General features: G+C 48.8%; 52 protein-coding genes and 1 riboswitch (1 of these 53 running past the window's edge). Of the genes, 29 read left to right on the plus strand and 23 right to left on the minus strand.

The window, feature by feature from the left end; all coding sequences use genetic code 11:
- Window positions 1-51: 51 nt before the first annotated feature.
- The 4 genes from BIY29_RS04390 to manX all read right to left on the minus strand — a co-directional run bounded on the left by BIY29_RS04390 (window position 52) and on the right by manX (window position 3308).
- Complete coding sequence (locus tag BIY29_RS04390) at window positions 52-510, minus strand: DUF986 family protein (protein ID WP_121573937.1); 459 nt, start codon at window positions 508-510, stop codon at window positions 52-54.
- Between the two features lie 95 nt (window positions 511-605).
- Window positions 606-1448, minus strand: a complete 843-nt coding sequence (locus BIY29_RS04395; protein WP_121573938.1) for a PTS mannose transporter subunit IID — start codon at window positions 1446-1448, stop codon at window positions 606-608.
- Window positions 1449-1462: 14 nt separating this feature from the next.
- On the minus strand, window positions 1463-2260 hold the full coding sequence (locus BIY29_RS04400) for a PTS mannose/fructose/sorbose transporter subunit IIC (RefSeq protein WP_121573939.1): 798 nt from the start codon (window positions 2258-2260) through the stop codon (window positions 1463-1465).
- Window positions 2261-2333: 73 nt separating this feature from the next.
- Window positions 2334-3308 (minus strand): PTS mannose transporter subunit IIAB, encoded by a 975-nt coding sequence (gene manX, locus BIY29_RS04405; RefSeq protein ID WP_121573940.1) that lies wholly within the window; start codon window positions 3306-3308, stop codon window positions 2334-2336.
- 606 nt (window positions 3309-3914) lie between these two features.
- On the opposite strand from manX, the gene BIY29_RS04410 reads away from it, so the two are divergent.
- Both BIY29_RS04410 and BIY29_RS04415 read left to right on the plus strand, forming a co-directional pair.
- A complete protein-coding gene (locus tag BIY29_RS04410) occupies window positions 3915-5465 on the plus strand; it encodes a TerC family protein (RefSeq protein ID WP_121573941.1) in 1551 nt (516 codons plus the stop codon).
- A gap of 411 nt (window positions 5466-5876) precedes the next feature.
- Window positions 5877-7949 carry a hypothetical protein gene (locus BIY29_RS04415; RefSeq protein ID WP_121573942.1) on the plus strand — a complete coding sequence of 691 codons (2073 nt, stop codon included), beginning with the start codon at window positions 5877-5879 and terminating at the stop codon, window positions 7947-7949.
- Between the two features lie 332 nt (window positions 7950-8281).
- Here the strand turns inward: BIY29_RS04415 and BIY29_RS04420 are convergent, their stop codons facing one another.
- Window positions 8282-8872 carry a CoA pyrophosphatase gene (locus BIY29_RS04420; RefSeq protein ID WP_121573943.1) on the minus strand — a complete coding sequence of 197 codons (591 nt, stop codon included), beginning with the start codon at window positions 8870-8872 and terminating at the stop codon, window positions 8282-8284.
- A 10-nt stretch (window positions 8873-8882) separates the two neighbouring features.
- Window positions 8883-10316, minus strand: coding sequence for an aminodeoxychorismate synthase component 1 (pabB, locus tag BIY29_RS04425; protein WP_240629959.1), 1434 nt, complete (start codon window positions 10314-10316; stop codon window positions 8883-8885).
- Between the two features lie 142 nt (window positions 10317-10458).
- Between pabB and BIY29_RS04430 the strand changes: the two genes are divergently transcribed.
- Window positions 10459-10698: a YoaH family protein gene (locus tag BIY29_RS04430; RefSeq protein ID WP_121573944.1), complete on the plus strand. Its 240-nt coding sequence runs from the start codon at window positions 10459-10461 to the stop codon at window positions 10696-10698.
- Window positions 10699-10733: 35 nt separating this feature from the next.
- On the opposite strand, the gene BIY29_RS04435 is transcribed toward BIY29_RS04430, so the two are convergent.
- The gene (locus BIY29_RS04435; RefSeq protein ID WP_121574040.1) at window positions 10734-11078 is read right to left on the minus strand and encodes a RidA family protein; all 345 of its coding nucleotides are present in this window, start codon (window positions 11076-11078) and stop codon (window positions 10734-10736) included.
- 193 nt (window positions 11079-11271) lie between these two features.
- Between BIY29_RS04435 and BIY29_RS04440 the strand changes: the two genes are divergently transcribed.
- From BIY29_RS04440 to rnd, 5 genes are all read left to right on the plus strand, one after another.
- Window positions 11272-13197: a DNA repair helicase YoaA gene (locus BIY29_RS04440; RefSeq protein ID WP_121573945.1), complete on the plus strand. Its 1926-nt coding sequence runs from the start codon at window positions 11272-11274 to the stop codon at window positions 13195-13197.
- A 68-nt stretch (window positions 13198-13265) separates the two neighbouring features.
- A complete protein-coding gene (gene tsaB, locus BIY29_RS04445; protein ID WP_121573946.1) occupies window positions 13266-13967 on the plus strand; it encodes a tRNA (adenosine(37)-N6)-threonylcarbamoyltransferase complex dimerization subunit type 1 TsaB in 702 nt (233 codons plus the stop codon).
- A 78-nt stretch (window positions 13968-14045) separates the two neighbouring features.
- Window positions 14046-14651, plus strand: coding sequence for a Slp family lipoprotein (locus BIY29_RS04450; protein ID WP_240629968.1), 606 nt, complete (start codon window positions 14046-14048; stop codon window positions 14649-14651).
- A 193-nt stretch (window positions 14652-14844) separates the two neighbouring features.
- Window positions 14845-16533 carry a long-chain-fatty-acid--CoA ligase FadD gene (gene fadD, locus BIY29_RS04455; protein WP_121574042.1) on the plus strand — a complete coding sequence of 563 codons (1689 nt, stop codon included), beginning with the start codon at window positions 14845-14847 and terminating at the stop codon, window positions 16531-16533.
- Window positions 16534-16790: 257 nt separating this feature from the next.
- The gene (gene rnd, locus BIY29_RS04460; RefSeq protein WP_121573947.1) at window positions 16791-17912 is read left to right on the plus strand and encodes a ribonuclease D; all 1122 of its coding nucleotides are present in this window, start codon (window positions 16791-16793) and stop codon (window positions 17910-17912) included.
- Window positions 17913-18381: 469 nt separating this feature from the next.
- Here the strand turns inward: rnd and minE are convergent, their stop codons facing one another.
- From minE to minC, 3 genes are read right to left on the minus strand one after another with little or no spacing between them, the layout of a single operon-like run.
- The gene (gene minE, locus BIY29_RS04465; protein ID WP_121573948.1) at window positions 18382-18651 is read right to left on the minus strand and encodes a cell division topological specificity factor MinE; all 270 of its coding nucleotides are present in this window, start codon (window positions 18649-18651) and stop codon (window positions 18382-18384) included.
- 3 nt (window positions 18652-18654) lie between these two features.
- Window positions 18655-19467 (minus strand): septum site-determining protein MinD, encoded by an 813-nt coding sequence (minD, locus tag BIY29_RS04470; protein ID WP_121573949.1) that lies wholly within the window; start codon window positions 19465-19467, stop codon window positions 18655-18657.
- Window positions 19468-19489: 22 nt separating this feature from the next.
- Window positions 19490-20176 (minus strand): septum site-determining protein MinC, encoded by a 687-nt coding sequence (gene minC, locus BIY29_RS04475; protein WP_121573950.1) that lies wholly within the window; start codon window positions 20174-20176, stop codon window positions 19490-19492.
- Between the two features lie 136 nt (window positions 20177-20312).
- Between minC and BIY29_RS04480 the strand changes: the two genes are divergently transcribed.
- The 4 genes from BIY29_RS04480 (at window position 20313) to BIY29_RS04495 (ending at window position 22567) form a co-directional block, all read left to right on the plus strand.
- Window positions 20313-20585 (plus strand): YcgL domain-containing protein, encoded by a 273-nt coding sequence (locus tag BIY29_RS04480; protein WP_121573951.1) that lies wholly within the window; start codon window positions 20313-20315, stop codon window positions 20583-20585.
- 492 nt (window positions 20586-21077) lie between these two features.
- Entirely contained in the window at window positions 21078-21734 is a 657-nt protein-coding gene (locus BIY29_RS04485; protein WP_121573952.1) for a fumarylacetoacetate hydrolase family protein, read from the plus strand.
- Window positions 21735-21835: 101 nt separating this feature from the next.
- Entirely contained in the window at window positions 21836-22282 is a 447-nt protein-coding gene (locus tag BIY29_RS04490; protein ID WP_121573953.1) for a YcgN family cysteine cluster protein, read from the plus strand.
- Window positions 22283-22369: 87 nt separating this feature from the next.
- Window positions 22370-22567, plus strand: coding sequence for a DNA polymerase III subunit theta (locus BIY29_RS04495; RefSeq protein WP_121573954.1), 198 nt, complete (start codon window positions 22370-22372; stop codon window positions 22565-22567).
- A 56-nt stretch (window positions 22568-22623) separates the two neighbouring features.
- Here the strand turns inward: BIY29_RS04495 and dsbB are convergent, their stop codons facing one another.
- Complete coding sequence (dsbB, locus tag BIY29_RS04500; protein ID WP_121573955.1) at window positions 22624-23154, minus strand: disulfide bond formation protein DsbB; 531 nt, start codon at window positions 23152-23154, stop codon at window positions 22624-22626.
- A 468-nt stretch (window positions 23155-23622) separates the two neighbouring features.
- On the opposite strand from dsbB, the gene fadR reads away from it, so the two are divergent.
- A complete protein-coding gene (gene fadR / locus BIY29_RS04505; RefSeq protein WP_121573956.1) occupies window positions 23623-24342 on the plus strand; it encodes a fatty acid metabolism transcriptional regulator FadR in 720 nt (239 codons plus the stop codon).
- 76 nt (window positions 24343-24418) lie between these two features.
- Here fadR and BIY29_RS04510 read toward each other — a convergent pair whose 3' ends face one another.
- Window positions 24419-25957, minus strand: a complete 1539-nt coding sequence (locus BIY29_RS04510; protein WP_121573957.1) for a SpoVR family protein — start codon at window positions 25955-25957, stop codon at window positions 24419-24421.
- A gap of 289 nt (window positions 25958-26246) precedes the next feature.
- Here BIY29_RS04510 and BIY29_RS04515 point away from each other — a divergent pair, with 289 nt between their 5' ends.
- The gene (locus BIY29_RS04515) at window positions 26247-27503 is read left to right on the plus strand and encodes a D-amino acid dehydrogenase (protein WP_121573958.1); all 1257 of its coding nucleotides are present in this window, start codon (window positions 26247-26249) and stop codon (window positions 27501-27503) included.
- Between the two features lie 132 nt (window positions 27504-27635).
- On the opposite strand, the gene BIY29_RS04520 is transcribed toward BIY29_RS04515, so the two are convergent.
- The gene (locus BIY29_RS04520) at window positions 27636-28910 is read right to left on the minus strand and encodes a YeaH/YhbH family protein (RefSeq protein WP_121574043.1); all 1275 of its coding nucleotides are present in this window, start codon (window positions 28908-28910) and stop codon (window positions 27636-27638) included.
- Window positions 28911-28946: 36 nt separating this feature from the next.
- Entirely contained in the window at window positions 28947-30881 is a 1935-nt protein-coding gene (gene yeaG / locus BIY29_RS04525; protein ID WP_121573959.1) for a protein kinase YeaG, read from the minus strand.
- A gap of 450 nt (window positions 30882-31331) precedes the next feature.
- Between yeaG and BIY29_RS04530 the strand changes: the two genes are divergently transcribed.
- The gene (locus BIY29_RS04530; RefSeq protein ID WP_121573960.1) at window positions 31332-32081 is read left to right on the plus strand and encodes a MipA/OmpV family protein; all 750 of its coding nucleotides are present in this window, start codon (window positions 31332-31334) and stop codon (window positions 32079-32081) included.
- Window positions 32082-32321: 240 nt separating this feature from the next.
- Here BIY29_RS04530 and BIY29_RS04535 read toward each other — a convergent pair whose 3' ends face one another.
- Both BIY29_RS04535 and gapA read right to left on the minus strand, forming a co-directional pair.
- Window positions 32322-33188: a D-hexose-6-phosphate mutarotase gene (locus tag BIY29_RS04535; RefSeq protein ID WP_121573961.1), complete on the minus strand. Its 867-nt coding sequence runs from the start codon at window positions 33186-33188 to the stop codon at window positions 32322-32324.
- A gap of 85 nt (window positions 33189-33273) precedes the next feature.
- On the minus strand, window positions 33274-34269 hold the full coding sequence (gapA, locus tag BIY29_RS04540; RefSeq protein WP_170158883.1) for a glyceraldehyde-3-phosphate dehydrogenase: 996 nt from the start codon (window positions 34267-34269) through the stop codon (window positions 33274-33276).
- Window positions 34270-34604: 335 nt separating this feature from the next.
- Here gapA and msrB point away from each other — a divergent pair, with 335 nt between their 5' ends.
- Window positions 34605-35024, plus strand: coding sequence for a peptide-methionine (R)-S-oxide reductase MsrB (gene msrB, locus BIY29_RS04550; protein ID WP_121573963.1), 420 nt, complete (start codon window positions 34605-34607; stop codon window positions 35022-35024).
- Window positions 35025-35096: 72 nt separating this feature from the next.
- Window positions 35097-35372, plus strand: a complete 276-nt coding sequence (locus BIY29_RS04555) for a YeaC family protein (protein ID WP_121573964.1) — start codon at window positions 35097-35099, stop codon at window positions 35370-35372.
- Window positions 35373-35416: 44 nt separating this feature from the next.
- Here the strand turns inward: BIY29_RS04555 and pncA are convergent, their stop codons facing one another.
- Entirely contained in the window at window positions 35417-36064 is a 648-nt protein-coding gene (gene pncA / locus BIY29_RS04560) for a bifunctional nicotinamidase/pyrazinamidase (protein ID WP_121573965.1), read from the minus strand.
- Window positions 36065-36130: 66 nt separating this feature from the next.
- A complete protein-coding gene (sppA, locus tag BIY29_RS04565; RefSeq protein ID WP_121573966.1) occupies window positions 36131-37981 on the minus strand; it encodes a signal peptide peptidase SppA in 1851 nt (616 codons plus the stop codon).
- A gap of 182 nt (window positions 37982-38163) precedes the next feature.
- Here sppA and BIY29_RS04570 point away from each other — a divergent pair, with 182 nt between their 5' ends.
- The 3 genes from BIY29_RS04570 (at window position 38164) to BIY29_RS04580 (ending at window position 41021) form a co-directional block, all read left to right on the plus strand.
- Window positions 38164-38715, plus strand: coding sequence for an NAD(P)H nitroreductase (locus BIY29_RS04570; RefSeq protein ID WP_121573967.1), 552 nt, complete (start codon window positions 38164-38166; stop codon window positions 38713-38715).
- A 96-nt stretch (window positions 38716-38811) separates the two neighbouring features.
- Window positions 38812-40734, plus strand: a complete 1923-nt coding sequence (locus tag BIY29_RS04575; RefSeq protein WP_121573968.1) for a DNA topoisomerase III — start codon at window positions 38812-38814, stop codon at window positions 40732-40734.
- Window positions 40731-41021, plus strand: coding sequence for a DUF1496 domain-containing protein (locus tag BIY29_RS04580; protein WP_121573969.1), 291 nt, complete (start codon window positions 40731-40733; stop codon window positions 41019-41021). Before BIY29_RS04575 ends, BIY29_RS04580 begins: the two co-directional genes overlap by 4 nt.
- Before the next feature lie 70 nt (window positions 41022-41091).
- Here BIY29_RS04580 and xthA read toward each other — a convergent pair whose 3' ends face one another.
- Window positions 41092-41898 carry an exodeoxyribonuclease III gene (gene xthA, locus BIY29_RS04585; RefSeq protein ID WP_121573970.1) on the minus strand — a complete coding sequence of 269 codons (807 nt, stop codon included), beginning with the start codon at window positions 41896-41898 and terminating at the stop codon, window positions 41092-41094.
- 231 nt (window positions 41899-42129) lie between these two features.
- Window positions 42130-42227, plus strand: a riboswitch (glycine riboswitch).
- A 21-nt stretch (window positions 42228-42248) separates the two neighbouring features.
- On the opposite strand from xthA, the gene BIY29_RS04590 reads away from it, so the two are divergent.
- Window positions 42249-42869: a trimeric intracellular cation channel family protein gene (locus BIY29_RS04590; protein WP_121573971.1), complete on the plus strand. Its 621-nt coding sequence runs from the start codon at window positions 42249-42251 to the stop codon at window positions 42867-42869.
- 87 nt (window positions 42870-42956) lie between these two features.
- On the opposite strand, the gene purU is transcribed toward BIY29_RS04590, so the two are convergent.
- A complete protein-coding gene (gene purU, locus BIY29_RS04595; protein ID WP_121573972.1) occupies window positions 42957-43805 on the minus strand; it encodes a formyltetrahydrofolate deformylase in 849 nt (282 codons plus the stop codon).
- 81 nt (window positions 43806-43886) lie between these two features.
- Window positions 43887-44354, minus strand: coding sequence for a YchJ family protein (locus BIY29_RS04600; protein ID WP_121573973.1), 468 nt, complete (start codon window positions 44352-44354; stop codon window positions 43887-43889).
- 132 nt (window positions 44355-44486) lie between these two features.
- Here BIY29_RS04600 and rssA point away from each other — a divergent pair, with 132 nt between their 5' ends.
- The 3 genes from rssA to galU all read left to right on the plus strand — a co-directional run bounded on the left by rssA (window position 44487) and on the right by galU (window position 47616).
- Window positions 44487-45395: a patatin-like phospholipase RssA gene (gene rssA, locus BIY29_RS04605; protein ID WP_121573974.1), complete on the plus strand. Its 909-nt coding sequence runs from the start codon at window positions 44487-44489 to the stop codon at window positions 45393-45395.
- Window positions 45396-45480: 85 nt separating this feature from the next.
- A complete protein-coding gene (gene rssB, locus BIY29_RS04610; RefSeq protein ID WP_121573975.1) occupies window positions 45481-46497 on the plus strand; it encodes a two-component system response regulator RssB in 1017 nt (338 codons plus the stop codon).
- Between the two features lie 207 nt (window positions 46498-46704).
- On the plus strand, window positions 46705-47616 hold the full coding sequence (galU, locus tag BIY29_RS04615; protein ID WP_121573976.1) for a UTP--glucose-1-phosphate uridylyltransferase GalU: 912 nt from the start codon (window positions 46705-46707) through the stop codon (window positions 47614-47616).
- A 141-nt stretch (window positions 47617-47757) separates the two neighbouring features.
- Here the strand turns inward: galU and hns are convergent, their stop codons facing one another.
- On the minus strand, window positions 47758-48165 hold the full coding sequence (gene hns / locus BIY29_RS04620) for a histone-like nucleoid-structuring protein H-NS (protein ID WP_121573977.1): 408 nt from the start codon (window positions 48163-48165) through the stop codon (window positions 47758-47760).
- Window positions 48166-49213: 1048 nt separating this feature from the next.
- Window positions 49214-51913 carry a bifunctional acetaldehyde-CoA/alcohol dehydrogenase gene (adhE, locus tag BIY29_RS04625; RefSeq protein ID WP_121573978.1) on the minus strand — a complete coding sequence of 900 codons (2700 nt, stop codon included), beginning with the start codon at window positions 51911-51913 and terminating at the stop codon, window positions 49214-49216.
- Window positions 51914-52645: 732 nt separating this feature from the next.
- Here adhE and oppA point away from each other — a divergent pair.
- The 5 genes from oppA to oppF form a co-directional block, all read left to right on the plus strand.
- Entirely contained in the window at window positions 52646-54283 is a 1638-nt protein-coding gene (gene oppA, locus BIY29_RS04635) for an oligopeptide ABC transporter substrate-binding protein OppA (RefSeq protein WP_121574044.1), read from the plus strand.
- A 64-nt stretch (window positions 54284-54347) separates the two neighbouring features.
- Window positions 54348-55268, plus strand: a complete 921-nt coding sequence (oppB, locus tag BIY29_RS04640; protein ID WP_121573980.1) for an oligopeptide ABC transporter permease OppB — start codon at window positions 54348-54350, stop codon at window positions 55266-55268.
- Window positions 55269-55280: 12 nt separating this feature from the next.
- Window positions 55281-56189, plus strand: a complete 909-nt coding sequence (gene oppC / locus BIY29_RS04645) for an oligopeptide ABC transporter permease OppC (RefSeq protein WP_121573981.1) — start codon at window positions 55281-55283, stop codon at window positions 56187-56189.
- A gap of 11 nt (window positions 56190-56200) precedes the next feature.
- Window positions 56201-57196: an ABC transporter ATP-binding protein gene (gene oppD, locus BIY29_RS04650; protein WP_121573982.1), complete on the plus strand. Its 996-nt coding sequence runs from the start codon at window positions 56201-56203 to the stop codon at window positions 57194-57196.
- A protein-coding gene (oppF, locus tag BIY29_RS04655; RefSeq protein WP_121573983.1) for a murein tripeptide/oligopeptide ABC transporter ATP binding protein OppF crosses the window boundary here: on the plus strand, window positions 57193-57671 show its 5' end (the start). It continues 565 nt past the right edge of the window; only the first 479 of its 1044 coding nucleotides appear in the window; the start codon lies at window positions 57193-57195; its stop codon lies beyond the right edge, outside the window. The genes oppD and oppF overlap by 4 nt, the downstream gene beginning before the upstream one ends.

Below are 57671 nucleotides of genomic sequence, written 5' to 3' on the forward strand. Positions count from 1 at the left end.
AGTTAATGGTATGTTTAATAATATTTTCAATATATGGGATTATTTTGCATCTTATTGATTTTCAACCATAAATTTATATATTTTTTCCAAATCATCAAGTTGGCTTACCTGTATTAATAACCGCCGCCGTTCCAGGTCGATGACTAAAATGCCGTCCTCAGATAAATTCATATTCCTAATCCGGTTATAAGAAATAAATATATTGGCATAAAAGAACCCCGTTGATTTAAATAGCAGCTTAGGATTTCGAATATAGGCAAGATAGATCGCCATAAATGCCAGAAAAAGCAAAAGCGAGGTTGTTATTACCTCACCATGATTCATGACATTCTGATAGATAAGGATGCTCACTAAACCGATAAAAATAAGCGCATCCAGCCGGTTTACCCGCTTTAACGAAATGCGGAGTTGGGTTTTTCCTTTTAACCTATCCATGATGAATTCGTCATAGATAGCATAAATCAGCGCCAGTGCGATCAAAACAACCAGAGCGATATCCGTAACCGTCATAGATAACTCCATGCGTGAGCGAGGGCGGCCAATGCACCTGAAACTTGAAAGATGAAGAGTCTATGCCGGAGGGTTACCTCCGGCGGATTGATGTATTACAGACCAAACAGCCCGATCCAATAACCGAAGATACCGATGACAAAGAATCCCATAATGAGCCACAAAGCATTCACCTTACGCCTGAGCAGCCACATACAGCCGAATGTGAGCAGCAGGGGGATCAACCCCGGCATAAGCTGGTCAAGAATTGACTGAACCGTGGTTACCGTGGTTTCTCCGTTTTGGTTGGTTACTCTTGAGACGACCATCGGGACATTGACGTGAGTCCATTTATTGACCAGCGCCCCCATGACAAACAGGCCGAGAATCGATGCCCCCTCGGTCATTTTTTGCAGGAAGCCGCCGCCCATGTCGCTGACAATATCAACCCCTTTTCGATAGCCATAGGCTACCCCATAGTAGCGAACCAGCAGGCGCACCAAATTGAACAGGACGAAAAACAGCACCGGGCCGAGCAGGCTGCCGCTCATCGCAATCCCCGCACCCAGCGCGGCAAACACCGGACGAGCCGTACCCCAGAAAATGGGGTCGCCAACGCCAGCCAGGGGGCCCATCAAGCCAACCTTCAGGCCGTTGATCGCGCCATCATCAATCGGTGCGCCATTAGCGCGTTGCTCTTCCATTGCCATCGTCACCCCCAGAACTGGGGCGGCGACAAACGGCTGAGTATTGAAAAATTCCAGATGGCGTTTAATCGCCTGTTTACGCTCTTCCGAATTTGCAGGGTAAAGGCGGCGGATCACCGGCACCATGGAAAAACAGAAGCCGAGCGCCTGCATACGTTCAAAGTTCCATGAACCCTGGAAAAGGTTGGAGCGAATAAACACCGCGCGAATGTCGCTGGCAGTGAGTTTCTTTACATTAGTTGTGTCAACCATTTCTCTCACCCCTGTTAGTCCAGTTCATTATCAAGGTCGTTGCTGCCTGTAGCCACAGGTTGACCCTGCGTCTTGTTGTATTTCGGGCTGAGTTGAATGTACAGCACAGCCATAACAACGCCAATCACACCCAGTGCCACCAGGTTGAAATCGGTGAATGCAGCGGTAACGAAACCGAGGTAGAAGAAAGGCATCAGGTAGCCCGCACGCATCATGTTGATGACCATTGCGTAACCTACGACGACAATCATACCGCCAGCGATATTCAGACCGTTGGTGACAACGTCGGGAATCGAGTTCAACATCGCATGAACGGCATCAGTACCGACGGAAATTGCCACGATAACGGCTGGAATGGCAATACGCATAGCCTGAAGCAATAAGGCCGAGACATGAAGCCAACTGATAGCGCGTAAACTACCGCGCTCCGCCGCACTGTCGGCAGCATGTTGGAAGGCGACGGTAATGGTTCGGACAATAATCGTCAGTACCTGTCCTGCCGCGGCTAACGGAATAGCCAGCGCAATACCCGCGCCTACGCTCTGCCCACCGGCAATAACCAGAATGGTGGAGATAATGGACGCCAGCGCCGCATCGGGCGCAACTGCCGCACCAATGTTCATCCAGCCGAGCGCGATCATTTCCAGCGTACCGCCGATAATGATCCCGGTTTGCAAATCGCCTAATACGGCCCCGATGAGCGTACAGGCAACGAGTGGACGGTGGAATTGAAATTCATCAAGAATCGATCCCATCCCCGAGACACAAGCTACGAGAAATATCAGCACAATTTGAAGTGTGGTAATCTCCATTGTACTTCTCCTGTTCCTATGAAAACGTTTCTGAGTTGAATAAATCGTTACACAGCGTTATTTGTTGAATGTGCTAACGGGCCAGCTTATTAACTAAGTCCATCATTTTGAGCCTGGTATCACTTGAAACTTTTCTGACTTCTAATTCAATTCCGCGTTTATCGAGTTCTTTAAATGCTGCAATATCTTTTTCATCAATGGAGACCGCATTATTGACTTGCGTTTTCCCTTGACGGAACGCCATTCCTCCAATATTAACGGATGTTATTTTTACGCCATTTTCAACCAGGTGTAATACATCGGTCGGGTTGGTAAATAACAACATAACGCGATCGGACGCATATTTAGGGTTGTTATAAACACGAATGGCTTTTTCTACATCAACCACGTGGGCGGTGACACCCGGCGGGGCGACTTGAGTCAATAATGTTTTACGAACATGGTCGGCGGCAACGTCATCACTGATAACAATAATGCGGTTGACGTTGGTTTCTTTGGTCCAACGTGTCGCAACCTGGCCGTGAATTAAGCGGTCATCAATGCGTGCCAGCCCTATCTTCATATGTTCGCCAGTGCCGGTAGTCGGGGCTACGGCTTGTGCTTTGGCGGAAGGTGAGATTGGGGCGGGGGATATGGCCGCTTTCGGCTGCTCCTGTGTTTTCAGCGCTTTTACCCCGTCTCGACCTGCTTCAAGGGCAATTGAAACTAAATCAGTAAATGCAGGATTGTCATCCCGCGCCATAAACGTTTCCACCAGCATGGGAATGTTTACCCCGGCGATAACCTCATGATTTTCCTTATCCGTTACCATACGGCTGGCAGCGTTAAACGGGCTGCCTCCCCAGGTATCGACTAAAAACAACACGCCAGACGATGTATCCAACAGGGATAACTTCTCCTGATATTTTTCCATTAATGTTTCAGCGTTCTCACCGGGGACGAAATCTATCCAGGCGACGTTACTTTGCTCACCTAGAATCATTTCAGCTGTTTTTAGCAGCGGCCCTGCGGTGGCACCGTGAGTGCATAACATTATCGCAATACTCACTTGCTACCTCCTCATTATTCACGATCAAATTGTGTGTAATATGTCAGGGTATAGGGTCAACGTTCATTTACTAAAAGTTAACCGTTGCGGTATCAGTATGGTCGTAAGAATCTGACTTGGGTTTCCAGTAGGTGAAAAATTTACCATTAATTCATTAGATTTAATGAACCAGTTCGGTCTATCAACCGTGAAACGACGGTTTAATAGATTTATTTTACCCATCGAAAAAATAAATAGTGTGATGTTGCTCCACCTTTACTCTGCGTAAAGTTTGATGTGTTACACAAATGTGGGGTAAACATTCGGGATTGTTACATGCTTTTACCCAATGGCGGGGTTAAGAAAGTCTTTGTGAAAAAGGGGAACAACCTGCTAGAGTAATCTTCTGTTAAATTACTTAGGAGCACTGGGCATCAGCCCTTCCCATGGACTGTCACCGACAAAACGTTCTCTGTGTACCCGCTGACGCTGGTGGTTTTCTGTACTCGGTTGGTCATTCTGACCGCCTTCAGAGTTACTCTGATTCAAGCCAACTTTTTTTATTACCCTTCAATGTAAACAATAATGCATTGATGCCATCTGCTCGTTCATTTTTCGGAGTCTGACATGGAATTTTTGCTGGATCCCTCAATCTGGGCAGGCCTATTGACGCTGGTGGTACTTGAAATTGTTTTGGGTATCGACAATTTGGTATTTATCGCTATTTTGGCGGACAAATTACCCCCCAGGCAACGCGATAAAGCCCGCATCATCGGTTTATCTCTGGCCTTGCTGATGCGTTTGGGGCTGTTATCCCTGATTTCCTGGATGGTCACGCTGACCCGTCCACTGTTTCATGTCGGCGATTTCAGCTTCTCAGGACGCGATCTGATTCTGCTGTTCGGGGGGGTATTCCTGCTGTTTAAGGCAACAATGGAGTTGCACGAACGGCTCGAAAATAAATCGCATGATGACAGTGGCCCTCGTGTACATGCCAATTTCTGGGCGGTGGTGGCACAGATTGTCGTGCTGGATGCGGTCTTCTCGCTCGATGCGGTGATTACGGCAGTGGGAATGGTTAACCATCTTGGTATAATGATGACCGCCGTCATCATTGCCATGGGAGTGATGCTGCTGGCATCGAAACCACTTACCAATTTTGTCAACGCCCATCCGACGGTGGTCGTGCTGTGTCTCAGTTTCCTGCTGATGATTGGTTTAAGTCTGGTTGCGGAAGGTTTTGGTTTCCATATTCCCAAAGGTTATCTGTATGCGGCGATTGGTTTCTCGATCCTGATTGAACTGTTTAACCAGATTGCCCGGCATAACTTTATGAAGCATCAGTCCAGACGGCCATTGCGTGAGCGTACCGCAGAAGCCATTTTACGACTGATGGGCACTAGAAAAACCATCGACAACGTGGATGATGAACCCCAGAAAGTCATGACTGAAACGTTTGCTGAAGAGGAACGCTACATGATTAGCGGTGTTCTGACATTGGCATCACGTTCTTTACGCAGCGTGATGACGCCCCGGACGGAAATTTCCTGGGTGGACAGCGAGCGTTCTGTCGAAGAAATTCGGTTGCAGTTGCTGGATACCCCTCACAGCTTGTTTCCGGTATGTCGTGGTTCGCTGGATGAATTAATCGGTGTTGTGCGGGCCAAAGATCTGTTGGTTGCGTTGGAAGATCATACCGATGTGGAAAGTTTTGCCGCAGCAAACCTGCCGATTGTGGTGCCGGAAACGCTGGACGTGATTAATGTGTTGCCGGTGCTGCGTCGGGCCAAAGGCAGTTTGGTGATGGTGAGCAACGAATTTGGCGTGGTGCAGGGGCTGGTAACGCCGCTGGATGTGCTGGAAGCCATTGCCGGCGAATTCCCGGATGAAGATGAAACACCGGAGATTGTCGCTGACGGTGATGGCTGGCTGGTAAAGGGGGGGACGGATTTGCACTCTTTACAGCAGGTGGTTGATAGCAGCGATCTTGTCAGCCCGAAAGAGGATTATACGTCGCTGGCGGGGATGCTGTTGTCACATAGTGATGAGTTCCCTAAGGTTGGTGATATCATCGAACTTCATCAACTGCGTTTCCAAATCATGGAGGTGTCGGAATACCGCATTGAGCTGGTACGGGTTGAAAAAATCACCGAACCGGTTGAAGAGGAAGACGAGTAGGTATTCTGATCACGTGCCGATTATTCGTAATATTGTTCATATAATAAGCGCTGAAGCGTAACGGTTACGTTGTCAGCTTGACCGCCCCCGGCTTTGACACCGGGGGCGTTTTGTTATTAGCGCAACGTCCACTCTTTCCCTTCCGGTATGAATAACAAGCATCAGCTATGGAACGCTTTCCACGGGGAACGCCACTCAATAATATCGCTGTTTATGCTACGTGCCGGCGATGTTGCAGCTTGGCGTGATGCAATTGCCGATGATGTACGGAAACAAAAACATATCAAGACATTTCCGCCAGAGCTGGCACGTTAGCTTCCAGGTATGCGGTCTAACTTTATACGGTAACGTTTGTACATGATTGGTCGCTCACAAACATCAACGATTGAAAATGTGTAGATACCTAACTCAATGAATCCAATATCATCCACCACCTATACCCCCTGGATAGATCCAGAAACATCGGATTCCGATAAGGGCGGCTCCTCTTTGTCACGCTCGGATAGCGACAACAGCCTGCAAGCGCCGCTCATCCCGCAGGAAAAAACTGCCTCACCTGCTGTCCAGTCGTCTCACCCGCTTTGTGATGATAAAGACAACCTTACCCAATTTGGCAAAAACATCCGGTTACATACCTTGCTGCTCAGAGGGCTCGGTCACACCAAAGCACAGGCAAGCCTGATTTCTCTGGCAACGGTTCTTCCGAGCATTGTCCAGGCCAAACGTATGGAAAAAGGCGCCTATATGGAAGCGATAGCGCAGAAGATTTCCACCGACGAATTCAAACATCCAGAAGCTATGACCGGCTCGGTCAGCCGTGGGAAAAACGGCGAATTTAAAAGCAGCAACAATGCCATACAGGCGATATTGCGTTATGTACAGCATAAATATCCGCAAGAGTCCGCCGATCTCGATCTTTCCAGAGCCGCAAAACTCAGTTTGCCGCTGGAAACCAGCGTGTTATTGAAAGCCAAAGAATTCTCCCGAGGTTGCGAAGTACGCAATCTTGACCTTAAAGACGGCTCGAGCCAGGACGTCAGCATCGACTTGATGACCTACTCCACGCGTCAGGCGATTAAAAAAGGGACGCATGGTTTCGGTGAAGAGGCCAGATTACAACCGGGCCACCTTGACTCTGAGGACGCATCGAACGACAGCGAAAGTTTTCCGTTGCATTTGGCCCATGCCGGCGAAATTCACCCTTTCGCATTTCTTCAGGATGTGCGGTATCAGGTAGCGTCCGACCACCCGGAGATGAAAGAACTGGTAGAGAAATGCCTCAACGACCACGATCCGGTGACGCTGGATCTGCGCGGGCGCTTAGGTGCGCAAGCGCTGCAATCGGTCATCAGTCAGAAATCCTTTAGCAAAGAACTTGGCTGGGCGATGGCCGCCAGCATGGTAGGCAGCGGTGGCCTGGCCTACGCGCTGGATGTGATCGCCTGGGGTGCGGTCACCCACAGTTTATCATCACGACTGGGCGAAGATCACCCCGCGACTAAATTCGCCGACGTTGTGCTGTCGTCCCTGACGCCATTGTTTGCCGAAACGATGGATTCGCTGGTGATCAAGCGCCTGATGGGCGCGTTTAAACATGAACCATTGCTGCCGGAGTCGTTTGGTGAGCTGGTCGATGACTTGAAAGATTCGGCGATATCCGGTTCTATCGCCGCCATTGGTTCCGTACCTAACAATATCGCCAGCCTGTCGCAAAAATGGGCCATCATGCCAGCCAGTATGGTCGCCAATCAGCTTGCCGCTTCGACCTCAGCCGCGATGGTTCCACGTGAGTTGGCTAGATCGCATGAAGAGATGAGCGCCGGTGTGATACAAAAAATGAATGAAGGTTTTTTCCCTGCACCGAAATGGCAAGCCAAAACGCATAACCAGAATGAAACGCACAAGGCGCTTTCACATCAGATCAAAAAAGAGACTTCCGGTGCGCTTGGTGTTGCGCCAGGCGACGGCCTGGCCATTAACTCGATGGGGATCGGCTCGGTCATCAGTCTTGGGGCGGGGTTTTTACCTTTCGATATTATGGGACGCGCTCACCTGATTCCCAGTATGGTGCAAAAAGTCACCAGCATTATGGTGAATACGCCGACGGAAGTGTTGAGCATGGGAACCGGTATTCTGACGGCCAATCATCTGGGTGGACTTAGCAAGTGGATGACAACCGACGCGCAGAAAAACCGTAATATGGTGGAACTTATCGCTAACAAAGCGGTGGAGCGATTGCACAACGGTTCCGACACCCGCGCTGAAATCACCGAGGAAGAGTTGCAAAAGATCGAACATCCGTCGCTGGCATTAACTTTTCCGTTGGGTGAATCCATCGTCAATACGATGAACGGAATCGCTGATTTGCTCTCTTCCTCTTGGGCGGCGCTACGTGGCAAACCCTCGGAAAGTTTGAGCGAACAGATTGATATCGGATCGCTGGTGTCAGATAGCCCCCATTCCTCCCACGCCGATAACGTCTGATGCGTTATCCTGGCGCATTAATAATATTTGCCGTTCATCGGGGAAGGTAAAATTGAACGGCAAAAGCCCACCATGTGGTGGGCCGCTTTCCCTGGTGTGATGACGCTTTTTTTTTAATTCGTGCCCATCATGACATTAGGGGTGTTTATTTTATAACCGTTTGTACTGATCGATATATGAATATCGATCGCAAAAACTGGTTAATAATAAAGCCAGGTATTCTTTGTTTTCCTTTTCGCCTGAAAAAAACTTATGTCAACGGGTAATAGAACTTAACTCAGGAGGGTAGGGAGAGGAATAACAACAGGCAAATTCAGCCAGTGAAAAATGAGTCATGGCTCGTTGGAAACATGTAGCGCGAGCTGACGAATGATTGCAGCCGTCAATCCCCAGACAAATTGCTGCTGATACCAGGATAGGTAAACACGGTGGTGTTTACGTTGTCGTTCGATATCAAGGGAATGATAGCGAGTTAGCGCCAATGCTTCTTCAAGCGGCATTTCAAACAGCTCCGCCACTTCGTTTTCATTCGGATGAAAACGAGTCTGTGCGCAGACAAGACCAATAACGGGTGTGACCTGAAAACCACTGACGCTGTCTACGGACGGTAATACGCCCAGCACCTGCACATTCTGTGGGGGAATAGCGACTTCTTCCTGTGCTTCACGCAAAGCTGTTTCGATCAGTGAGCGGTCATCGCGATCGGCGGCGCCGCCGGGAAAAGCAACTTGTCCGCCGTGTTTTCGAAGGTCAGATGCCCGCCGGGTCAGCAGCAATGTTGGGTGTGCGCGGCAGACAATCGGCACCAGTACGGCGGCCTGCCGCAGTTGGTGGGCCGGTAACGTTGGCCGCAGCGTTTGCAGTTGAAAGCGAGTAATAAACTCAGCCAGATTAGAAGGCGTTTGCAAGTCGTTTTCAATCACTCAATTTGTCTCAAGTATTAACCTGGGCGTCGTCTGGCTGATTATCCAACCTATTCAATATGGGTAGAATGCGATCCACTTTATCAAAGGTTTCCTGATATTCCGCCTGTTCCTGGCTGTCCGCAACAATTCCTCCACCGGCCCAGCAGTATATTTTCCCCTGTTCGGTGACTAAGGTACGAATGGTTATGCTGGTGTCCATAGTTCCGCAAATACTCAGATACCCGATACTTCCGCAATAGGCGTTACGCCGGTGGGGCTCCAGCTCTTCAATAATCTGCATCGCACGGATTTTAGGCGCACCGGTAATCGAACCGCCGGGGAAACATGCCCGCAGCAGTGCTGTTGCGCGGCAGGTATCGGGAAGCCGCGCCACCACGGTACTGACCAGATGATGTACCGCCGGAAATGGCTCAACGAGAAACAATTCCGGCACGCTTACGCTGCCGGGAACCGCAACCCGGCCAATATCATTACGCAGTAAATCGACAATCATCAGGTTCTCTGCCCGATTTTTCTCTGACTGGGCCAGCCGGGCGGCCTGCATGACATCCGCTTCTTTATCCGCCAGCCGTGGCAGTGTGCCTTTGATGGGACGCGTCTGGATGTGTTGATTCTCCAGCCACAGAAAGCGTTCTGGCGAAACGCTGATAACGGTATTTTCAGGCAGACGCAGAAAAGCAGAAAATGGTGCCTTATTGCCAGATGACAGGCGCAAAAAAGCCTGCCATTCATCACCTTCATACCCGGCGGCAAAGCGTTGTGCCAGATTGACCTGATAACAATCTCCCGACAGCAGATAATCCTGTATTTTTCGGAATTTTTCGCCGTACTCTTCCCGTGACAGGTTAGCGCACCACGGCCCGGTAAGCTGAAAATCGGGGTGGTGATGGCAAGCTGGTGGATTAGCCAACCAGTCGAGCCGCTCCTGAAGATGGCTATGGACGATCAGTGTGAGCGTCTGGCGCTGATGATCGGCAATTAACGCCCAGTCATAAAGGCCAACGGCCATGTCAGGCAGGTCGATGTCCCGCTCCGCCTGTATTGGCAGCGTCTCAATACGGCGCCCCAGATCGTAACCGAACAGACCAAGCGCCCCACCCTGAAAGGGAAAATCAGGTTGTGGATCGGTCACTATCCCCAGTTGTTCAATGTGTTGCTGTAATAATGAAAAAGGGTCGTCAGCCGAGTGTTGTTTGCCGCTCCCCTGGGTTATTTCCGTCAGTTCCCCACGAGTAGAGAGTGTGACCTGCGGGTCGGCAACCATAATGTCAAAACGATTATGAGGATGATCGGCAAAACCCGAATGCAATAACATTGCCCACGGCTGTTGCGAAAATGGCGCGAAAAGCGCCAATAACGCATCCGGCTGATAGGGCAGCGAGTGATAGACAGGGGACGAGGACTGGATATTCGATGACATGGTGTTTTTGTATAATCTCATGCTTTGCAGGTGGACATCTGTTTCTGTTGCGAACCTGGGGTGGTTTCCCCGACGTGCTAGCCTATCACAAACCGGAAGTTCTGGTGTATGGCTGAGATAGCGTGCGATGATACGTTCCCGATTTAACCACCAGGAGAAGATAATGATTGCAGGTATGCCCGCGCTGACACATGAGCAGCAGCAGGAAGCGGTAGAGCGTATTCAGGATCTGATGTCGCAGGGAATGAGCAGCGGTCAGGCGATTGCCTTGGTGGCGGCAGAGATTCGGGAAGAACATAAAGGTGACAGGGTCACTGCTATGTTTGATAACGAAGAAACCAATGAAAACGATGAAGACGAGGAACGTTTTTTTGATGATGGCGACGAAGAGGAAGAACACTAAAGGTTTTTCCTCCGCTAACGTCATCGCGCACGTCTTTACACGGCGGCAATCGCTTTTATTTCAATTTTATATTTTGGGTTCATCAATTTAGCCTGCACGGTACAGCGCACTGGCGCACTGCCTGACACCACCCAGGCGTCCCATACGGTATTCATGGCGGCAAAATCATCGGCATCGGCCAGAAAAATAGTGACGTCCAGCAGACGGCTCTTATCCGTACCTGCCTGTTGTAAAATATCCTCCAACGCGGCTAGTGCATTCTCCGTCTGAGCCTGGGCATCTTCATCCAGATTATCCGGTACGCAGGTGTGATACAGCGTGTTGTTGTGAATAACCGCATTGGACCAGCGGGCTTCGGGATCGATTCTTGTGATTGGCATGAGTGTTGTCGTCTCTTGGTCTTTGGTGAATAACGGCGTTAAGCCTAACATAATCTTTTATGCCGCTTTATTTTCTCAGGCTAAAAAGTCCGTCTGATTTAGGGTGGTAGCGGTAGTTGAGTCTTGGCATAATCAGCGCGGCGCTATCATCGGATAACGCTGGCTGTCCGAACACCCTACAAAGAGAGACTGTGTGACGAATGATCGTGTAATAGATGATTTTGCAACCGATGGGGCGCTGGCAAAGGCGATCAGCGGATTTAAGCCACGGGAACCCCAGCGGAAAATGGCGCAGGCTGTCGCTCAGGCCATCGACAAACAGCAGGCGTTAGTGGTGGAAGCTGGCACCGGAACAGGCAAAACCTATGCTTATCTGGCGCCAGCGCTGCGGGCGGGTAAAAAAGTCATCATTTCGACCGGTTCGAAAGCGTTACAGGATCAGCTCTACAGCCGAGACTTGCCAACGGTGGCGCAAGCACTTAAATACCACGGTAAGCTGGCTTTGCTAAAAGGGCGTTCCAACTATCTCTGCCTGGAACGCCTTGACCAGCAATCGCTGGCGGGGGGCGATCTTCCAGCCGAAACGTTGAGCGAATTAGTCCGGCTGCGGGCGTGGTCTTCTGAAACAACGGAAGGCGATGTAACAACCTGTGCGGGTGTAGCGGAAGATAGCCCGGTCTGGCCGCTGGTGACCAGCACCAATGACAATTGTTTGGGCAGTGATTGTCCACGGTATAAAGAGTGTTTTGTGGTCAAAGCCCGTCGCAAGGCGATGGATGCCGACATTGTGGTGGTGAATCACCATTTATATCTGGCGGATATGGTGGTGAAAGAGAGCGGTTTTGCCGAACTGATCCCAGACAGTGACGTGGTGATTTTTGATGAGGCCCACCAGATCCCGGATATTGCCAGTCAGTATTTTGGTCAGCAGTTGTCCAGTCGTCAACTGCTGGATCTGGCGAAAGATATTATTATTGCCTATCGAACCGAAGTGCGTGATGCGGCGCAATTACAGAAGAGCGCAGACCGCCTGACGCAAAGTACCCAGGATTTTCGCCTGGCGCTGGGCGAACCGGGGTTTCGGGGCAATCTGCGCGAGATCCTCAATCAGCCGTCGCTTCAGAGGGCGCTGGTGTTATTGGATGATGCGTTGGAGTTGTGCTACGACGTGGCTAAACTATCTTTAGGGCGCTCTGCCTTGCTGGATGCGGCCTTTGAACGGGCGACGCTCTACCGGAGTCGTTTAAAACGATTAATGGATGTGCAGCAACCGGGTTACAGCTACTGGTATGAATGCAATTCCCGCCACTTTGTTCTGGCGCTGACGCCGCTTTCTGTGGCCGATCGCTTTCGTGAGCTAATGAAAGAAAAACCGTCTGCCTGGGTTTTTACTTCCGCCACGCTGTCAGTTAATGAGCAATTAAAACATTTCACCGATCGGCTGGGTTTGGATGATGCCAATACCCATACCTTATTGCTGCCAAGTCCGTTTGATTATGCCAGTCAGGCATTGCTTTGCGTGCCGCGTTATTTGCCGGAAACCAATCGGCCCGGCGCCGCACGGCGGTTGGCCACCATGCTGCGCCCGCTGATTGAAGCCAATCAGGGGCGCTGTTTTATGCTGTGTACCTCACATCAGATGATGCGCGAACTGGCCGCCGAGTTCCGGGCTACGCTGACATTACCCGTCTTATTACAGGGTGAAACCGGTAAAGCGCAATTGCTCTCACAGTTTGTGTCAGCGGGTAACGCACTTCTGGTGGCAACCAGCAGCTTTTGGGAAGGAGTTGATGTGCGTGGTGATACGCTGTCCTGTGTGATTATCGACAAACTGCCTTTTACCTCACCTGACGATCCGTTACTGAAAGCGCGTATTGAAGATTGCCGCTTGCGGGGCGGAGAGCCATTCGACGATGTGCAATTGCCGGATGCGGTTATCACCCTGAAGCAAGGCGTGGGGCGTTTGATCAGGGATATTGACGATCGCGGCGTGTTGGTCATTTGCGATAACCGCCTGGTCATGCGCCCGTATGGATCGGTCTTTCTCAATAGTTTGCCGCCAGCACCCCGCACACGCGATCTCGATCAGGCGATTGCGTTCCTTACCCGGAAAGCATAACGGAAATATGTAGGGCGCTATGATATTATGCGCCTTGTTAAGACTTATTTATCCCGCCTGAGGTTGGCATGTCTACGCGAATTCTAGCGCTTGATACTGCGACGGAAGCCTGTTCCGTTGCACTCTGGAATGATGGTGAAATTCATTCTTTATTTGAAGTTTGTCCCCGGGAACATACACAGCGGGTGCTGCCGATGGTTCAGCAAGTGCTGGCGGAAAGCGGTCTGGCGCTCAATGCGTTAGATGCGCTGGCATTTGGTCAGGGGCCGGGCAGTTTTACCGGGGTGCGTATTGGCATTGGTATTGCGCAGGGGCTTGCTCTGGGCGCCGAGCTTCCGGTGATTGGCGTTTCCACTCTGGCCACTATGGCGCAGGGGGCTTTTCGCCGTACCGGCGCCACACGGGTTTTGGCCGCGATTGATGCCCGCATGGGCGAAGTTTATTGGGCCAGGTATCAGCAAGATGTTAACGGGTACTGGCAAGGCGACGCATCTGAAGCCGTGCTGACGCCGCAGCAGGTACAGGTGCTGACCGCTGAGTTGAGTGGTCAATGGGCAACGGTTGGCACGGGATGGAAAACCTATACGGATCTGGTGAGTCATCCGTCAGTATCATTGTTGGATGGCGACATACTTTTACCGCAGGCGGAAGATATGCTGCCGTTGGCATACCAGCAGTGGATAGCAGGGCAGTCCGTGAGCGTTGAACTGGCCCAACCACGCTATTTGCGCAATGACGTCGCCTGGAAAAAACTGCCAGGCCGTGAATGAACAGCAACTTATTTTGTGCGGTATAGTCTAATTATCAGGCGTTAAGAAAAGGTATCTGTCATGACGGTTACACGGCGTATGAATGATCATGTTCGGCATGTTCCGCCGCATCACACTGTTTGGCGTAGCGTCTTCATTGCCGCCGCATTGCTGCTTTCCGGGTGCGTAACCGTGCCTGATGCCATCAAGGGAACCTCTCCTACGCCTCAGGACGATCTGGTTCGGGTGATGAACGCACCTCAACTGTATGTTGGGCAAGAGTCCCGCTTTGGTGGCCGGGTAGTGAGTATCCGTAATGAAGCCGATAAAACCCGGCTGGAGATCGCCAGTATGCCGCTGGACAGCGGTGCCAGGCCCCGTCTGAGTCAGCCGTCTGAAGGGCGCTTTATCGCTTATATTAATCGCTTTCTGGAACCGACCGATTTTAAAGACAAACTGGTGACTGTTGTCGGTCCAATCACGGGAACGGAACAAGGCGCCATCGGTGACAAGCCTTATCGCTATGTGGTGGTTGACGCCCAGGGGTATAAACGCTGGAATGTGGCGCAGCGTGTTGTGCTGCCGCCGGGGGCTTACGGCACTTGGGGATGGGATGCCCGCTATGGTCATGGCTGGGGGCCAGGTTGGGGATTGGGCGGGGGATGGTACGGCCCTGCTCAGATTGAGACTATCGTGACAGAATAGAGTACCACTGTGTACAATAGATAATCAGGCGACTTAGGTTGCCTGATTTTTTTTACTAAAAATAAATAAGTGATCGACCTTGCAGCCTTAGCAAAGTTAGATAATCAACCGGCAAGATAGGTTAAAAAAATGTTGGTGATTGTTTGTTTTGAGGTTAATGGTGCTACTAAAAAAATATCTCGGGAGTGACGTCTTGGACAAAATCTGGTTATCACGCTATCCAACAGATGTACCCGCAGACATCGATCCTGATCGCTATTCCTCATTGGTTGAAATGTTTGAAAATGCGGTAGCGCGTTACGCCGATCAGCCAGCATTCATCAATATGGGCGAGGTGATGACTTTCCGTAAACTGGAAGAGCGCAGCCGGGCGTTTGCCGCCTATCTGCAAAACCGACTTAAACTACGGAAAGGCGATCGTGTGGCATTGATGATGCCAAACTTGTTGCAATACCCGGTGGCGTTGTTTGGCGTGCTACGGGCAGGTATGGTTGTGGTTAATGTTAACCCGCTGTATACCCCGCGTGAACTGAAGCATCAATTGAAAGACAGCGGCGCCAGCGCCATTGTGATTGTTTCCAATTTCGCGCATACCCTGGAAAAGGTGGTGCATAACACCCAGGTGAAACACGTTATCCTGACGCGCATGGGCGATCAGCTATCGACCGCGAAGGGAACGCTGGTCAATTTTGTGGTCAAGTACATCAAACGGCTGGTGCCTAAGTATCATCTGCCGGATGCTATCTCATTCCGGCAGGTATTGCAGCAGGGACGACGCCTGCAATATGTGAAGCCGGATATCATCAATGCCGATTTGGCTTTCCTGCAATACACTGGCGGAACGACCGGCGTCGCCAAAGGCGCGATGTTGACTCACCGCAATATGCAGGCAAACCTGGCGCAGTGTAAAGCCGCCTACGGCCCTGTATTGCAAGCGGGCCGCGAGCTGGTGGTCACAGCGCTACCGCTGTATCACATTTTTGCCTTGACGGTGAATTGTCTGCTGTTCATCGAGTTTGGCGGAAGAAATCTGCTTATCACCAACCCCCGTGATATTCCCGCTCTGGTCAGGGAGTTGGCGCAGTATCCCTTCACCGTCATCGTCGGGGTAAATACGCTATTTAATGAGATGTTGAATAATAAAGCATTTCATGAGCTGGATTTCGCAACGCTGCGATTGTCCGTCGGCGGTGGCGCATCGATACAGCAGACTGTTGCTGAACGATGGGAAAAACTTACCGGCAAACATTTGCTTGAGGGCTATGGCTTGACGGAAAGCTCGCCACTGGTTTCAGGTAATCCCTATGATTTGAAATCTTACAGCGGAAGCATCGGACTGCCGGTGCCCTCAACGGACGTCCGAATCATTGATAACGATGGAAATGAAGTTGCGCCCGGCGAGTCAGGGGAACTATGGATCCGCGGTCCCCAGGTGATGCTGGGATACTGGCAGCAGCCCGCGGCTACGGATGAAGTTTTAAAAGATGGTTGGTTAGCTACCGGTGACATTGTCACGTCTGATGATGAAGGCTTCCTGCGCGTAATCGATCGTAAAAAAGATATGATTCTGGTATCCGGATTTAACGTTTATCCAACTGAAATTGAAGATGTTATTACCCGACATGCTAAAGTTTCAGAGTCTGCGGTTGTCGGTGTGCCAAGTGAAGCGTCAGGCGAGGCAGTGAAAGCGTTTGTGGTTCGACGTGATAATTCGTTGACTAAAGATGAGTTGATCACCCATTGCCGCCGCAATCTTACCGGGTATAAAGTTCCGAAAGAAATTGAATTCTGCGAGGATTTACCTAAATCGAATGTAGGAAAAATTCTGCGCCGGGCGCTGCGGGACGACAAAAATATAACCAAAGAAACGGCAACCGTGTAGGTAAATCGGCAAGCAGCGTGATTTATCAGTAAAACGTCTGCCTGAAACGCGCAGGACGCGATATCATGAGGTTGCGGTCATTGTTACGTTGCTGAATGCCGGTCTATGCGGCGTTACTTTTTATTATCAATATACCTTTCATCTTTCAAATTGCAGCGGTGTTGGCTTTGTTACCCGGCTCCTCCCAGGGTTTTGCCCTTCGGGCCGCCGGGCTGCTTTGAATATCCTGGGGTATAAGCTATCAAGAGAATGATGTTTTGAATTATCAGTTGATCACCACCAACTCCGGGTTAAAACAGGTTTGCACACATGCGCGCCAATATAAGCAGGTTGCGCTGGATACCGAGTTCGTCAGAACACGTACTTACTACCCGCAACTAGGGCTGATTCAACTCTATGATGGCGAACAGCTTTCACTAATCGATCCCTTAACCATTACCGACTGGTCTGCTTTTCAGCAACTGCTGCGTGACGAGCAAGTCATCAAATTTCTTCATGCCGGCAGCGAAGATCTGGAAGTTTTTCTTAATGCGTTTGGCATATCGCCCGAACCGTTTATCGATACCCAAATTCTGGCCGCTTTTTTAGGTAAGCCGCTTTCATATGGCTTTGCGGCGTTAGTTGCCGAATATAGGGATGTCTCGCTGGATAAAAGTGAGTCGCGTACTGACTGGATTGCCCGTCCATTGAGTGAAAAACAGTGTGATTACGCTGCCGCTGACGTGTTCTATCTGTTGCCGATGGCCATGAAACTGGTAGAGGAAACGCAAGCCGCCGGGTGGATGGCCGCCGCACTGGATGAATGCCGTTTGCTGTGCAAGCGTAAGCAGGAAATATTGGCGCCTGAGTTGGCTTACCGTGAAATTGGTAATGCCTGGCAGTTACGTGGACGGAATCTGGCTTGTCTTCAGCGGCTCGCTGAATGGCGTTTGCGTAAAGCGCGTGAGCGCGACAGCGCGGTGAATTTTGTCGTGCGTGAAGAGAATCTATGGCAGGTGGCGCGTTTTTTACCTGAGTCTTTGGGTGAACTGAATTCGCTGGGATTGAGCGGCCCGGAAATTCGTTATCACGGCAAAACCATGCTGGCATTAGTTGAACAGACTAACGGCGTGACCGATGCGGACTGTCCGCCTCCGGTAATTAACCTTATCGACTATCCCGGCTATAAAAAGGCATTTAAAGATATTAAAGCGATGGTGCAGGGGGTAAGCGAACGTAGCGGGTTGTCCGCCGAACTGCTGGCATCACGGCGTCAGATTAACAGGGTACTTAACTGGCACTGGAAATTAACCGGACAGGATTCTGCACCGGAAATATTGTCTGGCTGGCGTAATAATTTATATGGTGATGAGCTACGGGTAATTTTGCAGGAGTATTAGTCACGGTACGCTAAATAAATTAATCATCTTGCACATTCAGTAAAGCAAAGATGCATTTTTAGGTGGGATAAAAACGTTTATTTCGGATATCTCCGAAATAAACGGAAAGCATTTTCACTACAGATATCTTCTATACTCTAAATAATTCAAGTTGCAGGAAGGCGGCAAGAGAAGGACAAATTAGTCGGGAACGAATTTGACCAGCCAACGGCTGACCTTTGGTGAGAGACAGGATGTCTCTCATTAATCCCGATGAGCTTACTCAAGTAAGTGATTCGGGTGACTGACAAATCTGCCTGGTGCAGATTCGAACGCTGTTCACAGCAGCCCCGAAGGGGCGAGGCCACGGATGGGCCGAGTAGCAAAGCCAACGCACATGCAACTTGAAGTATGACGAGGATATTTAAATCGTGTATTTCAGTTATACAATACGCCCTGCAAATAAGCAGGGCGTATTATGCCGGAAAAATCATTTAGGTGTTTCTTCCGTTTCCGGTAATGTTACATTCAGCTCAAGTACGGAAATATCATCTCCTTTTTGCTCTAACTGAACAGTCACCATTTCCGGGTCTATCTGTACATATCTACAGATGACCTCAAGAATATCCCGTTTTAATTGCGGCAGATAATGGGGTTCGCTATCTCCCCGGCGTCGCTCCGCGACAATAATTTGCAGCCGTTCCTTGGCAATATTGGCTGTCGTTTTTTTGCGGGACAGAAAGAAGTCGAGTAATGCCATAATTTATCCCCCAAAAAGGCGTTTAAGGAAACTTTTCTTCTCTTCTTCAACGAAGCGGAAAGGCCGCTCTTCACCTAACAGACGATCGACGGTATCTGAATAGGCCTTGCCTGCATCGGCTTCCGGATCCAAAATGACCGGTTCGCCCTGGTTGGACGCACGCAGTACGGACTGATCTTCAGGAATCACGCCCAAAAGTGGGATCCTGAGGATTTCAAGCACATCTTCCATGCTCAACATATCACCGCGACTCACTCTGCCTGGGTTATAACGGGTTAACAGCAGGTGTTCTTTAATCGGATCTTCTGAGCGTTCGGCACGACGCGATTTAGAGGACAAAATGCCCAAAATACGGTCGGAGTCACGCACGGAAGAAACTTCCGGGTTAGTGGTGATAATTGCTTCATCGGCGAAGTAGAGCGCCATCAACGCACCGGTTTCGATACCGGCAGGCGAATCGCAGACGATGAAGTCAAAGCCCATCTCGCCCAAGTCATCAAGTACTTTTTCGACGCCTTCACGGGTGAGCGCATCTTTATCCCGCGTCTGAGACGCGGGAAGAATGTACAGATTTTCTGTCCGTTTATCTTTAATCAGCGCCTGATTTAATGTGGCATCACCTTGAATAACATTAACAAAATCGTAAACCACACGCCGCTCACACCCCATGATCAGGTCGAGGTTACGCAGACCGATGTCAAAGTCGATGACAACCGTCTTTTTTCCTTTTTGGGCTAAACCGGTAGCAATGGCCGCGCTTGAAGTAGTCTTGCCAACGCCCCCTTTACCCGATGTAACAACAATGATGCGTGCCATAAATGTTTCCTTGTCAAAGGGCTTAGTCTAGAGGTTGTATGTTTAATACGTTATCCAGCAGGTTTAGGTTAATCCTTGCGGCCTGGCCGGAAAATGAAGGCGGTATCTGATCACTAAGCCAATAACGGCCTGCGATCGACACCAGTTCTGCGGCCAGATGCGTGCAAAATATCTGGCTTTGAACATCACCAGAAACGCCTGCCAGGGCACGGCCTCGCATCATGCCGTAAATATGAATATTACCGTCCGCGATCACTTCCGCACCTGCGCTGACGCTACTTGTTACAATCAGATCGCAGTTCCGGGCATAGATTTGCTGGCCGGAACGAATGGGGGCGCTGATGACTTTGGTCTTCACCGCAGAAGGAACCGCGACGACAGGCGCGGACGCCTGGCGCTGCTCTTTTCCTTCACTCAGCAAGGGCAACCCCGCCTGCGTAATGACCTGTTTCAACTGTTCGTCTTTGCATCCACTGATGCCGACGACATGCAGTCCGGTTGATGAAATAGCCTGTTGTAATTTTATCCAGTCGGTTTCTGCAGACAACGCTGCAACATTAATGACAACGGGGGCATTTTTCAGAAAGGCGGGCGCTTGCTCAATCTTATCCTGTAATGCCTGATAAATTACCTCGGGTTGGGAATCATGCAAATGAACAACCGATAAGGTAAAGCTGCTGCCTTTTAGTTCAATTGGCGTTTGTGACATCTATCCTGGCTCAGTTTCAGCATCTTTTAATCCCCAGAGTAACATTTAAGGCATGATATTCCAGAGCGCTTTAAGCATGTTATAGTCACAATTATATACAGGCAAGACGCCATTCTCATTAAATAGAGTAAAAAAAATGTTTTGTGTGATCTACCGAAGTTCCAAACGCGATCAAACCTATCTTTATGTCGAAAAAAAAGACGATTTTTCCCGGGTGCCGGAAGAATTGATGAAAAGTTTCGGTACACCGCATTTAGCCATGTTATTGCCGCTGGATGGCAGCAAAAAATTGGCCAGTGCAGATATTGAAAAAGTTAAACAAGCGCTCGAAGAACAGGGATTTTATCTACAGGTTCCGCCACCGCCGGAAAATTTATTAACAACGCTTTGGGGAAATGTAAAAAAATAATACCAATGTTTATTTTCGGATAATGCCTTAGTCGTAATATCCAGTGGGTGGTTATTTAGGGTATATGACTTTGCGAAATTACGTGTTTGCATCGAACACTTTACTCACTATTGTCAGTAACATAAATTTTGATGTTTGCTTTATACCAAAGCCAACGCACATGCAGCTTGAAGTATGACGGGTATATACTGTGTGTGAATCGGTATAGCCCACCCGCCTCCTCGTGGTGTTATGGCGCAGAGGGTGATGGTGATGGCAGAATTGATACCTGGAATGATGTAGAAGGTGTGTTTGCTTCAGTGGAAAACAATCCTTGCTTCGATGACGGGCAAGTGCGGTGGATGAGGAAAGGGAGGCGTTCTGTTGAATGCTTACCCGCTGAAATAGCATGGCAGAGAAGAGTAGAACGTATTTTTTACATGATGGCATTTTTACACGATCTCATCGCGATGAGTGTAATATTTACCCAACTGACAGGGCAGGAGAATTTTCATGTATCAACACAGAGACTGGCAGGGTGCGCTGCTTGATTTACCGGTAAACAAAGTGGTGTGTGTAGGCAGCAATTACTCGGCACATATTAAGGAAATGGGAAGTGCGACGCCAACTGAGCCAGTTTTATTTATGAAACCAGAGACTTCGCTATGTGATTTGCGCCAGCCGGTGGCTATTCCCAAAAATCTTGGTTCGGTTCATCATGAAGTTGAACTCGCCGTGCTGATTGGTATACCGCTTATGCAGGCAAATGAAGAACGTGTTGCCCGTGCCATTGCCGGCTATGGCGTTGCGCTGGATTTAACCTTGCGTGACCTGCAGGCTGCATGTAAAAAGGCGGGGCAACCGTGGGAAAAAGCGAAAGCATTTGATGGTTCCTGCCCGATCTCTGGTTTTATCCCGGTATCGGAATTCGGCGATCCACAGCAGACTGAACTGGGTGTTAAAGTCAACGATGAAGTGCGCCAGCAGGGTAATACTCATGACATGATTACACCCATTCTGCCGCTGATTGCCTATATGAGCCGCTTCTTTACGCTGCGGGCGGGTGACATTATTCTGACCGGAACCCCGCAGGGTGTCGGGCCGATTCAGTCGGGTGATATGCTGAAAATCACCATTAATGACCGCACCCTGAACACGCGCATTATCTAAAGGTTCGGCTACCCGCTGCTGTGTAAACGGGTAGCAAAACTTGCCTCTGCCTGCTAAACCCGCTATACAGAGCGCCTAACAGATTAACCGGAAAGAGAAACATGACTGAGCGCCCTTTTTGGCAGCAAAAGACACTAGCTGAAATGTCCGACGACGAATGGGAGTCGTTGTGTGATGGTTGCGGTCAGTGCTGTTTGAATAAACTCATTGATGCGGATACGGAGGAAATTTACTTTACCAACGTGGCCTGTAATCAATTGAATATAAAGAGCTGTCAATGCCGCAACTACAACCGTCGCTTTGAGTTTGAACCCGACTGCGTCAAGCTCACCCGCGAAAATTTGTTGACCTTTAACTGGTTACCGGCAACCTGTGCCTACCGGCTGATCCATGAAAGAAAGGCGTTACCACAATGGCATCCGTTGATTACTGGCTCTAAAACGGCAATGCACGGGGAGCGTATTTCTGTGCGGCATATTGCGGTACGGGAAAGCGAAGTTGTGGATTGGCAAGACCATATCCTGAACAAACCCGAGTGGGCCAGGTAGCGATAAACATTAGCACGACTTCCCCATATGAGAATTAAAAGGCGATATATACTTTCAAAACCATAATAGCCAAAAAAGGGGGAGCAGATGATTAATTTTGAAAAGATGATTCTTGGATACAGCGATCAGTATGCTGATTTCGCTGCTTCTACGATTGCTTTTATGGAAAGTCAGAAAAAAAATATTAATGCTGACGAAATATCGGAAAAAATCCCACAAGAGAAAAGACAGTTTTTTAAAGAAAGATTAGATCATTACAGGGATATTTATGGATTGCAACGATGAAGATTGGCAAAAAGCCCGGTGATGTTTAGCCGGGCTTTTTGCCATATCCGGGGGGGTCAGCGGCTGAACAGATCGCGGCGCTTAGGGCGGAAGGGTTGGGCAAGTAAAACCAGCACGGCAATCAACAGATAGGCGGCGAAAATACCCACCAGCCACTGCGGCATTTCCAGCGACAGAAACTGCCATTGACGCTCCGAACAGTCACCCGTTGCATTGAACACCGCAGGGAGCCATTTATCCAGCGGCAACCATGAAGGGAAACTGACAAAAAAGTCGCAGGTATTAAAGGGAGAGGGATGAAGCAGTATGTTCGTATGCTTCCATGCCAGACGCAGTCCTTCAAACGAACTGTATATCCAAAGTGCAATCGCCGGATAACGCAACAGACTGGCTGGCGCGATAGCGCCTAACAAACCCGCACCCATTACACCGAAGAGAGCATTACGCTGATAAATGCAAAGCACGCAGGGCTTTAACAGCAGCACGTGCTGAAAATAAAGCGCGACCAATTCCAGAATCAAGGCTGTCAATGCCATTAACAGCCAGGCACCGCGACCACGTGAGCAACGGTTGAGAAATCGCAACATAACGAGTATTCCATGCTTAAAATGATCGAAGCAGCAGTGTAAACCGAAGCGGCCTCACCACTGCCATATCAGTGTGCAAAACGTAATATCCCTTCATCCTTTGGTTGCGAAGGCCAACGCTTTGCATTGTTCAAAACGACAACGTTTTGTCCCGCAACCCAAAATCTATTGGGTATAATATATTTATTTGATTCTCTTCTTTATTCAGCGATGATTCAACACTATCGAACGCCAATATGGTTTTTACTGACTCAATTTACATAGCATTAACTATACATAATGATGATCGTGTAGCTGCCAGAACTATACTATCTAGTATACCGTTGCCGACTTGAACGGTTTTGTTTGTGGTCACAGTTTTATATTGAATTTGTTTTGTGTATGGCGGCCAGGCTATGTCATGTTTAGTTCGTCTGGTATGATGAGCCGAGCTTTCATCGGTAAATATCGCTACGGAATATCAAACTCATGGTTATAAAGGCGCAAAGTCCGGCTGGATTCGCGGAAGAATATATTATTGAGAGTATATGGAATAACCGCTTTCCTCCTGGGTCGATTCTGCCAGCGGAAAGGGAGCTTTCCGAGCTGATAGGCGTGACACGTACCACGTTGCGGGAAGTGCTTCAGCGGTTGGCGCGTGACGGCTGGTTGACAATTCAGCATGGTAAACCGACGAAAATCAATAACTTCTGGGAAACCTCAGGGCTAAATATTCTGGAAACGCTGGCGCGACTCGATCACGACAGCGTACCGCAACTCATCGATAATTTGCTGGCTGTGCGGACGAATATTGCGGCTATTTTTATCCGTACCGCTTTACGTCAACACCCGGAAAAGACCCGTGAAGTATTAAAGCAAACCGAGTGTGTGGATGATAGTGCAGACTCTTTTGCTCAACTTGATTACAACGTATTCCGGGGGCTGGCGTTTGCGTCTGGTAATCCGATTTATGGCCTGATCCTGAATGGGTTGAAAGGGCTGTATATTCGTGTTGGCCGTTACTACTTTTCTAATCCTGACGCCCGCAAGCTGGCGCTGGATTTCTATTGTCGTCTGGAAACGCTTTGTCATGATGGGCTATATGAGCAGGTTATGGACGTAGTCCGGCATTATGGTAAAGAAAGTGGCGCTATCTGGCATGGTATGCAAAGTACTATTCCACGCGATATTGCTGAAATCCGTCGCTAAAAAGCAAAAGGGTATTCATGCTGTTATCTGAATACCCTTCGTCAAAGGCATTTACCTTTCCGATGCTGTTTGAGCGCTATGTGGATGGCGTGTTACGTGGTGGGCACCGATCCAGTAACTCAATGCTGCCATCCTCGTTCGCCTGCTCCATGTATACCTCAAACCCCCATAACCGATGAACATGCTTCATCACTTCATGACTGCTCTTATCCAGCGGCGCACGATTATGCGGTATGTAGCGTAACGTCAGTGAACGATTACCCCGCAAATCCACATTCCACACTTGAATGTTGGGTTCAAGATGGCTCAGGTTATACTGTGCGGACAACTCCTGCCGGATTAAGCGATAACCTTCTTCATCGTGAATCGCGGCGATTTCAAGATAGTTATTGTGATCGTCATCGAGAACGGTAAACAGCCGGAAATCACGCATCAGCTTCGGTGACAGGAACTGGCTGATAAAACTTTCATCTTTAAAGTTCTGCATGGCGAAATGAAGCGTGTCGAGCCAGTCTTTACCGGCGATATCCGGGAACCAATAGCGGTCTTCCTCTGTGGGTTCCTGACAGATACGCTTGATGTCCTGAAACATAGCAAATCCCAGCGCGTAAGGGTTGATTCCACTGTAGTAGGGGCTGTTGTACGGTGGCTGGTAAATGACGTTGGTATGGCTATGCAGGAATTCCAGCATGAAACGCTCGGAAACCCGTCCTTCATCATATAAATGATTAAGAATGGTGTAGTGCCAGAACGTGGCCCATCCTTCATTCATTACCTGGGTCTGTTTCTGCGGGTAGAAATACTGACTGACCTTACGGACAATACGTAAAATTTCACGCTGCCAGGGTTCCAGCAGCGGCGCATTTTTTTCCATAAAGTAAAGCAGGTTCTCCTGCGGTTCTTGCGGGAAACGCCGGGCTTGTTCCGGGGAAACGCCCTGTTCACGACGGGGAAGTGTTTTCCACAGATCGTTGACCTGACTTTGCAGATAAGCCTCACGGCTTTTCTGGCGGGATTTTTCCTCTTCCAACGATATTTTCTGCGGACGTTTGTAGCGATCCACTCCATAGTTCATCAGGGCGTGACATGAATCCAGCAGTCGTTCAACCTCTTCTACGCCATATCGTTCTTCGCATTGTGCAATATACTGCCGGGCAAAAATCAGATAGTCGACAATTGAACCGGCATCAGTCCAACTGCGAAACAGATAATTGCCTTTGAAGAAAGAGTTATGCCCATAGCAGGCATGGGCCATAACCAGCGCTTGCATGGGCAGAGTATTTTCTTCCATCAGATAAGCAATGCAAGGGTCTGAGTTGATAACAATTTCGTAAGCCAGCCCTTGTTGGCCGTGCTTGTAACGTTGCTCGGTTTCAATAAATTTTTTGCCGAATGACCAGTGAGAATAGTTGATCGGCATACCTATGCTGGAATAGGCGTCCATCATTTGTTCAGACGTAATCACTTCAATTTGATGAGGATAGGTGTCCAGGCGATAAAGTTTCGCTACCCGATCTATTTCATCAAGATAGACCTGCAATAGCTCAAACGACCAGTCTGGCCCGTCATCCAGGCGATTAGGTTTTTTTACCGGGTTATCAGTCGAAATAGCCATCAGCACGCCCCTTACATGATCGTCTGCACCCTATCGCACAGACACTATTAATCGTAGCTTAATCTGATAAAAGTAACGTAAATACGGTAAGTTGGCAGATAATATTCACCGGGTCAGTCTGTATAATAGGCCGCCTGTACCGATAACGAACAATAGATAAAAGCTATATCTGTGCCTGATGACAAATTTTACCTGAATGCTAGAGTAGCCTTTTATTCTGATGCTTAACCAATTATCCAGCATATTACAGGGTAAGTAAGACTATTTGAGTTGAGGGAGATAAATAAAGATGCGGGTTGCAATTCTGGGAAGTGGGGTTATCGGCGTAAGCACCGCCTGGTATCTGGCGCAGGCCGGGCATGACGTGATTGTTATCGACCGGCAGCCGGAGCCTTCGCTTGAAACCAGCGCAGGGAACGCCGGACAAATTTCTCCAGGCTATTCCGCCCCCTGGGCGGCGCCGGGTATACCGCTGAAGGCCATTAAATGGCTATTTCAGCGCCATGCTCCATTGGCTATCCGTCCGGACTTTTCGGCTGAACAATTACGCTGGATATGGCAGATGCTGCTGAATTGCGACAGCCGCCATTACAAAATCAATAAAGCCCGCATGGTTCGGCTGGCTGAATACAGCCGGGATTGTTTGCAGACACTGCGTCAGAAGACCAACATCCAATACGAAGGTCGGCAGGGCGGTACGCTGCAATTGTTCCGAACCGCGCAACAATATGAAAACGCGGCCCACGATATCACCGTATTAAAAGAGGCAGGTGTACCATATCAACTTCTGGATAACCTGCAATTGTCCTCCGTCGAACCTGCGCTGGCGAATGTGACGGAAAAACTCACTGGCGGTTTGCGTTTGCCGCATGATGAAACGGGGGATTGTCAGCTATTCACCCGTAACCTGGCAAAAATGGCAGAAAATGCTGGCGTGGTATTCAAGTTTGGTCTGGCCGTCCGCCAGTTACAGGTGGACGGCCAGCAGGTTACTGGCGTGCAGTGTGATGGCGAAATGGTGACGGCGGATGCGTATGTCATGGCCTGTGGCGCGTATTCAACGGGGTTGCTGCGCAATTGGTTCACAATCCCGGTTTATCCGCTTAAAGGCTATTCCCTGACTATTCCGCTGACAGATGAAGACGCAGCGCCTGTTTCCACGGTACTGGATGAGACATATAAAGTCGCCATTACGCGCTTTGATCAACGTATCCGCGTGGGGGGGATGGCGGAGATTGTCGGTTTTGATACTGCGCTGAATGCTAAACGGCGTGAAACACTTGAGATGGTGGTGCGCGATCTTTATCCCCACTCAGGGCCTATTGAGCAGGCAACATTCTGGAGCGGGTTACGTCCTATGACGCCCGATGGTACGCCGTTAGTGGGACGCTCTCCGCTGAAAAACCTGTATCTGAATACCGGGCATGGCACATTAGGATGGACGATGGCTTGTGGTGCAGGTCAACTGCTGGCCGATATTATTTCTAATAAAACGCCGGATATTCAAGTTGACGATTTATCCGTATTCCGTTACGCCAAGATTTAATGCTGAGGAAACTGTGTAATGCAGCCGTTTAACTATTAAAGGTGCGCGGCTGTGTGCGGTGTGAAAAAATAAAGGGCGACGGCAGCATAAAATCAGCCAGCAAAAAGTAATTAACTGGCTGATTTATTTATGTTAATGGCCGACGGTTTGTTTACGGAAAAGTTCGCGGAACACTGGATAAATATCATCCGGATCACGAATGTGCTGCATGGCAAAATTGTCAAACTCATCTCTCAACATTTCATATTCACGCCACAGCGTTTGATGTGAACGCCGAGTGATTTCGATGTAACTGTAATAACGTAACATAGGCAGCAGTTGGTTGGCCAGAATCTGGTGACACAGCGGCGAATCGTCGGCCCAGTTATCGCCATCGGATGCCTGTGCAGCATAGATATTCCATTGTGACGGGTCATAACGTTCACGCACTACTTCTTCCATGAGCTTTAATGCGCTGGAAACAATGGTGCCGCCCGTTTCCTGTGAATAGAAAAACTCTTGCTCGTCAACCTCTTTAGCCTGTGTGTGGTGTCGAATATAAACGACGTCGACGTTTTTATAACTTCTGCTAAGAAACAGATAGAGCAGAATGTAAAAGCGTTTCGCCATATCTTTTGTCGCTTGATCCATCGAGCCGGAAACATCCATCAGGCAGAACATAACCGCCTGACTGGATGGCTCGGCCCGGCGCTCATAGTTTTTATAGCGTAAGTCAAACGTATCAATAAATGGCACGCGGGCAATCTTTTGACGTAGATCCGCGATCTCCTGACGCAAACGCTCTTCTTCCAGTAGTTGTACGGGTTCAGCGTGCTCCAACTGTTCCAGCGTTTCCTCCAAAACGTGTAATTCTCTGCGTTTACCCGCAGTCATTGCCATACGGCGGGCCAGAGAATTTTGCAATGAGCGTACAACGCTGATGTTGGCGGGAACGCCATTGGCGGTATAGCCCGCACGATGTGTCTTGTACTCATTAAGCTGCCGGTGCTGCGTTTTTTTCAGGTTTGGCAGCGCTAGATCTTCAAACAGCAAGTCCAGATATTCATCTTTTGATATCTGAAACACGAACTCATCCTGACCTTCACCATCTTTACTGGCGTCGCCTTCACCGGCACCGCTGCCGCCACCTCCTTGCGGCCGCTCGATTCGATCGTTTTGTACAAAGTGGTCGTTCCCCGGATGAACGCGATGGCGCCGCCCCCCCCGGCCCTGATGAAACATGGGTTCGTTAATATCCCCATTGGGGATTGATACAGACTCCCCATTTTCGATATCGGTCACCGAACGCTTGTTAATGGCCTCGGAAATTGACTGCTTTATTTGCGACTTGTAGCGGCGCAAAAAGCGCTGGCGGTTAACCATGCTTTTGTTTTTGCCATTTAGTCGTCTATCAATGAAATAGGCCATGCTTCCCCCAAACGACGTTGCCAGCTTCATGCCTCATTATGATGATTTCCTCACCCGCAGATACCATTCGCACAGCAAACGTACCTGTTTACGGGTGTAGCCTTTCTCCATCATGCGATCGACGAAATCATCATGTTTCTTCTGTTCATCCGTTGAGGTTTTGGTATTAAACGAAATCACAGGTAACAGTTCTTCAGTGTTGGAGAACATTTTTTTCTCAATCACCGTCCGCAATTTCTCATAACTGGTCCAGTTTGGATTACGTCCACTATTGCTGGCACGGGCGCGCAGGACAAAGTTAACGATTTCGTTACGGAAATCTTTGGGGTTACTGATACCCGCTGGTTTTTCAATTTTTTCCAACTCAGCATTCAGTGACTCACGGTCAAACAGTTGACCAGTATCCGGATCGCGGTACTCCTGATCCTGAATCCAGAAATCCGCATAGGTGACATAACGATCAAAAATGTTCTGTCCATATTCGGAGTAAGACTCCAGATAAGCGGTCTGAATCTCTTTGCCGATAAATTCCGCGTATTTGGGGATCAGATACCCTTTGAGGTGTTCCAGATATTTTTCCGCAATTTCCTGTGGGAACTGCTCACGTTCAATCTGTTGCTCCAGCACATAGAACAGGTGTACCGGGTTAGCCGCAACTTCACTGTGATCGAAGTTAAATACTCTGGAAAGTATCTTAAAGGCGAAACGGGTTGAAAGGCCGTTCATGCCCTCATCCACGCCAGCATAATCACGGTATTCCTGATAGGATTTCGCTTTCGGATCGGTATCTTTCAGGCTTTCACCGTCATAAACGCGCATCTTAGAATAGATGCTGGAGTTCTCAGGCTCTTTCAGGCGGGACAAGATCGAGAAGCGGGCCAGCGTTTCCAGTGTGCCAGGTGCGCAAGGGGCATGAGTGAGTTCGCTGTGATTAAGCAGCTTGTCATAGATCTTGACCTCTTCAGAGACGCGCAGGCAATACGGCACTTTCACGATGTAGACGCGGTCAAGAAAGGCTTCATTGTTTTTGTTATTACGGAACTGCACCCATTCTGATTCGTTGGAGTGCGCCAGAATAATGCCGTTAAACGGCAGGGCGGCGATACCTTCCGTACCATTGTAGTTGCCTTCCTGCGTCGCTGTCAGCAAGGGGTGCAGCACTTTAATAGGCGCTTTGAACATTTCCACAAATTCCATGATTCCCTGGTTGGCACGGCAGAGTGCGCCGGAGTATCCGTAGGCATCGGGATCGTTCTGAGCGTAATGTTCCAGTTTACGGATATCGACCTTCCCAACCAGCGCCGAGATATCCTGATTGTTTTCGTCCCCCGGTTCAGTCTTGGCGATAGCGACCTGCGCAAGAATAGACGGCCATACTTTGATGACTTTGAATTTAGTGATGTCACCGCCAAAATCCTGCAAACGTTTGGCCGCCCACGGCGACATGATAGTCCCCAGATAACGTCGCGGAATAGAATATTCTTTTTCCAGAATCGAGGCATCTTCCTGCGGGTTAAACAGGCACAACGGATGATCGTTAACCGGGCTGCGTTCGCCGTTGGCGCTGAGAATATAAATAGGGACATGCTGCATCAGCACTTTCAGACGTTCTGCCAGTGAAGATTTACCACCGCCAACCGGGCCAAGCAGATACAGAATTTGTTTCTTCTCTTCCAATCCTTGCGCGGCGTGTTTCAGGTAAGACACGATTTGTTCTATGGCATCTTCCATACCATAAAACTCTTCAAAAGCAGGATAGCGGGCAATGATCCGATTCGAAAATAAACGGGATAAACGCGATTCATGAGCGGTATCCACCATCATGGGTTCACCGATAGCCATTAACAATCGTTCAGCCGCGTTAGCATATGCGCTTCGATCTTGCTGACAGATAGTAAGGAATTCCTGCAGAGTGAACTCTTCATCCTTGGCAGCGTCGTAGCGCTGACGGTAGTGATCAAATATGTTCATAGCGATGCCCGTCCTTCGTCGATTAGCACAATTTAAGAGAGCGTGTAAAATGTGTACGACCTATAATATATAGCCCTCCGAAAGAAGAAATCCTCCTGAGTACAGCAACCCTTATGCCAACTTTTGGTGCAGGGCGATATCGTGGTTTTTTGTCTGCCTACAGACTCGGAAAATTTCATCATCTCTACTATAAAGCGTAGTTTGCATCCGTAAAATTTCCTCTACTCAGCAGACATATTTTTAAGACATTTCAATGACTCACTTCCTGATAGTATCCTGTAATATCCCATCCAGTGGGTGTTGAAGCCATATGAACTTGCTGTTCATGGGAAAGAGACAACATTGATATAAGTTATTCTGTTATCGTATTTTTATTAAAACCAAGAGAAAGTATGAACAGTCGAGTCCTCATTTTTAACGATGTTTATCTGTAATAGGAAATAATAAATTGTGAATAAGCCTGAATTATGTCTGTCAGCCGCGCTGGCGTTGACCGCGGTAGCGTTGCCCTCAGCCTATGCGACCGAGGTGTCATTAGGTGCGGGGGTGTTTGGTTCAACGTCGGTGTACCGCGGTGATGACAATCATGTTTATCCTCTTCCGGTACTAAATTATGAAAGCGAAAGATTTTATTTTCGTGGGCTGGGAGGCGGGTACTACTTGTGGAATGACGGCGCCAACAGGTTATCGCTGACAGCATATTACCTGCCGTTAGGGTTTAAACCCGGCGACAGCGATGATGTCCGTATGAAACAGTTGAATAAACGGCGTGGCACGCTGATGGCGGGAGCCGCCTATCGGCATATCGCCGATTGGGGTGAAATTCGTACCGTTCTGGCAGGCGACACGCTGGATTACAGCAATGGGATAATCTGGGATACCGCCTATCTTTATCGTTTCACGCTGGGCGATCTGAATATTACGCCCGGTATCGGCGCTACCTGGTTCAGTGAACATATGAACCGGTATTACTATGGTGTCAGCGGTCAGGAGTCAGCGCGTTCAGGGTTTGGCCGTTATCGACCCGGTGACGGATGGGCGCCGTATGTCGAGCTTAGTGCCAACTACCAAATAAACCCAAGCTGGAGCGCCTGGGCGGTAGGTCGATATACCCGTTTGTCTGACGAAACGAAGGATAGTCCGATCGTCGATAGCAGCTATAGCGCATTAATGAGCGTGGGTATCAGTTACCGGTTTTAACGTTCATTGACATTATGGTGCATTTTCTGCCCAAAAATGGGGGGGAATCACCCTATTTGCACATTAGCGGTGCGCCAGGCGTTGGGTTATTTTCTCTGGGGAAGGCGCAAAAATGATTGAATTTGCAAGGCTGGATCAGGCATTTCCTTCATTACAGTGTAAACAGCATCTGGATGTTGTGTGAGTGTCAGGGCAGGCGTATGGCCGGGGTGATCATACGCCATCTTGCCGTTATAAGGATTACTTAAGCTGAATGAGGGTAGACAAACGGGCCGGGGAGTGCACTGTTGCGGTGAAAGGCTGGCTAACTCTCGCTGTTTCTACGCAAACAAAGGTTTTATAGCCGTCGTCAGTCATATCGCTGATGGTATGCGACAATTCCGCACCTGGGTTCCATGATACGACGTCACTGTGGTTGGTGTGATGCACTTCAATCGTGCGTTGTAATGCCGGATCATTAATAACGCTAATATCCTGCGGATGTGTGTAAATACGATCTGTACGGTCGGTAAATACCAAATCCCCTTGTTGTGACGCAAGCTTGCCCTGATTTACTTTATCAATAAATTGCTCACCCAGGCCGCTGATTTTGATCTTGCTGATATCACCGATGTGGAAGTAGGTGTGTAATGCGCTGGTGATGCTGTAATCACCATGTGCTTCCAGTTCGATACGGCATGTTTTACCCAGCTTGAAACGTGCGATAAGGATAAATTCATGCGGCCAGGATGCTCGAGTTTGCGCGCTGTCGCGCAGTGTGAAGGCGAGTTGCACACCGTTTTCATCTTCACTATGGGAGGTGAATTCCCATGGCAGCAAACGTGCAAACCCGTGGTTGGGTTCGGCAAATGGACCAAACCACGGGAAACAAATCGGGATACCGCCGCGAATAGCCATATGTTCAGTGAACAGCGTGTTGTCGCTTAACCAAAGAACCGGTTCTTCGCCTGTCGGTTGCCAATGCAACAGATGCGCTCCCTGTAGTGCGACTGCGGCGCGAACCTGAGGATGTTCAACAACCATCACCGGTAGTTGATCTATTTGTCGCTGGCTAATGGTTGATGTAATTTGTTTGGTGATGGTCAGTTTGAAAATCTTATTATTCATGATGTTGCCTTTTTTTGGTTGTTATTAATCAGCAAGTAAAAAGGGCGGCCTAAGCCGCCCTTCATCATTGAACCATCACCCTAACTTACTTAGAGATGTGGGTGATCAGATCCAGTACTTTATTAGAGTAACCTGTTTCGTTATCGTACCAGGAAACCAGTTTCACAAAGTTGTCGCTCAGTGCGATACCTGCTTTAGCATCGAACACGGAAGTCAGTTTTTCACCGTTGAAATCGGTAGAAACCACGTCGTCTTCGGTATAACCCAGAACGCCTTTCAGTTCACCTTCTGAAGCCGCTTTGATGGCTGCACAGATTTCTTTGTAAGAAGCCGGTTTTTCCAGGCGGGCAGTCAGGTCAACAACGGATACGTTCGGGGTAGGAACGCGGAACGCCATACCCGTCAGTTTGCCATTCAGTTCAGGAATAACTTTACCCACTGCTTTCGCTGCACCGGTAGAAGACGGGATGATGTTCTGAGATGCGCCGCGGCCACCGCGCCAGTCTTTATGAGACGGGCCGTCAACGGTTTTCTGAGTCGCGGTGGTTGCATGGACGGTGGTCATCAGTGCTTCAACGATACCGAAGTTGTCGTTGATAACTTTAGCCAGCGGCGCCAGGCAGTTAGTGGTACAAGATGCGTTGGAAACGATGTCCTGGCCATCATAACTTTTGTGGTTAACGCCCATAACAAACATCGGGGTGCTATCTTTAGACGGGCCTGTCAGAACGACTTTCTTAGCGCCAGCAGTGATGTGCTTACGTGCCGTTTCATCAGTCAGGAACAGACCGGTTGCTTCGGCAACAACATCAACGTTCACTTCGTTCCACTTCAGATTTGCAGGATCACGTTCTGCGGTAACACGAATGGTTTTGCCGTTAACAACCAGGTGGCCATCTTTAACTTCAACGGTGCCGTTGAAACGGCCATGGGTAGAGTCGTATTTCAACATATACGCCATGTAATCAGCATCTAACAGATCGTTAATCGCAACAATTTCGATGTCGGAACGTTCTTGTGCGGCGCGGAAAACAATACGGCCAATGCGGCCAAAACCGTTGATACCTACTTTGATTGTCATATATTCCACCAGATATTGGTTAGTGAATAAAGGTTGGTTGTAAAATTACAAAAACCTTGCTGGGCGTCAAGCGGAATCGTGTCAATAGTTGCTGTATGTCAAACCTGTGACCAACCTTTGCGCGAAAATCCACCTGTGCAGTCAAACAAAGAACATCCGAGTCTGATATAGAGCACATTGCATCATAAATAGCTCATTGCGCCCAGAATTGTGATGGATATCACAATTAAATATTCGCCCTGATAACACATATCATATTAAACCAAAATGGCCTGTAAGGTTGTTAATTTTTTGTTATAATTAGTGATCAATTTAGCAGACTTTGCGAGATCCCTATGATTAACGATCCCTCTCGACAAGCACCGTCAGATGCAGCAGAACTGACGGAAATGCAACGCTATGTGACCCAGCAACAGGGCACTGAACCCGCTTATTCCGGTAAGTTGCTGCATAATAAGCGCACAGGTATTTATCATTGTTTGTGCTGTCAGAAACCGCTGTTCTATTCAGATAATAAGTATGATTCAGGCTGTGGTTGGCCGAGTTTTGACCAACCCGTATCACCGGAGGCCATCCGGTATCTTGAAGACAATGCGCACAATATGCGCCGTATCGAGATCCGCTGTGGAAATTGTGATGCGCATTTAGGACATGTCTTTCCTGATGGCCCTGAGACCACGGGTGAACGTTATTGCGTCAATTCCGCCTCATTAAGCTTTATCGACGAGGTGGATGGCCAGCGGATTGACGGTTAACCGTCAACCTGTGTGGGCATTGAGTAATTGTTTTGCTTTAAACGTTTCAGCTAAAACGGACAGGGATTGAATATGCAACTTGATGATCTGATCGATAAGATGACGCCGGAGATTTATCAACGGCTGGCAATGGCCGTTGAGCTGGGTAAATGGCCGGATGGCGTCGCTTTGTCTGCGGAACAGAAAGAGAATTGTCTGCAAATGGTGATGTTGTGGCAGGCCCGTCATAATAAACAGGCGGAGCACATGACGATCGGCCCTGATGGTGAAATCGTGATGAAAAGTAAACAAGAACTGAAGCAACAGTTCGGTAATCACGCGATTGTGACGCTAAAAGTGCAAAAGTGAATGCAGGTCAGGTTGCGCAAGGTAATTGTTCTGCACGCAGAGCGCTAGTGGGTGGACGTCAATTGCGACATAAGGGTGTTCAGATCGATCAGATTGGCGCCTTGCCGTTGCATTTGCTGTAACGCCGTCTGACTGTCTTCGGGATTAAGATTCACACCACGGCATCCATCCACCAGCACATCGGTTTTGTAGCCCAGAGCAAGGGCATCCAGCACGCTGAACTTAACGCAATAGTCCGTCGCGATGCCCATTACGGTCAGGTGAGTAATATTACGTGCACGCAGCCAGTCATCCAGTTCGGTTTTAGCACGGTGACCGTTATCAAAGAATGCGCTATAGCTATCAATATTGGCTTGCGTCCCTTTACGTACAACCCATTCAATAGCCTGTTGATTTAATGCCGGATGAAATTGCGCTCCTGGTTGATCCTGAACGCAGTGAACCGGCCACCAGACCTGCGGTAGCCCGTCCAACTCGCCGGTTTCGCCCACGGTCGCATTGGCGTTGACGGCAAAACTTCCATGATTGGCCGGATGCCAGTCCTGGCTGGCAATGACCGGCATATCCGCTGCGCAACAGGCCGTGATGGCGAGGTTCGCCACATCAATCACCCAATCGCCCCCGGTAACCGCCAACGCGCCACCAGGACAAAAATCATTTTGCAAATCAATTAATAATAGCGCTTTATTCATCGCTGGCTCCATGATTAATTATCCCCTTAATCCCAGCCCGGCATGGTTAGCCGGGCTGGCGCGTGTTTACCGGACTTCACCACAGGTAAGGCAGAGTGCATACCGGTGCTGCGGGTCGTTGAGGTTATTGATGATGGAAGGCTGTGAATGCACCGCTTCAGCCAGTTGCGCCACAGGAGCAGGCAGCATCGACTGCACGGCGGTGGGCAACCAGGCATAAACCGACGCGTTAATCTGGTTCATCATGGCATCAAACAGGCTTGGCTGTTCGGCAAACCAGCTAAGTTGATATTTCCCCAGTTTTGCCAGTTCGGCGGCTTTTTTCACTGCATCATCAAAATCGCCTAATTGATCAACCAATCCATTTTCTTTCGCATCGCTGCCGATCCAGACATGTCCCTGCGCAATCTGATTGATCTGCTCCGGGGTTTTCTTACGCGCCTGAGCGACGATGTCGATGAAATTCTTATACCCACGCTCAATGCTTAACTGAACCATTTGGCTGAATTCAGGGGGTAACGATTTTGTAACCGACAGGTCAGCCAGCGGTGAAGTTGCCACGCCGTCGGTGTGGACACCGATTCTTTCCAGTGAATTTTCAAACGTGTTAATCACGCCGAAAATGCCGATAGAGCCGGTCAGGGTGCTTGGGCTGGAGATAATGGTGTTTGCGGGTGTTGAAATCCAATATCCACCCGATGCCGCCATGCCGCCCATGGAAACCACCACCGGCTTGCCAGCAAGACGAACCGCCATCAACTCTGAGCGGATCATTTCAGATGCCGTCACGCTGCCGCCAGGGCTATTGACACGCAGAATCACTGCTTTAACTTTGGGATCGAGACGTGCTGCGCGTATCTGGGCGGCAGTGGTATCGCCGCCCACCATTCCCGGGGTTTCCGGGCCATCAATAATCGCCCCGTTGGCAAAAATCACGGCTATCTGATTATTGTTCTGAACCGGCGGTTTAGGCGCATAGTCGTAAATGCTGGTGAAATAAAAGTTATTGGTTTTGTTATTCCAGCCAAATGCTTTTACCAGCGTTTGCTCAATAACGGAACGGGAGGCAACCTCGTCTACCAATTTGTTTTGCAGTGCATAGCGTGCGGTGTCGCCTTGCACGGCCTGTAAGCCTGAGAGAATGCTGGCTGCACCAGGAAACAGTTGCTGCGGGGTTATCTGCCGGTTAGCGGCGACCGTGTTCAGGTAGTGTTGCCAAAGTGTATTAATCCAGCGGCTGTCCGCCTCTCTGGCTGCCGGGGACATATCATCGCGCAGGTATGGTTCAACGGCCGATTTGTAGGTTCCTACCCTGAATATGGTGGTGGTGACCTTCAGTTTATCCAACAGGGATTTGAAGTACAGATTGTTAGTGGCCAAACCGTGCAGATCCACACTACCCTGTGGGGTGAGGGCAATGGTATTGGCGAAACTGGCCAGATAATATTGTGCCTGATTATAGCTATCGCCTACGGCGTAGATAGGTTTGCCACTGTCACGGAATTCCCGCAGGGATTTACCGATATACTGTAATGATGGCTGATCTGCTCCGGCAAAATCACTCAGATCCAACACGATTCCGGTAATGTTGTTATCGGTTTTCGCCTGGCGAATGCTGTCGACAATATCAAACAGCGCGTTTTCCTGCCGACGATTGCTGGATGAGCCGAAAAACTCACGCCCTAACTGGCGCAGTTTATTATTCACGGTGGGCTGATCGACCACAACGCCAGTCAAATCAATCAACAGCGCACCGCGGGCCGTTTCCGCTGGTGCGCCGGTGAACTGTGTATAAATCCCGACCCCAATAAGAATGAGCGCGATAAGAAAAATATTGAGAATAAATTCTCTGATAAAATTAAGCAGACGCCATGTCCACTTAAAGAATCCGCTAAAAATTCGCCACAATGTGCGCATGATATCTCCGAGAACGGGAAAACAACTTAATATCCTAAAGAGCAGACGGTAAAAAGTCAGCATTAAATATAGCCCAGGTGGCACCTGGAGAGGCTATCTTGTAACAAAAGTTCTACTTGTGCTACCGTGGCGCGCAACGTGTCTTTTCACAGATAACCAGAGTGTAATACAGGAGATGTGCGATGGATGCTCTCGAACTGTTACTTAATCGCCGTTCGGCTTCACGCCTGACAACACCTGCGCCTTCAGGTGATGCGCTGAATAATATTATCCACGCCGGTATGCGCGCTCCCGATCACGGTACTTTACAACCCTGGCGGTTCTTTGTGATTGAAAATGAAGGATTGGCGCGGTTCAGTGCGTTACTGACTGAAGCGGCGAAGCAGGAAGGCATGGATGAAGCTGGCATAGAAAAGGCCCGACAGGCGCCGTTTCGCGCCCCATTGATTATTACCGTGGTGGCGCATTGTGAAGAAAATCCTAAAGTCCCGCTCTGGGAGCAGGTCGTTTCCGCCGGTTGTGCCGTTCAGTCCATGCAAATGGCTGCCCTGGCTCAAGGGTTTAACGGGATCTGGCGTAGCGGCGCCTGGACGCAGCACCCGCTGGTGCGCGATGCCTTTCAATGCCGTGAGCAGGATGAGATCGTCGGTTTCCTCTATTTGGGGACGCCGCAATTGAAAGCGTCCACCAGGGTGACGCCGCTCGATGCTGAAAAATTTATCCATTATTTCTGATAAACGCCAATTAAAGCGTTTTCGTTTCCCTCTGCTGCTTTGGTATTTTTTACGCAATGGCAGTTGGCAAACTGTCTTTCAGCGCGATGGTGTCTAATGCGACTTTTTATTGCCGAAAAGCCCAGTCTGGCACGGGCGATCGCGGATGTATTGCCTAAACCGCATCGCCGCGGTGATGGTTTTATTGCCTGTGGTCAGGATGATGTTGTGACCTGGTGCGTCGGGCATTTGCTTGAACAGGCGCAACCCGATGTTTATGACGCCCGTTATGCGCGCTGGTCATTGGCCGATTTACCGATTATCCCGCAGAAATGGCTATTGCAGCCCCGTCCTTCGGTGAGCAAACAGCTTAACACCATAAAAAAACTACTGATGGAAGCCAACGAAATCATTCATGCGGGTGACCCCGATCGTGAAGGACAACTGCTGGTGGATGAGGTGTTGGAATATCTCTCCTTGCCGGAAGAAAAGCGTCGTCAGGTCAGGCGGTGTCTGATCAACGATCTGAATCCCCAGGCGGTTGAACGGGCAGTTTCAAGGCTGCGGGAGAACAGAGAATTCATTCCGCTGTGTGTTTCTGCGCTGGCCCGCTCACGGGCTGACTGGTTGTATGGCATTAATATGACCCGTGCTTACACGCTGCTGGGGCGTAATGCTGGCTATGAGGGCGTTCTGTCGGTTGGCCGGGTACAAACGCCTGTGCTGGGGCTGGTGGTTCGCCGTGATGAAGAAATCGAGCACTTTGTTCCAAAAGATTATTTCGAGGTTAAAGCACACATCATCACCCCCGCTGGCGAACGGTTTGTCGCGCTTTGGCAACCGAGCGAGTCCTGTGAGCCCTATCAGGATGAAGAAGGGAGGTTATTGCACCGTTCTCTGGCGGAGCACGTTGTCAAACGAATTGATGGTCAGCCTGCTTTTGTGACGGGCTATAATGACAAGCGTGAGTCAGAAACGGCGCCGCTGCCTTATTCGCTATCGACGTTACAGATTGAAGCCGCAAAACGGTTTGGACTCAGTGCCCAGCAGGTGCTGGATATTTGTCAGAAGCTGTATGAAACCCACAAGCTGATAACCTATCCGCGCTCTGATAGCCGTTATCTGCCGGAAGAGCATTTTGCCGGACGTCATGCGGTTCTGAACGCCATTTCGGTGCATCAGCCGGATTTATTACCACAGCCGATAATGGATATCGATAAACGTAACCGCTGTTGGGATGACGGTAAAGTGGATGCCCACCATGCGATTATCCCCACGGCACGTAGTGCAAGAACAACGTTGTCGGATAATGAGAGTAAGGTTTACGGGCTGATTTCCCGACAATACATTATGCAGTTTTGCCCGGACGCGGTATTTCGTAAATGCGTTATCGATCTGGATATCGTGGGCGGAAAATTTGTCGCTAAAGCCCGGTTTCTGGCGGAAGCAGGCTGGCGCACATTGCTGGGGAGTAAAGAGCGCGATGAAGAAAATGAGGGGACTCCTTTGCCGGTTGTTGCCAAAGGCGATGAGTTGCTATGTGAACGCGGGGAAGTGGTAGAACGGCAAACTCAGCCTCCCCGGCCATTTACTGATGCCACCTTGCTATCGGCAATGACCGGAATTGCGCGATTTGTGCAGGATAAAGCGCTTAAGAAAATCCTGCGGGCAACCGACGGTCTGGGAACCGAAGCGACGAGAGCGGGTATTATCGAGTTACTGTTTAAACGTACCTTTCTGTTCAAAAAAGGGCGTTATATCCATGCCAGCGAAGCAGGGCGGGCATTAATTCACTCCCTGCCAGACAGTGCCGCACATCCGGATATGACGGCGCACTGGGAAGCGACACTGACACAAATCAGCGAAAAGAAATGCCGCTATCAGGATTTTATGCAACCGCTGACGCATTCTTTACAGGCGTTGATTCATCAAGCCAGAGAAAGCCAGGCCGTAAGTGCTTTCAAAGGCATATCGGCCCCTCAGGCAAGTAACAAAAAGCGGCGTAAGCCTCAGCCCAAAGTTAAGGAGCAGAATCAATGAGATCGTTAGTTTCCTGGTTTATTGCCGGTGCTGTGTTGGTGCTGCCGTCGGTGGTTCAGGCAAATCGCGGCGGGACAGATATCGTGGTGCCCGTTCCTGCCGAAGTGTGGGGCGCGGGTTCTGCTGCGCGTGAACAAAATAGCAATTGTATGCGCTGTTGTGTTTATGAGAACCGCAACTATTCGGAAGGCGCGGTGTTGAAAGTAGACGGTGTGATCCTACAGTGTGTGCGGGATAAACAAACGGTAGGAACGAATACTCTGATTTGGCAACCGATCAAACAGTAACGTAAAACGCTACTCAATTACTACCGGTTAAGCGCAGCGACGATGCATGGACGCCGCTGCGTTTTTGTTATTACAACGCGAATTCGGCCCATATCGGCGCATGGTCGGAGGGTTTCTCCATCGCCCGAATGTCATAGTCAATGCCGGTATTGGTGCAGTGTTTAGCCAATGTTTGACTCGCCAGTATTAAATCGATACGCAAGCCACGGTTGGTATCAAACCCGGCAGACCGATAATCAAACCACGAGAAGCGATCGTTACAGTCAGGGTAGGCGGCTCGGAAGGTATCGATGAGTCCCCAGGCTTGTAACCGGGCCAGCCATTCACGCTCTTCTGGCAAGAACGAACATTTGCCCGTGCGCAACCAGCGCTTGCGGTTGTCTTCACCAATACCAATATCAAGATCGGTAGGGCTGATATTGAGATCGCCCATAACGATTAAAGGCTGATCAACCCTATGGTGCTGCTCAATATAGGTTTGCAGGTCTTGATAGAAACGTGTTTTGGCGGGGAATTTAATCGGATGATCGCGGCTTTCGCCCTGCGGAAAATAGCCATTCACCACGGTAAGCTGACCCTGTGCGGTAGCAAAATCCGCCATAATAATCCGCCGCTGCGCGTCTTGTTCGTCCGTTGGGAAACCGCGACGGACTGCAATAGGCTGGTTTTTACACAGCAGCGCGACGCCATAATGGCCTTTTTGCCCGTGATAAAAAACGTGATAGCCATATTGGCTCACTTCTTCCAGTGGAAACATATCGTCATGGACTTTGGTTTCCTGTAATCCGATCACATCAGGCTGGTGCTGTTCGATAATGGCGGCCAACTGATGAGGGCGCGCCCGCAGGCCATTGATATTAAAAGAAACAACTTTCATGTTAGCTGCCGTTTACTCAAAATGTTTCCAGATGGTAGCAGAAACTCAGGCCGTGAGTCACGGCGGCGTAGGAACCGTCGTTACTGACAAACAAGATCCGATGATGATGTCTTGAACCTGGAAGGTAGAGTCCGTATACTCCGCAGCTCGCAGGAGAGAGCGCGTCAATATGACGCTCCGCCGAAGGCGCAAACTCCCATAATCGCTCAGGCCACCATACTGCGAATTTCCTTTAAGCCAACTGGAGAGAGGTTGTTACGGCAACCCACCGAAGGGGCAAGCGGCGATCGCTGCGTAAACTCTCAGGTAAAACGGACAGAGGGAGGGGCACATTTCACAGGAAATCTTTTGTGCTTACATATATCTATCTGATCGCCATCACCGCTGAAGGCATGTCCGGGGCGCTGGCCGCCGGACGCCGCAATATGGATATTTTTGGTGTCGGCATGATTGCGTTTATCACCGCACTTGGTGGTGGTACGGTTCGTGATATTCTTCTTGGCAACTATCCCATCGGCTGGACTCAACACCCCGGTTATATCTATCTTACGATCGGTGCCGGTCTTTTTACCATTATCATTGCGCGCGTTATGCATCGTCTCCACCGCCTGTTTTTGGTACTGGACGCAATGGGGCTGATCGCCTTTACGATTATCGGTTGCAATGTTGCGCTGGGGCTGAATTACTCCATCACGGTGGTGGTTATGGCCGGAATTGTGACGGGGATTTTTGGCGGTATTCTACGTGACATCTTTTGCAATCGAACGCCGATGGTATTGAAGAAAGAACTTTATGCCAGCATTTCGCTGTTAGTGGCGCTGCTTTATCTGGGATTGAAAGCGCTGAACGTGAATCATGATATTAACTTGTTGGTTTCTTTCAGTATTGGCTTGTCGGTTCGTCTGGCCGCGATCCGCTGGTCGTGGCAGCTTCCGGTTTTCTCTTATGTTGCGGGGAGTTGGAAGAGCTAAGTGATTAGTGAGTGACGTGCCGGGAGCGCGTCACTCACGTTTTCCATACAAACATCCTTGCAAACAATGCGATGTCCGATCAGCAAATTATAGAATGATGGTGCGATTCCCGTAGACAAAAACGCGCTGCGCCAGCACCCGGTAAAGTGCGCGGCTTAACACGTTCTTCTCGACATCGCGCCCGGCACGCATCATATCATCAGCCGTGTAAGTATGGTCCACGTTGATGACATCCTGCATTATGATTGGCCCTTCATCCAGACTATCGTTCACATAATGCGCCGTTGCACCGATGATTTTTACGCCGCGCTCATAAGCCTGATGGTATGGACGGGCGCCGATAAATGCCGGCAGGAATGAGTGATGAATGTTGATGACCTGATTCGGATAATGCTGAACAAAAGCAGGCGTTAACACACGCATGTATTTTGCCAAGACAACATAATCCGGCTGATAAGTGTCAATCTGCGCGATCATGAGTTGATCGTGCTCTTCTCGGGTAAACCCTTCATGGCTGATCAGGTGGAAGGGAATATCAAATCGCTCAACCAGTGTGCGTAATGTTTCATGGTTACCGATAACGGCAGCAATTTCCACATCCAGCCCGCCGTAGGCGCTTTTCATTAATAGATCACCCAGACAGTGGGCTTCTTTAGTGACCAGGATAACAATTCGGCGGCGACCCGCATTTGTCAGTTCACGAACCGATCCTTCAGGAAGCGCGCTGTCAAGGTCTGCCAGCAGGGTGGTATCGTTAAAAATACCTTCCAACTCGGTACGCATGAAAAAACGCCCGGTACGATGGTCTACAAACTCGTTGTTTTGCACGATATTGAGTTCGTGTTTGTAACAAATATTGGTGATTTTTGCGATAAGCCCTTTAGCATCGGGGCAAATAGTCCGTAATACTTTTCTTTGTAAATTCGGGGATTGCATGAGCGCGTGGATCCTGTCCAAAACTAAAATAACGATATGTTAATACAGTGCCGGAACTCACTGTGGGTTGATATTGGTTTGTTACTGTCCGCAACACTTTTTGTGTTTTTTGCCGGAACCGCAGGGACAGTGCTCATTTCTGCCGGTTTGCAGATGAATGCCGTCCATATAATACCAGCGATCATGATAGCGAAGGAAGCGTGAACGCTCCCGCATTAATCCTGCTTGTTGCTTGTTATCCGCAGATGTATAGCGGGCTGCAAATTCAACATAACCTTCTTCCAGCGTTTTACCCGAAGAGATTGCCAATATGTTAAGACTTAGCCAGAGGGTGTCCCGACAACTTTCAGCAATAGCGACTCGCCATTTTTCTGGTTGATGATCGGGATGCCAGGTCGCTATCAGGTAATCAATATCGTGTTTGACATAGGCAGTATAGCGGGAGCGCATCAATGTAATAGGGTCGGCAGCCCTAATGACATTGGCAAGGTACGGTTGACAGCATGAGCTATATTGTAACCCGCTGCTACAGGGACAAAGGTCTGTCACAGCATCTCCTGAATTAAATTTAATTAAAACTTGATAAATAATAGTGGGATCCTTATCCAGGATGCCGATATGTTACCTAAGAAGCTCGGGATGTAGCAATGTGCGCTAGAATGAAAACACATGAGGTCAATCATGCGACGGATAAAAGTTGGTCTGGCATTAAGTTCTGGGGCTGCCAGAGGATGGGCTCACATTGGCGTTATCAACGCACTGACGGAACTTGGCATTGAAATTGAAGTGGTTGCCGGGTGTTCCGTAGGGGCATTGGTCGGCGCGGCATATGCGACGCACCGGCTGGATGCGATGGAGCGCTGGGTCAAAGGGTTTGGTTATTGGGATGTGATCCGGTTAATGGATCTTTCCTGGCAGCGTGGCGGCTTATTACGCGGCGATCGAGTGTTTAACAATGTAAAGCACTTGTTACATACGCAGCAGATTGAAGATTGTGATATTAAATATGGTGCTGTGGCGACCAACCTAAGCACAGGGCGGGAACTTTGGTTAACAAAAGGGGATTTACATCAATCAATTCGGGCTTCTTGCAGTATCCCCGGCTTGTTGTCTCCCGTTCGGTTTAATGGCTACTGGCTGGTTGATGGAGCGGTGGTAAATCCTGTACCTGTGTCGCTGACTCGGGCTATGGGTGCAGACGTTGTGATTGCAGTTGATTTGCAACAGGATGCCAGTCTTAACCACCACGATTTTCTATCGATTAAACCAATGGCGCCGGAACCTGAAATTGATACTGCTTCAAATAATTGGCGTGGCAAAATTCGTGAGCGTTTGCTACGGGGACGCCGTCAGCGAACTGAGGTTTCGCCAACGGCGATGGAAATCATGAGCACATCAATTCAGATTCTTGAGAACAGATTAAAAATGACCCGAATGGCGGGTGACCCCCCCGATGTGCTTTTACAACCTTACTGCCCACAAATTGCCACCCTGGATTTTCATCGGGCACAGGAAGCGATTGAAGCTGGCCACCAGGCCGTGGAGAAAAAACGTGATGAATTGTTACCGCTGGTAAATAAATCTCGTTGAATATCCTGTACAAGCGGCGTCAGACATTCTGAACGTTGGTGATAAATCAAATCTGAAAATAAAGCGTTGAAGTAAGGGGTAACTGATGGAACGACCATTAGCGGGTAAACATATTTTGATTATCGAGGATGAAGCTGTTTTCCGCTCCGTACTATCCGGTTATCTGACTTCGCTTGGAGCCTCAGTTTTGGAAGCTATCCACGGACTGGATGCGTTAAGTCTTCTGGAACACCATCAGCCTGATTTAATTATCTGCGATCTGGAAATGCCGATGATGGATGGCATTGAGTTTCTTGAACACCTGCGCTTAAAAGGTAACTCCCCCCCGATACTGGTGATATCCGCGACCAGCCAAATGGCGGATGTCGCAAAAGTCCTGCGGCTTGGTGTTCAGGATATATTGCTGAAGCCTATTCGTGATTATGCACGCTTACGCGAGGTTGTTATGTCTTGTCTGTACCCGGACATGTTTACTTCGCCAGCAAATGAGCTTGAGCAATTAATGCAGGATATGGATTCGCTCAATCAATCTCCTGATGCGGTTGCAAAACTTTTAGCCCAATTGCAGCCGCCGGTTCAGCAAACGCTTGCCCGTTGCCGAATAAATTACCGGCAGCTTACTGTTGCTGAACAACCGGGATTGGTTTTGGATATTGCCGCACTCTCTGAAGATGAACTGGCCTTCTATTGTCTTGATGTTACTCAGGCTGTGAACAATAACGGTACGTTAGCCGCGTTATTACTTCGCACCCTGTTCAATGGAGTGCTTCAGGAGCATCTGGCAAATCAACAGCACCGTTTACCCCATTTGCCGATTTTATTAAAACAGGTAAACCAACTATTACGTCAGGCAAGTTTAGAGGGGCGTTTCCCGCTGCTGGTTGGTTATTATCATCGTGAATTAAAACGGCTGATACTGATATCTGCTGGATTAAATGCCACATTAAACGTCAATGAAAGTCAAATTGCGCTGAATAGCGGTGTGCCATTGGGAACGCTTGATGAAGCCTACCTCAATCAGTTAAATCATCAATGTGATGCCTGGCAATGTCAGATATGGGGGGACGGTGGTCGTTTACGACTCATGCTTTCTACAGAATAATCTGATAGGAGGGGGGATTACTCTCCTCAGGCCGTGTTCGCCTTTCGTTATTATTTTTTATTTTCTACTATGTAAGTTACTACCTTATTTTTATTGAACTATAGCGTTGGGTAAGCCAAGCGTGATCTGGTTAAACTGGTATACTTATCCAGTTTTTAGACCAGATAAATAAAGTTCATTATTTGAACGATATATAAGAGGTTGTTTATGTCGATTGTTAATAAAAAAGTAAAAAAAGCGGTAATCCCCGTTGCGGGATTGGGAACGCGTATGTTGCCAGCCACGAAGGCTATTCCTAAAGAGATGCTACCGTTGGTGGATAAACCGCTAATTCAATATGTTGTCAATGAGTGTATTGCTGCGGGAATCAATGAAATAATTTTGGTCACGCATTCATCCAAGAATTCTATCGAGAATCATTTTGATACCAGCTTTGAGCTGGAAGCCATGCTGGAAAAACGCGTTAAGCGTCAGCTATTGGAAGAAGTTCAATCTATTTGTCCAAAGCACGTTACCATTATGCAAGTCCGTCAGGGACTGGCTAAAGGTTTAGGTCATGCGGTATTGTGTGCGCACCCGTTAGTGGGTGATGAACCTGTTGCCGTTATTTTGCCAGATGTGATTATTGATGAATATGAAGCAGATCTGAAGAAAGATAACTTAAGCGAAATGTTGCAACGTTTTTCTGAAACTGGACATAGTCAGATTATGGTTGAGCCTGTTGCGGATGTCAGCAGTTATGGCGTTGTAGACTGTAAAGGTGTGGAATTAAAAGCGGGCGATAGTGTGCCGATGGTTGGTGTAGTAGAAAAACCCAAGGCTTCTGAAGCGCCATCTAATTTAGCCGTTGTTGGCCGTTATGTTCTTTCGGCTGAAATTTGGTCTTTGCTGGAGAAAACGCCCCCAGGTGCGGGTAATGAAATTCAGTTAACTGATGCCATTGCGATGTTAATGGAAAAAGAAACGGTGGAAGCCTACCATCTGAAAGGCGTCAGTCATGACTGTGGCAATAAACTCGGATACATGCAGGCTTTCGTAGAATATGGTATGCGCCATGACGGACTGGGTAGCGAACTCACACAGTGGCTGCGGGAAACTATTGAAGCTGAAGAAAAATAATACTTAGCAAACACTGCTCTCTATTTTATTACAAAGGATAGGGAGCAAAAACCCTCTCGATATGCTGTCGTATTTTTCCAAAAAAAATACCCTCAATTGGCATCAAGGGTATCTGTATTTTGTTTATTTCAAGACAACGGATCAGAGCAAGAAATCGTCTAAAGATTTACCTTGTTCTTCGATCGCTTTTTTGATTACAGCTGGAGTACGACCTTGACCAGTCCAGGTTTTTACGTCGCCGTTTTCGTCAGTATATTGATATTTGGCAGGGCGGGCAGCACGTTTGCTTTTGCCAGCAACTTTGACTGAACCTAAAGATTGTAATAATTCGTTAGGATCAATACCGTCTGCAATCAACATATCGCGATATTGCTGTAATTTACGTGCACGTTCTTCAACTTCTGCCTGAACCTGGCTTTCTTCTTCGCGGCGTTCATTTACCACGACTTCCAGTTTCTCCAGCATTTCCTCCAAAGTATCCAGACTACATTCCCTTGCCTGGGCACGCAGAGTACGGATGTTGTTTAGAATCTTTAGTGCTTCGCTCATTGTGATAATCTCAAATTTATATTATTGGTGGCGTGTAGTGTGATAATAGAGTGCTATTTTCTTTTCTGCAATAGCCAAATTTGTAAGTTTGTTAAAAATTGCCATTTTAAAACAGATATCACACGCCATGTTGCATGAATATAAAATACGCCTATCCTCACAGGGATATACATTTAACCCGTCATTTTCCCAGAACTGCTGTGCTCGATAAGATATTGTGACGCAGTCTGTCGTTATAAGGAATGTTTATATGTTTTATCCCGCCGTAGCTATCAATAGATGTAACTTAGTGAGTTTGAACAAGCAATAGCCATTCACGAGCTAACAGAAAGTTGTTACGATAATTTTAACTGTATAGGTTGATATATACGCTAAATAATTCGAGTTGCAGGACGGCAGTATGAGTATGTGAGCGCTGGGTTTCACCGCAGAAATAGATAACTAACCAGCATAGCTGGGGGGATAAGTTCTGTATCGGCCTTTTCTCGCCTGTACTATTGTTGTTTAATCCGCAGACCTCTTTAATTAGCCTGCTAGAGGAAAAACACCGTGGACAGCCTTTTCATTGTGTATTAATTGATAAATGTCCGCTCTTAACTCGAGAACAAGTTAGCGAACATTCTGACAGGGGAGACCAATTAGCGTTAGAAGCGGAATCGAATAAGGAAAAGAAGTGATACTTTCGGCCATTTACCGATGTTGTTGATAGCGCGGCCTCAATAAAACGGCTTAAACCTACCCCATCCGGGTTATTGGTTTGTCTATGTTGAAACGGTAGCGTACTCATATAAGCGTTATCATGTTTAACGTCTGTAGGGTGGCCTCAGAGAGGCGCTGGCAGATAATCTCATGCCCACGTTGCTTACGGATGAACTCGCTTTACAGAGGGTTCTGGTGTGTTGAGCATGAAATTGTACCTTCTTATGGAATTAATCCTGTCAGCGTGCGTTGAGGCGCCTGGAAGCGGGTAAAAAAATACCCTGCCAGTAAACTGGCAGGGTATTTGTGAGGTTCTCTGCTTAATACAGCCTCAGCAGAGGCTGTTATTTCACTGAATGGGTTGGCTGGTCACTTTCTTTGCCGGCTTGACCACTTTTGCTACAGGGGCTGCAATGTCGACAGTTTCTTTCACGATGGTGTTTTCGGAATACTTACGTCCGTAGTAAGTATCCATCAGAATCTGTTTCAGCTCTGAAATCAACGGATAGCGTGGGTTAGCACCGGTACACTGATCGTCGAAGGCGTCTTCAGACAGTTTGTCCACTTTCGCCAGGAAATCGGCTTCCTGCACGCCAGCCTCACGGATAGACGTTGGAATACCCAGATCCGCTTTTATTTCCTCCAGCCAGTTCAGCAATTTCTCAATCTTCTGTGCAGTACGATCGCCTGTCGCCGTCAGACACAGATGATCAGCAATTTCGGCATAGCGACGGCGAGCCTGAGGTCGGTCATACTGACTGAAAGTCGTTTGCTTGGTCGGGTTGTCGTTAGCGTTATAGCGGATAACGTTTGAGATCAACATGGCATTGGCCAGACCGTGCGGGATGTGGAATTCAGATCCCAGCTTATGCGCCATTGAGTGACAAACACCCAGAAAGGCGTTAGCAAAAGCGATACCGGCAATCGTCGCGGCATTATGAACGCGCTCACGGGCGACCGGGTTCTTCGCACCCTGATGATAGCTGGCTGGCAGGTTTTCTTTCAGCAGTTTCAGCGCCTGCAATGCCTGACCGTCCGAATACTCATTTGCCAATACGGAAACGTAGGCTTCCAGTGAGTGTGTGACGGCATCTAAACCGCCAAATGCACAGAGTGATTTCGGCATGTTCATCACCAGATTGGCGTCAACAATCGCCATATCCGGTGTTAATGCATAGTCGGCTAACGGGTATTTCTGGCCCGTTGCATCATCAGTCACCACGGCAAACGGCGTAACTTCAGAACCCGTACCGGACGTGGTGGTAATGGCGATCATTTTCGCTTTCACACCCATTTTCGGGAACTTATAAATACGTTTACGGATGTCCATAAAACGCAGCGCAAGTTCTTCAAATGCCGTAGTGGGGTGTTCGTACATGACCCACATGATTTTTGCCGCATCCATCGGGGAACCACCGCCCAGAGCAATGATGACATCCGGCTTAAAGGAGTTCATCTGTTCCGCGCCTTTACGCACGATACTCAGCGTTGGATCCGCTTCAACTTCGAAGAAGACTTCAGTTTCCAGACCGTGCTGTTTCAGTACGTCAGTGACCTGGTCGACATAGCCGTTGTTGAACAGAAAACGGTCGGTAACGATGAATGCGCGTTTTGCACCGTCGGAAGCGACTTCTTCAAGAGCAACCGGTAATGAACCACGACGGAAATAGATGGATTTAGGAAGTTTATGCCACAACATATTTTCTGCTCGCTTGGCTACCGTTTTCTTGTTGATCAAGTGTTTCGGACCGACGTTTTCCGAGATAGAGTTGCCTCCCCAGGAACCACAACCCAGCGTCAGAGATGGGGCGAGTTTGAAGTTATACAGATCGCCGATCCCGCCTTGTGACGCTGGTGTGTTGATCAAAATACGCGCGGTTTTCATCATGTCGCCGAAGTGATTCACGCGTTCCGTCTGGTTGTCCTGATCGGTATACAGGCAGGAAGTGTGGCCGATACCCCCCATTGCGACCAGTTTTTCTGCTTTGATGACGGCATCATTAAAATCGGTAGCCCGGTACATCGCCAGAGTAGGCGACAGTTTCTCATGAGCAAAGGGTTCGGATTCATCGACGACAGTGACTTCACCAATCAGCACTTTGGTGTTCGCAGGGACGTTGATCCCCGCCATTTCAGCGATTTTCGGTGCTGGCTGGCCGACAATATCGGCGTTCAATGCGCCATTTTTCAACAAAATAGCCTGCACGGCCTGTAGCTCTTTGCCCCTCAGCATGTAACCGCCATGTGTGGCGAAGCGTTCACGGACAGCGTCGTAGACGCTATCAACCACAATCACCGACTGCTCTGAAGCACAAATCACACCGTTATCAAACGTTTTTGACATCAGGATTGACGCCACTGCGCGCTTAATATCGGCAGTTTCGTCAACAACAACCGGAGTATTACCTGCACCCACGCCGATCGCCGGTTTCCCGGAGCTGTACGCGGCTTTAACCATACCCGGGCCGCCTGTCGCCAGAATCAGGTTGATATCCGGGTGATGCATCAATTGGTTGGACAGGTCAACTGAAGGTTGGTCAATCCAGCCGATGATATCTTTTGGCGCACCGGCAGCAATAGCCGCTTGCAGAACGATATCTGCGGCTTTATTGGTTGCATTTTTTGCTCGTGGATGCGGGGAAAAGATAATGCCATTACGGGTTTTCAGACTGATTAATGCTTTAAAAATCGCGGTGGATGTCGGGTTAGTGGTTGGAACAATACCGCAAATCAGACCAATTGGTTCAGCAATGGTAATGGTGCCAAAGGTGTCATCGGTAGAGAGAATGCCACAGGTTTTTTCATCCCAATAGGCGTTGTAAATGTATTCAGAAGCAAAGTGGTTTTTGATCACTTTATCTTCCACAATGCCCATCCCTGACTCGGCGACAGCCATTTTCGCCAATGGAATTCGAGCATCTGAAGCAGCGAGTGCGGCAGCACGGAAGATTTTGTCAACTTGTTCCTGAGAATAATTGGCAAATTCACGCTGTGCCTTTTTTACTCTTTCGACCAGTGCGTTAAGTTCAGCAACATTGGTTACAGCCATAATGCTCTCCTGATAATGTTAAACTCTTTCAGTCAATAGTCTGCTAATTATTAAAGTATAGATAAATGCGCGGATATTGTGCCCATACGGCGAAATTTCAGCATTACCTACTTCCTGCATTGATTGACTCAAAGAGCTTGTTCACTGACGAGCATACTCGCTTATCTCTGCTTTTTATGTGATCTCTCTCTATTTTTTTTGATGCTGACACCTTTCAGCATGGCGTTTATGATAATTATTATCAATAAAGTTTGGTTCGGAGGAGTACACCCGCCATTTATATCTCTCTGTAAAATGACTATAAACTGTTTTTTGTTTTTTATTTATGTGAAAAGACAGAATAAAATTTCGCTTATCGCAGAGATAGAAGTCGCTAATTATGCCATGTCAGTGTTGGCACTACACAGCACCCACATGGGGTGTTATGCGAGTCAATCTATGGTGGGATTTTTCGGGTTATATCAAATTTTTTAGCAGATGATTGGCATTATTCGACCCGATGCTGCACACGAAATCAAACTACACCAATTTAAAAATATTGGCGGATGTATTCTCTTTTGATAGCTTCGCATCATGGGTCGCGATTCAGGGCTTATTCATAAATTGAACTTATTAGTTATATGTATTGGAGCATGTGACGCAAACAGGTTTATTTTCGGGTCATGCACAAGGCTAACTAGTGTTTGTGAATGGCACAACATGTCGCTATATGAAAACAGGAGCGGGGTAATGATGGAGAATTTCAAAACGAAAAAAATCTTTGCCGCCAGTATGATAGCTACATTGATTATAGCGTCATGGGCAAATGTATGGGCGGCAGACGTTCCGCCTGGGGTTCAACTGGCTGAAAAACAGGTATTGGTTCGTAATAATGGCGCTGAAGTGGTGTCATTGGATCCGCACAAGATTGAAGGCGTTCCTGAGAGCAATGTGTCACACGATTTACTGGAAGGGCTGGTGATATCCGATGTCAACGGTCAGGCGATCCCCGGCGTAGCGGAAAACTGGGATAACTACGAGTTCAAGGTGTGGACCTTTCATTTACGCAAAGATGCCCGCTGGTCAAACGGTGACCCTGTCACCGCACAGGATTTTGTCTATAGCTGGCAGCGCCTGGCCGATCCGAAAACCGCCTCTCCCTATGCCAGCTACCTGCAATATGGCCATTTACTGAATATTGATGACATTATCGCCGGTAAAAAATCACCGGACGCCCTGGGTGTGAAAGCCATTAATGATCATACTCTGGAAGTCACGCTCTCCGTGGCGGTTCCCTATTTTTACAAACTTCCTGTTTATCCCGCCATGTCGCCGGTGAACAAAACGGTGGTGGAGAAGTTTGGTGAAAAATGGACGCAGCCGCAGAATTGGGTGGGAAATGGCGCCTACAAGCTGAAAGAGTGGGTAGTAAATGAAAAACTCGTACTGGAGCGCAACCCCCAATATTGGGATAACGAGAAAACCATCATCAATCAGGTGACCTATTTACCTATTGTATCGGAAGTAACCGATGTTAACCGCTATCGTAGCGGTGAAATCGATATGACCTATAACTACCTGCCCATAGAACTGTTCCAGAAGTTAAAAAAAGAGATCCCGCAGGAAGTGAAGGTAACCCCTTATTTGTGCACCTACTATTTCGAAATGAATAATCAAAAGGCGCCGTTCAATGATGTGCGGGTAAGGGCCGCGCTGCGGTTGGGGCTGAGTCAGGATATTTTAACCAATAAGGTGAAAAATCAAGGTGACATTCCGGCCTATGGTTTTGTTCCTCCCTATATTGATGGAATAACTTCGGTGCAGCCAGAGTGGTTTAGCTGGCCACAGGAAAAGCGTAATCAGGAAGCAAAGAGATTACTGGCCGAGGCGGGCTATACCGCCGATAAACTGTTGACCTTCAGTTTGTTATATAACACCTCCGATTTGCACAAAAAAATGGCGATTGCCGCTGCTTCTGTCTGGCAGAAAAATATTGGCGTGAACGTCAAGCTGGAAAATCAGGAGTGGAAAACTTTTCTCGATACCCGCCATCAGGGGAGTTTTGATGTTGCTCGCGCCGGATGGTGTGCCGACTACAATGAACCCTCCACTTTTTTCAACAGTATGTTGTCGGACAGCAGCAGCAACACCTCACATTATAAGAGTCAAGATTTCGATGCGCTGATAGCCAGGTCATTGCAGGTAAAAACGGTAGCAGAACGTGCCGCTATTTATCAACAGGCTGAAGTTTTACTGGATAAGGACGCGGTTATCGCTCCAGTCTACTATTATGCCAATACCCGTCTGGTGAAGCCTTACGTCGGTGGGTTAACCGGTAAAGATCCGATGGATAACATCCATGTGAAAGATCTTTATATCATCAAACACTGACAATATGGCGGGTTGCATGATAAAGGCAGTCCGTTTTTATTTGCCGGTTTTATAGGTACGGGGAATGTTAAAATTTATTTTTCGCCGCTGTCTGGAAGCGATTCCAACGCTATTTATTCTGATTACCCTCTCATTTTTTATGATGCGCCTTGCGCCCGGTAGCCCTTTTACCGGCGAGCGTAATCTTCCACCTGAAGTCATGGCCAATATTGAGGCCAAATATCATCTTAACGATCCAATGATGGTGCAATATGGCAACTATTTGTTGCAGTTGATTCAGGGGGATTTCGGGCCTTCATTTAAATATAAAGACTATTCGGTAAACGATCTGGTCGAGGCGTCGTTTCCGGTTTCCGCTAAATTGGGTGCGGCCGCATTTTTGCTGGCGGTAGTTTTCGGTGTGAGTGCGGGCGTGATTGCTGCGCTGAATCAAAACAGTAAATGGGATTACGCCATAATGGGTTTTGCTATGACCGGCGTGGTGATCCCAAGCTTTGTGGTGGCGCCGCTACTGGTGCTGATATTTGCGATTATGCTGCGCTGGCTACCGGGCGGCGGCTGGAATGGCGGAGAAGCCAGATATATGATTTTGCCGATGGTGGCGTTATCGCTCTCTTATGTCGCCAGTATTGCGCGTATCACCCGAGGATCGATGATTGAGGTGCTTCATTCCAATTTTATTCGTACCGCTCGCGCCAAGGGATTACCTCTGCGCCGCATCATTATGCGCCATGCATTAAAGCCAGCGTTGTTGCCGGTGCTTTCATATATGGGACCGGCTTTTGTCGGTATTATTACCGGTTCAATGGTCATCGAAACTATTTTTGGTTTACCGGGTATTGGTCAGCTTTTTGTTAATGGGGCGCTGAATCGCGATTATTCGTTAGTGCTTAGTCTGACTATTTTGGTTGGTGGGTTAACGATTTTATTCAATGCGATAATTGACGTGTTATACGCCGTTATCGATCCGAAAATTCGCTACTGAATCGGGGGCGCTATGTTTTGGAATCGAAGAGATATTGAGGCGTTGGATAATTTCAGCGGACAGGTGGAAATAGAAGGCCGCAGTTTGTGGCAAGATGCCCGCCAGCGGTTTATCCACAATCGTGCCGCCTTGACCAGCCTGTTTGTGCTGGGGCTGATTACTTTATTTGTGATCGTGGCGCCGCTGTTATCGCCATTTAATTATGCGGATACGGATTGGGGCATGATGTCATCTGCGCCGGATATGGCATCCGGGCACTATTTCGGTACGGATTCATCAGGGCGCGATCTACTGGTGCGGGTTGCCATTGGCGGGCGAATTTCGCTGATGGTGGGCGTGGCGGCCGCGTTGGTCGCGGTGAGCGTCGGCACCTTATATGGTGCGCTGTCTGGCTATCTTGGCGGCAAAGTTGATTCGGTGATGATGCGTTTGCTGGAGATCCTCAATTCATTCCCGTTCATGTTTTTCGTTATTTTACTGGTGACATTTTTCGGGCAGAACATGCTGTTGATCTTTGTGGCGATTGGCATGGTGTCCTGGCTGGATATGGCACGTATCGTCCGTGGGCAGACGCTAAGTCTGAAACGTAAGGAGTTCATTGAAGCGGCGATAGTTTCCGGCGTGTCGACAGGCGGCATTGTATTACGCTACATCGTACCGAATGTCCTGGGGGTAGTCGTGGTATACGCCTCATTATTGGTGCCAAGTATGATCCTGTTTGAATCATTCCTGAGTTTTCTGGGGTTAGGCACCCAGGAGCCGTTAAGTAGCTGGGGCGCGTTATTGAGTGATGGCGCAAACTCGATGGAAGTTTCTTCCTGGTTGCTGTTTTATCCCGCAGCGTTTCTGGTGGTGACACTATTTTGTTTTAATTTTATCGGCGATGGCCTGCGTGATGCCCTCGATCCGAAAGATCGCTGAGGAGTCGGTTCATGAACAGGATTGATGCAACCGACGAGAACGACGTTCTCCTGCGCGTTCAGGATTTACGGGTGACATTTCGTACTCAGGATGGCGAGGTAACCGCAGTAAACAATCTCAGTTTTACCCTGAATGCCGGGGAAACACTGGGAATTGTCGGTGAGTCCGGTTCTGGAAAATCCCAGACGGCGTTTGCATTGATGGGGTTGTTAGCCCGGAATGGTCATATCAGCGGTTCTACACGTTTTGATGGCAAAGAGATCCTTAATTTGCCCGAGCGTCAGTTGAATAAGTTACGTGCTGAAGAAATTGCCATGATATTTCAGGACCCGATGACATCGCTGAATCCCTATATGCGGATCGGCGAACAACTGATGGAAGTCCTGATGTTGCATAAGCGACTCAGCAAACGTGAAGCCTTTGATGAATCGGTCAGAATGCTTGATGCCGTTAAAATGCCGGAAGCGAGAAAACGCATGAAAATGTACCCTCATGAGTTTTCAGGTGGAATGCGCCAGCGTGTCATGATTGCTATGGCGCTGCTGTGCCGCCCTAAACTGTTGATTGCCGATGAACCCACCACCGCGCTTGATGTAACGGTGCAAGCCCAGATCATAACGTTATTGAATGAACTGAAACGCGAATTTAATACCGCCATAATTATGATTACCCACAATTTGGGGGTTGTGGCCGATATGTGCGACAAGGTGCTGGTGATGTATGCGGGGCGTACGATGGAGTATGGTTCGGTGCGCGATGTGTTTTATCATCCCAGTCACCCTTATTCTGTTGGGTTGCTCCATGCCGTTCCCCGCCTGGATACTGAGGATGCAACGCTGGCAACCATTCCTGGGAACCCGCCGAATCTGCTCCGCCTGCCGACAGGCTGCCCGTTTCAGCCACGTTGTCCTTATGCGATGGATGTGTGCCATAAAACACCTGCTCTGGAGTCTTTTGATAACGGTCGCTTACGCGCCTGCTTTAGAACGATCGAGGAGTTGTTATGAATAAGGGGGCAGAAAAAGTAGTGTTGCTGGAAGTGGTTGATTTAAAAGTTCACTTTGATGTGAGGGATGATAAACAATGGTTCTGGCAGCCAGCTAAAACGCTGAAAGCGGTTGATGGCGTTACGCTCCGTTTGTATGAAGGGGAAACGCTGGGCATTGTTGGCGAATCTGGCTGCGGCAAATCTACGCTGGCGCGTGCCATTATAGGCTTGGTAAAAGTCACTGACGGGCATATTACCTGGCTGGGGAAAGATTTACTGGGAATGAGTGATACGCAGTGGCGCACGATACGCAGTGATATTCAAATGATTTTCCAGGATCCGCTTGCGTCGCTTAATCCTCGAATGACTATCGGTGAAATCATCGCGGAACCGTTAAAAACCTATTATCCCAAGCTATCGCGCCAACGAGTGAAAGAGCAAGTCAAAGAAATGATGCTGAAAGTCGGGTTGCTGCCTAGTCTGATTAATCGATA

It is taken from the genome of Brenneria alni, assembly GCF_003666245.1.
Lineage (GTDB): Bacteria > Pseudomonadota > Gammaproteobacteria > Enterobacterales > Enterobacteriaceae > Brenneria > Brenneria alni.

Bases quoted from the DNA above. Each gene is read 5' to 3' on its own strand.
- BIY29_RS04390 (WP_121573937.1), bottom strand. From the start codon at position 510: ATGACGGTTACGGATATCGCTCTGGTTGTTTTGATCGCACTGGCGCTG.
- BIY29_RS04395 (WP_121573938.1), bottom strand. From the start codon at position 1,448: ATGGTTGACACAACTAATGTAAAGAAACTCACTGCCAGCGACATTCGC.
- BIY29_RS04400 (WP_121573939.1), bottom strand. From the start codon at position 2,260: ATGGAGATTACCACACTTCAAATTGTGCTGATATTTCTCGTAGCTTGT.
- BIY29_RS04410 (WP_121573941.1), top strand. From the start codon at position 3,915: ATGGAATTTTTGCTGGATCCCTCAATCTGGGCAGGCCTATTGACGCTG.
- BIY29_RS04415 (WP_121573942.1), top strand. From the start codon at position 5,877: ATGAATCCAATATCATCCACCACCTATACCCCCTGGATAGATCCAGAA.
- pabB (WP_240629959.1), bottom strand. From the start codon at position 10,316: ATGAGATTATACAAAAACACCATGTCATCGAATATCCAGTCCTCGTCC.
- BIY29_RS04430 (WP_121573944.1), top strand. From the start codon at position 10,459: ATGATTGCAGGTATGCCCGCGCTGACACATGAGCAGCAGCAGGAAGCG.
- BIY29_RS04435 (WP_121574040.1), bottom strand. From the start codon at position 11,078: ATGCCAATCACAAGAATCGATCCCGAAGCCCGCTGGTCCAATGCGGTT.
- tsaB (WP_121573946.1), top strand. From the start codon at position 13,266: ATGTCTACGCGAATTCTAGCGCTTGATACTGCGACGGAAGCCTGTTCC.
- BIY29_RS04450 (WP_240629968.1), top strand. From the start codon at position 14,046: ATGAATGATCATGTTCGGCATGTTCCGCCGCATCACACTGTTTGGCGT.
- minE (WP_121573948.1), bottom strand. From the start codon at position 18,651: ATGGCATTACTCGACTTCTTTCTGTCCCGCAAAAAAACGACAGCCAAT.
- minD (WP_121573949.1), bottom strand. From the start codon at position 19,467: ATGGCACGCATCATTGTTGTTACATCGGGTAAAGGGGGCGTTGGCAAG.
- minC (WP_121573950.1), bottom strand. From the start codon at position 20,176: ATGTCACAAACGCCAATTGAACTAAAAGGCAGCAGCTTTACCTTATCG.
- BIY29_RS04480 (WP_121573951.1), top strand. From the start codon at position 20,313: ATGTTTTGTGTGATCTACCGAAGTTCCAAACGCGATCAAACCTATCTT.
- BIY29_RS04485 (WP_121573952.1), top strand. From the start codon at position 21,078: ATGTATCAACACAGAGACTGGCAGGGTGCGCTGCTTGATTTACCGGTA.
- BIY29_RS04490 (WP_121573953.1), top strand. From the start codon at position 21,836: ATGACTGAGCGCCCTTTTTGGCAGCAAAAGACACTAGCTGAAATGTCC.
- BIY29_RS04495 (WP_121573954.1), top strand. From the start codon at position 22,370: ATGATTAATTTTGAAAAGATGATTCTTGGATACAGCGATCAGTATGCT.
- dsbB (WP_121573955.1), bottom strand. From the start codon at position 23,154: ATGTTGCGATTTCTCAACCGTTGCTCACGTGGTCGCGGTGCCTGGCTG.
- fadR (WP_121573956.1), top strand. From the start codon at position 23,623: ATGGTTATAAAGGCGCAAAGTCCGGCTGGATTCGCGGAAGAATATATT.
- BIY29_RS04510 (WP_121573957.1), bottom strand. From the start codon at position 25,957: ATGGCTATTTCGACTGATAACCCGGTAAAAAAACCTAATCGCCTGGAT.
- BIY29_RS04515 (WP_121573958.1), top strand. From the start codon at position 26,247: ATGCGGGTTGCAATTCTGGGAAGTGGGGTTATCGGCGTAAGCACCGCC.
- BIY29_RS04520 (WP_121574043.1), bottom strand. From the start codon at position 28,910: ATGGCCTATTTCATTGATAGACGACTAAATGGCAAAAACAAAAGCATG.
- yeaG (WP_121573959.1), bottom strand. From the start codon at position 30,881: ATGAACATATTTGATCACTACCGTCAGCGCTACGACGCTGCCAAGGAT.
- BIY29_RS04535 (WP_121573961.1), bottom strand. From the start codon at position 33,188: ATGAATAATAAGATTTTCAAACTGACCATCACCAAACAAATTACATCA.
- gapA (WP_170158883.1), bottom strand. From the start codon at position 34,269: ATGACAATCAAAGTAGGTATCAACGGTTTTGGCCGCATTGGCCGTATT.
- msrB (WP_121573963.1), top strand. From the start codon at position 34,605: ATGATTAACGATCCCTCTCGACAAGCACCGTCAGATGCAGCAGAACTG.
- BIY29_RS04555 (WP_121573964.1), top strand. From the start codon at position 35,097: ATGCAACTTGATGATCTGATCGATAAGATGACGCCGGAGATTTATCAA.
- pncA (WP_121573965.1), bottom strand. From the start codon at position 36,064: ATGAATAAAGCGCTATTATTAATTGATTTGCAAAATGATTTTTGTCCT.
- sppA (WP_121573966.1), bottom strand. From the start codon at position 37,981: ATGCGCACATTGTGGCGAATTTTTAGCGGATTCTTTAAGTGGACATGG.
- BIY29_RS04570 (WP_121573967.1), top strand. From the start codon at position 38,164: ATGGATGCTCTCGAACTGTTACTTAATCGCCGTTCGGCTTCACGCCTG.
- BIY29_RS04575 (WP_121573968.1), top strand. From the start codon at position 38,812: ATGCGACTTTTTATTGCCGAAAAGCCCAGTCTGGCACGGGCGATCGCG.
- BIY29_RS04580 (WP_121573969.1), top strand. From the start codon at position 40,731: ATGAGATCGTTAGTTTCCTGGTTTATTGCCGGTGCTGTGTTGGTGCTG.
- xthA (WP_121573970.1), bottom strand. From the start codon at position 41,898: ATGAAAGTTGTTTCTTTTAATATCAATGGCCTGCGGGCGCGCCCTCAT.
- purU (WP_121573972.1), bottom strand. From the start codon at position 43,805: ATGCAATCCCCGAATTTACAAAGAAAAGTATTACGGACTATTTGCCCC.
- rssA (WP_121573974.1), top strand. From the start codon at position 44,487: ATGCGACGGATAAAAGTTGGTCTGGCATTAAGTTCTGGGGCTGCCAGA.
- rssB (WP_121573975.1), top strand. From the start codon at position 45,481: ATGGAACGACCATTAGCGGGTAAACATATTTTGATTATCGAGGATGAA.
- galU (WP_121573976.1), top strand. From the start codon at position 46,705: ATGTCGATTGTTAATAAAAAAGTAAAAAAAGCGGTAATCCCCGTTGCG.
- hns (WP_121573977.1), bottom strand. From the start codon at position 48,165: ATGAGCGAAGCACTAAAGATTCTAAACAACATCCGTACTCTGCGTGCC.
- adhE (WP_121573978.1), bottom strand. From the start codon at position 51,913: ATGGCTGTAACCAATGTTGCTGAACTTAACGCACTGGTCGAAAGAGTA.
- oppA (WP_121574044.1), top strand. From the start codon at position 52,646: ATGGAGAATTTCAAAACGAAAAAAATCTTTGCCGCCAGTATGATAGCT.
- oppB (WP_121573980.1), top strand. From the start codon at position 54,348: ATGTTAAAATTTATTTTTCGCCGCTGTCTGGAAGCGATTCCAACGCTA.
- oppC (WP_121573981.1), top strand. From the start codon at position 55,281: ATGTTTTGGAATCGAAGAGATATTGAGGCGTTGGATAATTTCAGCGGA.
- oppD (WP_121573982.1), top strand. From the start codon at position 56,201: ATGAACAGGATTGATGCAACCGACGAGAACGACGTTCTCCTGCGCGTT.